This is a genomic window from Thioclava sp. IC9, assembly GCF_002213225.1.
Lineage (GTDB): Bacteria > Pseudomonadota > Alphaproteobacteria > Rhodobacterales > Rhodobacteraceae > Thioclava > Thioclava nitratireducens.
In genome coordinates, this window is sequence record NZ_NBNX01000007.1 from 1 (window position 1) to 55,550 (window position 55,550).

55 protein-coding genes (1 of these 55 running past the window's edge) are annotated in these 55,550 nt (G+C 64.5%); 22 read left to right on the forward strand and 33 right to left on the reverse strand.

Annotated features, from left to right (window positions below; genetic code table 11):
• Positions 1-271 precede the first annotated feature (271 nt).
• The gene (locus B6V76_RS16460) at positions 272-1,486 is read left to right on the forward strand and encodes an ROK family transcriptional regulator (RefSeq protein WP_341865716.1); all 1,215 of its coding nucleotides are present in this window, start codon (positions 272-274) and stop codon (positions 1,484-1,486) included.
• Here B6V76_RS16460 and B6V76_RS16465 read toward each other — a convergent pair.
• Together B6V76_RS16465 and B6V76_RS16470 are read right to left on the reverse strand one after the other, a co-directional pair.
• Positions 1,474-2,853, reverse strand: coding sequence for a HAMP domain-containing sensor histidine kinase (locus B6V76_RS16465; protein ID WP_088727960.1), 1,380 nt, complete (start codon positions 2,851-2,853; stop codon positions 1,474-1,476). The genes B6V76_RS16460 and B6V76_RS16465 overlap by 13 nt on opposite strands.
• Positions 2,853-3,524, reverse strand: coding sequence for a response regulator transcription factor (locus tag B6V76_RS16470; RefSeq protein ID WP_075776881.1), 672 nt, complete (start codon positions 3,522-3,524; stop codon positions 2,853-2,855). Before B6V76_RS16470 ends, B6V76_RS16465 begins: the two co-directional genes overlap by 1 nt.
• A gap of 165 nt (positions 3,525-3,689) precedes the next feature.
• Here B6V76_RS16470 and B6V76_RS16475 point away from each other — a divergent pair, with 165 nt between their 5' ends.
• Positions 3,690-4,844, forward strand: coding sequence for a Do family serine endopeptidase (locus B6V76_RS16475; RefSeq protein WP_075776880.1), 1,155 nt, complete (start codon positions 3,690-3,692; stop codon positions 4,842-4,844).
• Positions 4,845-4,913: 69 nt separating this feature from the next.
• Here B6V76_RS16475 and B6V76_RS16480 read toward each other — a convergent pair whose 3' ends face one another.
• Positions 4,914-6,530 (reverse strand): glycosyltransferase family 39 protein, encoded by a 1,617-nt coding sequence (locus tag B6V76_RS16480; RefSeq protein ID WP_166504617.1) that lies wholly within the window; start codon positions 6,528-6,530, stop codon positions 4,914-4,916.
• A 187-nt stretch (positions 6,531-6,717) separates the two neighbouring features.
• Between B6V76_RS16480 and B6V76_RS16485 the strand changes: the two genes are divergently transcribed.
• The 8 genes from B6V76_RS16485 (at position 6,718) to B6V76_RS16520 (ending at position 15,567) form a co-directional block, all read left to right on the forward strand.
• Positions 6,718-6,987 carry a YMGG-like glycine zipper-containing protein gene (locus tag B6V76_RS16485; RefSeq protein ID WP_075776878.1) on the forward strand — a complete coding sequence of 90 codons (270 nt, stop codon included), beginning with the start codon at positions 6,718-6,720 and terminating at the stop codon, positions 6,985-6,987.
• 182 nt (positions 6,988-7,169) lie between these two features.
• A complete protein-coding gene (gene cydD / locus B6V76_RS16490) occupies positions 7,170-8,858 on the forward strand; it encodes a thiol reductant ABC exporter subunit CydD (protein ID WP_088727962.1) in 1,689 nt (562 codons plus the stop codon).
• Positions 8,855-10,516: a thiol reductant ABC exporter subunit CydC gene (gene cydC, locus B6V76_RS16495; RefSeq protein ID WP_088727963.1), complete on the forward strand. Its 1,662-nt coding sequence runs from the start codon at positions 8,855-8,857 to the stop codon at positions 10,514-10,516. The genes cydD and cydC overlap by 4 nt, the downstream gene beginning before the upstream one ends.
• Positions 10,517-10,722: 206 nt before the next feature.
• The gene (locus B6V76_RS16500) at positions 10,723-12,330 is read left to right on the forward strand and encodes a cytochrome ubiquinol oxidase subunit I (protein WP_075776876.1); all 1,608 of its coding nucleotides are present in this window, start codon (positions 10,723-10,725) and stop codon (positions 12,328-12,330) included.
• Between the two features lie 6 nt (positions 12,331-12,336).
• Complete coding sequence (cydB, locus tag B6V76_RS16505) at positions 12,337-13,500, forward strand: cytochrome d ubiquinol oxidase subunit II (RefSeq protein WP_088727964.1); 1,164 nt, start codon at positions 12,337-12,339, stop codon at positions 13,498-13,500.
• Between the two features lie 12 nt (positions 13,501-13,512).
• Positions 13,513-13,632, forward strand: coding sequence for a cytochrome bd-I oxidase subunit CydX (cydX, locus tag B6V76_RS16510; protein WP_075776874.1), 120 nt, complete (start codon positions 13,513-13,515; stop codon positions 13,630-13,632).
• A 250-nt stretch (positions 13,633-13,882) separates the two neighbouring features.
• Positions 13,883-14,641: an electron transfer flavoprotein subunit beta/FixA family protein gene (locus B6V76_RS16515; protein WP_075776873.1), complete on the forward strand. Its 759-nt coding sequence runs from the start codon at positions 13,883-13,885 to the stop codon at positions 14,639-14,641.
• The gene (locus tag B6V76_RS16520; protein ID WP_078542565.1) at positions 14,641-15,567 is read left to right on the forward strand and encodes an electron transfer flavoprotein subunit alpha/FixB family protein; all 927 of its coding nucleotides are present in this window, start codon (positions 14,641-14,643) and stop codon (positions 15,565-15,567) included. The genes B6V76_RS16515 and B6V76_RS16520 overlap by 1 nt, the downstream gene beginning before the upstream one ends.
• A gap of 75 nt (positions 15,568-15,642) precedes the next feature.
• On the opposite strand, the gene B6V76_RS16525 is transcribed toward B6V76_RS16520, so the two are convergent.
• On the reverse strand, positions 15,643-16,464 hold the full coding sequence (locus B6V76_RS16525; protein ID WP_088727965.1) for a DUF6473 family protein: 822 nt from the start codon (positions 16,462-16,464) through the stop codon (positions 15,643-15,645).
• 155 nt (positions 16,465-16,619) lie between these two features.
• Between B6V76_RS16525 and B6V76_RS16530 the strand changes: the two genes are divergently transcribed.
• The gene (locus B6V76_RS16530) at positions 16,620-17,495 is read left to right on the forward strand and encodes a 3-hydroxybutyryl-CoA dehydrogenase (RefSeq protein WP_075776870.1); all 876 of its coding nucleotides are present in this window, start codon (positions 16,620-16,622) and stop codon (positions 17,493-17,495) included.
• 270 nt (positions 17,496-17,765) lie between these two features.
• Here the strand turns inward: B6V76_RS16530 and B6V76_RS16535 are convergent, their stop codons facing one another.
• From B6V76_RS16535 to B6V76_RS16565, 7 genes are read right to left on the reverse strand one after another with little or no spacing between them, the layout of a single operon-like run.
• Entirely contained in the window at positions 17,766-18,626 is an 861-nt protein-coding gene (locus B6V76_RS16535; protein WP_075776869.1) for a lysophospholipid acyltransferase family protein, read from the reverse strand.
• 32 nt (positions 18,627-18,658) lie between these two features.
• The gene (locus B6V76_RS16540; protein ID WP_075776868.1) at positions 18,659-18,931 is read right to left on the reverse strand and encodes an HPr family phosphocarrier protein; all 273 of its coding nucleotides are present in this window, start codon (positions 18,929-18,931) and stop codon (positions 18,659-18,661) included.
• Positions 18,922-19,329 (reverse strand): PTS fructose transporter subunit IIA, encoded by a 408-nt coding sequence (locus tag B6V76_RS16545; RefSeq protein WP_075776867.1) that lies wholly within the window; start codon positions 19,327-19,329, stop codon positions 18,922-18,924. Before B6V76_RS16545 ends, B6V76_RS16540 begins: the two co-directional genes overlap by 10 nt.
• The gene (rapZ, locus tag B6V76_RS16550; RefSeq protein WP_088727966.1) at positions 19,326-20,255 is read right to left on the reverse strand and encodes an RNase adapter RapZ; all 930 of its coding nucleotides are present in this window, start codon (positions 20,253-20,255) and stop codon (positions 19,326-19,328) included. Before rapZ ends, B6V76_RS16545 begins: the two co-directional genes overlap by 4 nt.
• Positions 20,246-20,683 carry a serine kinase gene (locus B6V76_RS16555; protein WP_088727967.1) on the reverse strand — a complete coding sequence of 146 codons (438 nt, stop codon included), beginning with the start codon at positions 20,681-20,683 and terminating at the stop codon, positions 20,246-20,248. The genes rapZ and B6V76_RS16555 overlap by 10 nt, the downstream gene beginning before the upstream one ends.
• Positions 20,684-22,432, reverse strand: coding sequence for a sensor histidine kinase (locus B6V76_RS16560; protein ID WP_088720498.1), 1,749 nt, complete (start codon positions 22,430-22,432; stop codon positions 20,684-20,686).
• A gap of 10 nt (positions 22,433-22,442) precedes the next feature.
• Positions 22,443-23,144: a response regulator transcription factor gene (locus tag B6V76_RS16565; protein WP_075776864.1), complete on the reverse strand. Its 702-nt coding sequence runs from the start codon at positions 23,142-23,144 to the stop codon at positions 22,443-22,445.
• A 366-nt stretch (positions 23,145-23,510) separates the two neighbouring features.
• On the opposite strand from B6V76_RS16565, the gene B6V76_RS16570 reads away from it, so the two are divergent.
• Positions 23,511-25,109, forward strand: a complete 1,599-nt coding sequence (locus B6V76_RS16570) for a phosphoenolpyruvate carboxykinase (protein ID WP_088720499.1) — start codon at positions 23,511-23,513, stop codon at positions 25,107-25,109.
• A gap of 111 nt (positions 25,110-25,220) precedes the next feature.
• Positions 25,221-26,819 carry a phospholipase D family protein gene (locus B6V76_RS16575; RefSeq protein ID WP_166504618.1) on the forward strand — a complete coding sequence of 533 codons (1,599 nt, stop codon included), beginning with the start codon at positions 25,221-25,223 and terminating at the stop codon, positions 26,817-26,819.
• A gap of 4 nt (positions 26,820-26,823) precedes the next feature.
• On the opposite strand, the gene rnr is transcribed toward B6V76_RS16575, so the two are convergent.
• The 3 genes from rnr to dapE all read right to left on the reverse strand — a co-directional run bounded on the left by rnr (position 26,824) and on the right by dapE (position 30,807).
• Positions 26,824-29,130, reverse strand: coding sequence for a ribonuclease R (gene rnr / locus B6V76_RS16580; RefSeq protein WP_075776861.1), 2,307 nt, complete (start codon positions 29,128-29,130; stop codon positions 26,824-26,826).
• Positions 29,131-29,251: 121 nt separating this feature from the next.
• Positions 29,252-29,668 carry a GNAT family N-acetyltransferase gene (locus tag B6V76_RS16585; protein ID WP_088723449.1) on the reverse strand — a complete coding sequence of 139 codons (417 nt, stop codon included), beginning with the start codon at positions 29,666-29,668 and terminating at the stop codon, positions 29,252-29,254.
• Complete coding sequence (gene dapE / locus B6V76_RS16590; protein ID WP_088727969.1) at positions 29,665-30,807, reverse strand: succinyl-diaminopimelate desuccinylase; 1,143 nt, start codon at positions 30,805-30,807, stop codon at positions 29,665-29,667. The genes B6V76_RS16585 and dapE overlap by 4 nt, the downstream gene beginning before the upstream one ends.
• 296 nt (positions 30,808-31,103) lie before the next feature.
• Here dapE and B6V76_RS16595 point away from each other — a divergent pair, with 296 nt between their 5' ends.
• A complete protein-coding gene (locus tag B6V76_RS16595) occupies positions 31,104-32,204 on the forward strand; it encodes a Hint domain-containing protein (RefSeq protein ID WP_166504619.1) in 1,101 nt (366 codons plus the stop codon).
• Here the strand turns inward: B6V76_RS16595 and B6V76_RS16600 are convergent.
• Positions 32,201-32,959: a sulfite exporter TauE/SafE family protein gene (locus B6V76_RS16600; protein WP_075776858.1), complete on the reverse strand. Its 759-nt coding sequence runs from the start codon at positions 32,957-32,959 to the stop codon at positions 32,201-32,203. The genes B6V76_RS16595 and B6V76_RS16600 overlap by 4 nt on opposite strands.
• 208 nt (positions 32,960-33,167) lie before the next feature.
• On the opposite strand from B6V76_RS16600, the gene B6V76_RS16605 reads away from it, so the two are divergent.
• The 3 genes from B6V76_RS16605 (at position 33,168) to B6V76_RS16615 (ending at position 36,575) form a co-directional block, all read left to right on the forward strand.
• Entirely contained in the window at positions 33,168-34,832 is a 1,665-nt protein-coding gene (locus tag B6V76_RS16605) for an acyl-CoA dehydrogenase family protein (protein WP_088727971.1), read from the forward strand.
• 183 nt (positions 34,833-35,015) lie between these two features.
• Positions 35,016-36,014, forward strand: coding sequence for an aldehyde reductase (locus B6V76_RS16610; RefSeq protein WP_166504620.1), 999 nt, complete (start codon positions 35,016-35,018; stop codon positions 36,012-36,014).
• Positions 36,015-36,071: 57 nt separating this feature from the next.
• The gene (locus tag B6V76_RS16615) at positions 36,072-36,575 is read left to right on the forward strand and encodes a GNAT family N-acetyltransferase (RefSeq protein ID WP_088723445.1); all 504 of its coding nucleotides are present in this window, start codon (positions 36,072-36,074) and stop codon (positions 36,573-36,575) included.
• A gap of 177 nt (positions 36,576-36,752) precedes the next feature.
• Here the strand turns inward: B6V76_RS16615 and recO are convergent, their stop codons facing one another.
• Positions 36,753-37,478 (reverse strand): DNA repair protein RecO, encoded by a 726-nt coding sequence (gene recO, locus B6V76_RS16620; protein ID WP_088727973.1) that lies wholly within the window; start codon positions 37,476-37,478, stop codon positions 36,753-36,755.
• An 86-nt stretch (positions 37,479-37,564) separates the two neighbouring features.
• Here recO and B6V76_RS16625 point away from each other — a divergent pair, with 86 nt between their 5' ends.
• Positions 37,565-38,188 (forward strand): Pr6Pr family membrane protein, encoded by a 624-nt coding sequence (locus tag B6V76_RS16625; RefSeq protein ID WP_088727974.1) that lies wholly within the window; start codon positions 37,565-37,567, stop codon positions 38,186-38,188.
• On the opposite strand, the gene B6V76_RS16630 is transcribed toward B6V76_RS16625, so the two are convergent.
• From B6V76_RS16630 to B6V76_RS16675, 10 genes are all read right to left on the reverse strand, one after another.
• A complete protein-coding gene (locus tag B6V76_RS16630; protein ID WP_075776852.1) occupies positions 38,178-38,516 on the reverse strand; it encodes a DUF1491 family protein in 339 nt (112 codons plus the stop codon). The two genes, B6V76_RS16625 and B6V76_RS16630, sit on opposite strands and share 11 nt — an antisense overlap.
• The gene (gene era / locus B6V76_RS16635) at positions 38,516-39,424 is read right to left on the reverse strand and encodes a GTPase Era (RefSeq protein WP_088727975.1); all 909 of its coding nucleotides are present in this window, start codon (positions 39,422-39,424) and stop codon (positions 38,516-38,518) included. The genes B6V76_RS16630 and era overlap by 1 nt, the downstream gene beginning before the upstream one ends.
• A gap of 253 nt (positions 39,425-39,677) precedes the next feature.
• The gene (gene rnc, locus B6V76_RS16640) at positions 39,678-40,370 is read right to left on the reverse strand and encodes a ribonuclease III (protein ID WP_075776850.1); all 693 of its coding nucleotides are present in this window, start codon (positions 40,368-40,370) and stop codon (positions 39,678-39,680) included.
• Entirely contained in the window at positions 40,367-41,155 is a 789-nt protein-coding gene (gene lepB, locus B6V76_RS16645) for a signal peptidase I (protein WP_075776849.1), read from the reverse strand. Before lepB ends, rnc begins: the two co-directional genes overlap by 4 nt.
• Before the next feature lie 53 nt (positions 41,156-41,208).
• A complete protein-coding gene (acpS, locus tag B6V76_RS16650) occupies positions 41,209-41,610 on the reverse strand; it encodes a holo-ACP synthase (RefSeq protein ID WP_075776848.1) in 402 nt (133 codons plus the stop codon).
• A gap of 6 nt (positions 41,611-41,616) precedes the next feature.
• Positions 41,617-42,360, reverse strand: a complete 744-nt coding sequence (locus B6V76_RS16655) for a pyridoxine 5'-phosphate synthase (protein ID WP_088727976.1) — start codon at positions 42,358-42,360, stop codon at positions 41,617-41,619.
• Between the two features lie 76 nt (positions 42,361-42,436).
• A complete protein-coding gene (locus tag B6V76_RS16660; protein ID WP_088727977.1) occupies positions 42,437-43,084 on the reverse strand; it encodes a pseudouridine synthase in 648 nt (215 codons plus the stop codon).
• Between the two features lie 39 nt (positions 43,085-43,123).
• Positions 43,124-43,504, reverse strand: a complete 381-nt coding sequence (locus tag B6V76_RS16665) for a GFA family protein (protein WP_088727978.1) — start codon at positions 43,502-43,504, stop codon at positions 43,124-43,126.
• Between the two features lie 7 nt (positions 43,505-43,511).
• The gene (locus tag B6V76_RS16670; protein WP_075776844.1) at positions 43,512-43,964 is read right to left on the reverse strand and encodes a GAF domain-containing protein; all 453 of its coding nucleotides are present in this window, start codon (positions 43,962-43,964) and stop codon (positions 43,512-43,514) included.
• Positions 43,961-45,139, reverse strand: a complete 1,179-nt coding sequence (locus B6V76_RS16675; RefSeq protein WP_088727979.1) for an acetyl-CoA C-acyltransferase — start codon at positions 45,137-45,139, stop codon at positions 43,961-43,963. Before B6V76_RS16675 ends, B6V76_RS16670 begins: the two co-directional genes overlap by 4 nt.
• Before the next feature lie 87 nt (positions 45,140-45,226).
• Between B6V76_RS16675 and B6V76_RS16680 the strand changes: the two genes are divergently transcribed.
• Positions 45,227-45,571, forward strand: coding sequence for an STAS domain-containing protein (locus B6V76_RS16680; RefSeq protein ID WP_075776842.1), 345 nt, complete (start codon positions 45,227-45,229; stop codon positions 45,569-45,571).
• Positions 45,564-46,079: an ATP-binding protein gene (locus tag B6V76_RS16685; protein ID WP_158275138.1), complete on the forward strand. Its 516-nt coding sequence runs from the start codon at positions 45,564-45,566 to the stop codon at positions 46,077-46,079. Before B6V76_RS16680 ends, B6V76_RS16685 begins: the two co-directional genes overlap by 8 nt.
• Positions 46,080-46,104: 25 nt before the next feature.
• Here the strand turns inward: B6V76_RS16685 and hspQ are convergent, their stop codons facing one another.
• The gene (gene hspQ / locus B6V76_RS16690; protein WP_075776841.1) at positions 46,105-46,431 is read right to left on the reverse strand and encodes a heat shock protein HspQ; all 327 of its coding nucleotides are present in this window, start codon (positions 46,429-46,431) and stop codon (positions 46,105-46,107) included.
• A gap of 190 nt (positions 46,432-46,621) precedes the next feature.
• Here hspQ and B6V76_RS16695 point away from each other — a divergent pair, with 190 nt between their 5' ends.
• Positions 46,622-47,200 (forward strand): lytic transglycosylase, encoded by a 579-nt coding sequence (locus tag B6V76_RS16695; protein WP_075776840.1) that lies wholly within the window; start codon positions 46,622-46,624, stop codon positions 47,198-47,200.
• A gap of 4 nt (positions 47,201-47,204) precedes the next feature.
• Here the strand turns inward: B6V76_RS16695 and B6V76_RS16700 are convergent, their stop codons facing one another.
• The 4 genes from B6V76_RS16700 to B6V76_RS16715 form a co-directional block, all read right to left on the reverse strand.
• Complete coding sequence (locus B6V76_RS16700; protein WP_075776891.1) at positions 47,205-47,801, reverse strand: outer membrane lipoprotein carrier protein LolA; 597 nt, start codon at positions 47,799-47,801, stop codon at positions 47,205-47,207.
• A gap of 226 nt (positions 47,802-48,027) precedes the next feature.
• Positions 48,028-51,198, reverse strand: a complete 3,171-nt coding sequence (locus B6V76_RS16705) for a DNA translocase FtsK (protein ID WP_088727980.1) — start codon at positions 51,196-51,198, stop codon at positions 48,028-48,030.
• A 12-nt stretch (positions 51,199-51,210) separates the two neighbouring features.
• Entirely contained in the window at positions 51,211-52,389 is a 1,179-nt protein-coding gene (locus B6V76_RS16710; RefSeq protein WP_088727981.1) for an aminotransferase class I/II-fold pyridoxal phosphate-dependent enzyme, read from the reverse strand.
• Between the two features lie 120 nt (positions 52,390-52,509).
• Positions 52,510-53,826: an amidase family protein gene (locus tag B6V76_RS16715; RefSeq protein ID WP_088723432.1), complete on the reverse strand. Its 1,317-nt coding sequence runs from the start codon at positions 53,824-53,826 to the stop codon at positions 52,510-52,512.
• 83 nt (positions 53,827-53,909) lie between these two features.
• Here B6V76_RS16715 and B6V76_RS16720 point away from each other — a divergent pair, with 83 nt between their 5' ends.
• The gene (locus B6V76_RS16720) at positions 53,910-55,136 is read left to right on the forward strand and encodes an FAD-dependent monooxygenase (RefSeq protein ID WP_240497887.1); all 1,227 of its coding nucleotides are present in this window, start codon (positions 53,910-53,912) and stop codon (positions 55,134-55,136) included.
• A gap of 10 nt (positions 55,137-55,146) precedes the next feature.
• On the opposite strand, the gene B6V76_RS16725 is transcribed toward B6V76_RS16720, so the two are convergent.
• Both B6V76_RS16725 and B6V76_RS16730 read right to left on the reverse strand, forming a co-directional pair.
• Positions 55,147-55,359 carry a Trm112 family protein gene (locus B6V76_RS16725; RefSeq protein WP_075776835.1) on the reverse strand — a complete coding sequence of 71 codons (213 nt, stop codon included), beginning with the start codon at positions 55,357-55,359 and terminating at the stop codon, positions 55,147-55,149.
• Positions 55,356-55,550, reverse strand: partial view of an LON peptidase substrate-binding domain-containing protein gene (locus B6V76_RS16730; RefSeq protein WP_075776834.1) — the end only. It continues 444 nt past the right edge of the window; 195 of the gene's 639 nt are visible here — the last part of the coding sequence; its start codon lies beyond the right edge, outside the window — the gene reads right to left on this strand; its stop codon occupies positions 55,356-55,358. The genes B6V76_RS16725 and B6V76_RS16730 overlap by 4 nt, the downstream gene beginning before the upstream one ends.

Sequence of the window (55,550 nt, forward strand, 5' to 3'; positions counted from 1 at the left end):
TGATCAGGCAGGCGGTCGTCTCCGCCCAGGCCCCGGTCGCCATCAGACCAAGCGCCGTCGCTCCCAGAATCGCGGTTCTCTTCTTCATGTCAGGTCTCCTCCCAGAAACATGTCCAGCCGTCCTCCGATCGGCTTCGAGGTAAATCATGTGCGAACACGGGCCGACTCGTCAATAGATAAATCAAATGGATTTATTAATTGACAGAAGAGCCTCTGGAAGCCGATAAATACAAGGCGTAGTTTATGCGCGAGCAGCCTCGGAGAATGAATTTTGGCCCACCGCGTGATGGAATTGATCAAGACCGGAGCGGGGAAGATCGGCTCGGATCACTCCGCGATGCGCAACCGCAACGAGCGGCTCGTGATGTCGCTGATTCGCCGTCGCGGCGCCTTGGCGAAATCCGAGATCGCACGGCTCACGGGGCTCTCGGCGCAGACAGTGTCGGTCATCATGCGCGCGCTTGAGGATGAAGGCTTCCTGCTGCGCTGCGACCCGGTGCGCGGCAAGGTGGGCCAGCCCACCGTGCCGATGCGCCTGAACCCCGAGGGGGCTTATTTTCTTGGCCTGAAGGTCGGGCGTCGCCGGACCGAGGTGATCCTGATCGACATGATGGGCACCCCGGTCTCGCGCCGTGTCGCGCGCCACGACTACCCCACGGCGGCTGACACGATAGCCTTCGCCATCGACGCGATCGCCCGGATGGTGGCAGAACTCCCTGCCTCGAAGCGCGAGCGCATCGCCGGCCTCGGCATCGGGGCGCCGTTCAGGATGTGGGATTGGGGCGTGGCGCTCGGGCTCGAGGAAAGCGCGATGGCCGATTGGCGCGAACGCGATATCCGCGCCGAACTGGAGGCACTCTATCCGTTTCCCGTGGTGCTGGAAAACGATGCCTCTGCCGCCTGTTCGGCAGAGCTTTTGCTGGGCGATCAGACATTGCCCGACGATTTCCTCTATGCGTTCGTGGGCTTCTTCGTAGGTGGCGGGCTGGTGATGAGCGGCTCGCTTGTGACCGGCCCCAACAACAATGCGGGCGCGCTTGCCTCGATGCCGGTGCCCGACGGTCACGGCGGCCAGTGCCAGTTGCTCGACGTGGCCTCGCTGTCGGTCATCGAAGCCGCGATGACGGAGCGCGGGCTCGATGCGAGTTTCCTCTGGGAGCGGCGCGATGAGTGGGATCTTCCCGAAGACATCGTCGACGACTGGCTCGCGAAAGCGGCGCGGGGCCTCGCGACTGTCGCCGCGTCCTCGGCGGCGCTGTGCGACCTCGATGCGATCGTAATCGACGGCTGGATGCCCGACGATCTGCGCGCGCGGCTCGTCGCCGCGACCGAAGCGGAACTGGCGAAGATCAACCTCTCGGGCGCGGGCGTTCCGATCGTGCGCGAGGGTCAGGTGGGGCCCGATGCGCGCGCGCTGGGGGCCGCGACCCTGCCGCTGAGCCTGCGTTTCCTGACCGAGATCGATCTGCCCGATCAGGCCGACTGAGCGGACCCAACGAAGCGCAGCGACACGATCAGACCCGGATTGTTGTCGGACAGCTCCAGCTCCGCCTCATGCAACCCCGCCACCGCATGAACCAGCGCAAGGCCCAGCCCGTTGCCCGGCGTCGTGCGAGAGCGTTCCAGCCGATAGAGCCTGCGCAGAACCTTCTCGCGCTCGGCCTCGGGAATGCCGGGACCATGATCTGCGACGCTGAGCGTGATTGCACCGCGCTCGCGAGACAGGCTCACCGCGATCTTCGGCGCAGGCCCGCCATGGCGGATCGCGTTCTCGATCAGGTTCGACAGCATCTGTCCCAGGAGCCCCCGATCGCCCTGCACGATGAGCGGCGCGTCTGGCCGCTGCAGGGTCAGCGAACCGCCCGCCTCTTCGGCGCTGGCCTCGTAAAGCTCGGTGATATCGGCGGCGAGCGCGCCCAGATCGACCGTCGCGAAACGTGCCTTCGGGCTGCCGCCCTCGATTTGGGCGATCCGCAGCAACGAGTGGAACACGGCGACCGCGCGCTCGGCCTCGGTGCCTGCCTGCTCGGCCAGAGCGCGGGGCGGCGTGTCCTCGGGCAAGGCCTCTTGCAGCTCCGAGAGTAGCACCGAAATCCGCTGCATCGGCGTCTTCAGGTCATGCGCGATATCGGCGGAGACCTGACGCAGCGCCGCAACCGTCGCCTCCTGCGTCTCGGCCATCACGTTAAGCCGCGCCCCGATCCGTGCGAGGTCATCGCCGCGCCGCGCCTTCACCTCGTCGCGCGGCACCCGCGCCTCGAGCCGCCCCTCTGTAAGATCGTCCAGCGTGTTCTCGATCGCGCTCACCCGTTTGCGCGCCCGCATCCCGACCCACGCACCATAGGCGGCAGAGACCAGAAGCGAGGGTACGAAGGAGAAGACGAGAATCGCGAGGAAGGTCGAGGTCAGTTCCGCAATCGGCGCGCGACTTTCGCCGATCACCAGCAAGCCGCCCGCAAGCGGCATGGTCAGCGTGAAATATCCATGTTTCGATAGCGGCGCATATTCGGGATGACGCGAGATGACCCAGCTGTCGCCCTCGTGGGTGACCCGGACATTGCCGACCTGCCGCCCGTCCGACATCACGAAGGCGATGGCGCGCTCTGACGGATCGGACGCCCGCGCCTCCGCCGACACGATCACAGAGAGCGTCTCGGGGTTGGCGGCAACCTGAAACACCGCCGTCTGCTGCTTTAGATCGGCGCGGATCGATTCCTCGGTCGAGGAGCGCAGCGCGACATAGGCGAAGCCCAGCGTCACCAGCAGGATCGCAAAGACGATCCCCATCAGCCCGAGCGCCTGTCGCAGCGGCGTCGATGCAAGGATTTCCGCGCGATTCAGACGTGCCTTCATCAGCCCTCGATCCGGTAGCCCGCGCCGCGCACGGTGTGGATGAGATCACGGTCGAACGGCTTGTCGACCTTGTTCCGGAGCCGCGAAATATGCGTCTCCACCACATTGGTCTGCGGATCGAAATTCAGATCCCACACGCCCTCCAGCAGCATCGTCCGGGTTTGCACCCGCCCCTTGCGACGCAGAAGGAATTCCAGCAGCGAGAATTCGCGCGGCAGAAGGTCGATCTCCTGTCCGCCGCGCGTCACCTTGCGCGCGATCAGGTCCATCTTCAGATCGCCCGCCTCCAGCATTACCTGCTCCGACTGCGCTTGCGGGCGACGCGCCAGCGCCGCGAGCCGCGCCGACAACTCGCCGAAGGCAAATGGTTTCACGAGATAATCGTCGGCACCCGCGTTGAGCCCCTCGATCCGGTCGTCCACGCCGCCGATCGCGGTGAGGAAGATGATCGGCGTCGTGACCTTCGCGGCCCGGATCGCGCGGGTGATCGAGAGACCGTCCAGCTCCGGCAGCATCCGGTCGATGATCATCACGTCGTAGCTGCCGCCCAGCGCCTGGGTCAGCCCGTCGCGGCCATTCGCGAGATGGTCGACCGTGTGGCCCTCTTCGCGCAGGCCACGCAGAACGTAATCGGCGGTGGTCGCGTCGTCTTCGATCAACAGCAGTTTCATCGCACTCGCTTTCTCGGTTCGCGACATATGTGGCCGATGACACCGCACAAGTCACGCACCCCTCCCCTAAAGGTGAAAAGAATAACAACTCTGCAATCTTCCCGCAGAGTCCCTGACAGGCTAGGCCCTCACATAGGGTGCATACCTGTCAAAAAGGAGAGAAACATGCAGGACATTCGCAAAGCTCCCCTGCTGCGCACCCTCGCCACCACCGCCATGCTCGGCGCCGGCGCCGTGGCGACGAGCGGTCTGGCACTGGTCCCGAACGTGGCCGCGGCCGAAACTTTCACCAACACCGTCGACCTGGTGAAGAAGGTGATGCCCGCCGTGGTCACCATCGAGATCAAGAAGCAGGCCAACGATCAGGAAATGGCCCAGATGGGGATGCCTCAGGATTTCCCCTTCGAGTTCTTCCAGCGTCGTTTCGGCATGCCCGACATGGGCCCCAACGGTCAGGGGCAGCCGATGCAGCGTCCTGAGATCACCGGTCTCGGCACTGGCTTCATCATCCAGAAAGACGGCCATATCGTCACCAACGCCCACGTCGTCGACGGCGCCGAGAGCGTGAAGGTCACCTTCTCCGACGGCTCAACCGCGGATGCGAAAGTGATCGGCGAAGACAAGGCCACCGACATCGCGCTGATCAAGGTCGATACCAACAAGGACCTCGACACCGTGGGCTTCGGCGACAGTCAGGCCGCGCAGGTCGGCGAGCCGGTCGTGGCGATCGGCAACCCGTTCGGCCTCGGCACCTCCGTGTCGACCGGCATCGTCTCGGCCAAAGGTCGCGACTTGAAATCGGGCCCCTTCGATAACTACATCCAGACCGACGCAGCCATCAACAAAGGCAACTCGGGTGGCCCGCTCTTTGACGACCAAGGCCAGGTGATCGGCATGAACACCGCGATCCTGTCGCCCACTGGCGGTTCCGTCGGGATCGGTTTCTCGGTGCCCTCCGACACCATCAAGAGCGTCGTCGCCGACCTGCAGGACAATGGCACGGTGAAGCGCGGCTTCCTCGGCGTGCAGATCCAGCCGGTCAGCGAGGACATCGCCGCGGCGCTGGGGCTCGACCAACCGGAAGGTGTGCTCGTAGCCGACGTGTCGCCCGACACGCCCGCGAAGAAAGCTGGTCTGAAGCGCGGCGACATCATCGTCGGCGTGGATGGCAAGCCGATGAAAGCCCCCCGCGATCTGACCCGTGCGATCGGGTCCGACGAGCCGGGAACCGAAGTGCAGCTCTCGCTGCTGCGCGCGAACAAGCCGCTCACGCTCTCCGTCACTCTCGATGAGCGGCCCACCGAGAAGACCAAGTCGTAATACTTGCAGTCTATCGGTTTGAAGGCACGCCCGGAGCATCCGCTTCGGGCGTGTCTTTAGTTTGAAGTGTCAGTTCGCACTGGTGGGCGTGGCCGCAGCATCCGAAGCAGACGGCGCAATCGCCTCCGCGACCTGATAGAGCCGCCAGTCGTTTTGCCGGAAATGCCGCTCGGCGATCTGGCTCAGACCGTCGACGCCCTCGATCGGATTCGCTGCGAGAACCAGCCCGTCGGGATGCGCCGCCATCCAGCGCCCGAGATCGGCGCTGTTGCCAAGCACCGTCACCGGGTTCTCGAGCCGCGCGACGAAGGAGAACTGCCCTGCATAGCCGCGATCGGTGGTGGCCACGCCATTTTCCGAATGCGAAGCGATCAGGCTCGCGATCGGTGCCGGATCGTAGACTTTCCAGAGGATCGGCCAGACCATGATCTGAATGGCGATCAGCACCAGCGGCGCGACGAAGGCTTCGGCGAACCAGCCCTGCCGCGCTTTCAGCACGATTAGCGCGCCGCCCACGAGCATCGCCACGCCAGCGATCACGAAGAGCCACGATCCGGTGCCCTCGGGCAGTTCGGGGAACGCCCCGAAATGCACCGAAGCCGCAGCAATCGCTGTCGCCACGCCGGGCAGAAGCCACAGCAGGCGCAGCCAGCGCATCCGGCGCTCCGCCGTGGGCAGCAATCCCGACAGGATCAGCGCCAGCGCGGGCATTTCCGGCACAAGGTAATGCGCCTGCTTGCCCGAGATCAGCGAGAAGGCGACGAAGGCGGCGACGAACCAGACCGTCACCATGCGCGTGCCCGCATCCTCCCAGAGCCGCGACGGCCTGAACGTAGCCAGCCCCGCGCGGCTCCAGCCCCACGGCCAGAGGAAGAACGGCAGCAACGCCACGAAGAACCAGACGGGGCGACCATGGGCGAAGCTTTCCACCATCCGCCCGGCGCTCTGCTTCCACAGAATCTGCTCGCGATATTCCGCACCGCCGAAGATGATCGCGGGGCCGAGCCATAGCAGGACGATGCCGAAACCGATCAGAAAACCGATTCCGATCCGCGCATACCACTGCTTGAGAGCGGGCCGCTCCGCCCCGGTCGCCCAAAGCGGCATCAAAAGCGCGGTCGGCAGCACATGCACCAGGATCACCGGCCCCTTGGCGAAGACGCCGAAGGCAAGCGCGATGCCAAGCCCGATCACCGGGGCGAAGCGCTCCGTGTCGCGCATCGCCCAGACTGCGAGCATTCCCGTCAGCGTCGCCGCCGTGAGCATCGTGTCGAACATCGTTGTCGAGCCGAAGAGCAGAAACACGCCGCTCGTCCCAAGGATCAGTGCGGCGAGTCCGGCGCGCTCCGGTTCCTCCGGCCAGAGCTTGCGCGCGAGCATCGCGACCAGTCCGACCGACAGCAGCCCGAAGGCGGGCGCCACCAGCCGCGCCGCCCATTCGCTGGGGCCCGTCACGCTCCAGACGATATTGATGAGCCAGAACAGAAGCGGCGGCTTGTCGGAATAGATCGCCCCGTTGAGATGCGGCACCAGCTTGGAGCCACCCTGCCACATTTCCCAGGCGACGGTGACATAGCGCGTCTCGTCGATCGCCATCAGCGGGCGCATGATCATCAACACCACCGCGCTCAATGCGAAAAGGAAAAGCGCTCCGATCAGGGGAACGCGCCAGGCGGTCGAACTCATAGGCGGGTCTTTCTGTCGTATGTCTCGAGATGTCTTTCTTTGCTTGACCCCCGAATGACCGCGCATGTCAAGCCGCTGGGTCATCACGGCTCCAGAATAGATGCTCAAAACTAATTAAGAAAAACTTGGAACTGCCCGGAGAGGGGCGACGTTGGATGTCCGAAGACACAGAAGGGAGACACGTACCATGAAGAAGATGTTCCTGATCCTGCCGCTCAGCGCCACCGTTGCCGTCGCAGGCTGCCAGATGTCGCAACAGGACCGCGCTGCCGCGACCGGCGGTGTTGCCGGTGCCGCGATCGGCGCTGCCGTTTCGGATGATGGCGACCGCGTTCAAAACGCCGCGATCGGCGGCGCAGTCGGCACCGTTGCCGGCGCCCTGATCGGTAAAGCCAACCAGCCGGGTCAGTGCCGCTATCGTGACTCGTATGGCCGCGAGTACATCGCGCCCTGCTAAGGCCCCGCCACAGGTAACCTCGAAAACCGTTCGGACCCTCATCCGAACGGTTTTTTCATGTCGGCATGAAGGTTCGTACCGCAGACGTGACAAGCGCGGATTGTCGCACTCCATTGTCGCAGCCCCTCTGCCCGGCTATCTCGACAGCCAAGCGCGAAAGAGGAAAAGCCCCCAAAACCCGTATGACAGACGCCACGACCGAAGCGCCGAAGCCGAAAGCCGTTCTGACCCGCATCGCTCAGCCCGTCGCGGGCAAGTTGAAGCTCGCCGGGTGGCTCGGTGTGGCCTCGGCCCTTATCTGGCCCGCGCAGGCCGCTCTGATCGGTTTGGTACTTGGCGACCTGGTCGCACCGGGGGTGAGCCCGTCGCTCTCGCCGCTCGCCGGGGCTGCAGGCTTCGTGGTGCTGGCGCTCGTGCGGATCGTCCTCGACTGGATTTCGCAGAAGCTCTCGGCCGATGCCGCCGAGGTGGTGCTGCGTGAGAGCCGCGAGAAGCTGATCCGAAAGGCGCTGCGTCAGGCTAGCGGGGCCGCCGCGCTGTCGCCTGCGGAACTGGCTTCGCTGTCCGCGGAGAAGCTCGGCGCGCTAGGCCCATGGGCCACGCGCTATCAGCCCGCCTTCCTGCGCGCCCGGATCATCCCCCTCGCCTTCATCCTGCTCGCTGCCACGCAAAGTTGGGCGGTCGCGGGAATCCTGCTGATCGCCGGGCCGCTGATCCCGATCTTCATGGCGCTTGTCGGCATGGCCGCGCAGGACGCCTCGGAAAAGCAGATGGTCGAAATCGGTTCGCTCAACCGGCTGCTGATCGATCGGATCGCCGCGATCACCGATCTGCGACTTCTGGGCGCGGAGGCCCGCTCGCGCGCCGATCTGGAAACCAAATCCGAAGACCTGCGCGTCCGCACGATGGCGGTTCTGCGGGTTGCCTTCCTCTCCTCGACGCTTCTGGAACTGTTCGCCGCGATCGGCGTGGCCCTGGTCGCGGTCTATGTCGGCTTCTCGCTGATCGGGTGGATGAATTTCGGCACATGGGGCAGCAAGATGACCCCGGCCGAGGGGATTTTCCTGCTGATGATCGCGCCCGAGTTTTTCCAGCCGCTGCGCGATCTCGCTGCGGCATGGCATGACCGGGCCGCTGCGCTCGCCGTAGCCTCCGAGTTGGAGACGACCGAAACTGCCATCGCCAAGGCCAACACGCTGATGGGCACTGGAGGCGAAGGCACGGCACCGACGCTTGGCGCGCTGCGTTGGCACGGGCTGCAAATCCGCCCCGGCGAGGCCGCCGCTCCGCTCCCCCTGCCCGATGGCGACATCGCCCGGGGCGAGGCGGTCGCGATCACAGGACCGTCGGGCGCAGGCAAGACGACGCTTCTGACCGCGCTGGTCGGTCTGATCCATCCCGAGGCGGGGAAGATCACGCTGGGCGATACCTCCCTGACAGAGGAAAACGCCGATGACTGGCGCGCAGCCTTCGGCTGGATTCCTCAAAGCCCGCGCTTCGCCGATGCGAGCCTGCGCGAACTGATCACGCTGAACCGTCCCGGCGACCTCGATGCAGCGCTCGACGCCGCGCAGGCCACCGAGGTCGTCGCGGGCCTTCCCGGCGGGCTCGACGCCCGGCTGGGCGATATGGGCGGCGGCGTCTCGGGCGGCGAGGCGCGGCGTCTGCTGATCGCGCGGGCCCATTACGCGGGCCGCCCGATAGTGTTGGCCGACGAACCGACCGCCGATCTCGATGCCGAGACGGGCGCGAAAGTCATCGCGGCTCTTCTGGCGTTACGAACGCAGGGCACGACCTTGATCGTCGCAAGCCACGACCCTGCCCTCGTTGCCGCGATGGACCGTCAGATCGACTTGGAGGGCGCAGCATGAGAACGCTTCTGACCCTCACCGCTCGCCTGATCAGCGATCAGAAATGGGCCTTCAGTAGGGGCCTCGCGCTGTCGTTCCTCGTGCTCGCGATGGGGGCGGCGCTGCTCGGCCTGTCAGGCTGGTTCATCACCGCCTCCGCGCTGGCCGGGATCGCGGGGATGGGCCTAAACTTCAATTTCTTCACCCCCTCGGCAGGTGTCCGCGGTCTCGCGCTCAGCCGCGCGGTCTCGCGCTATGGCGAGCGGCTACTGACCCATGACGCCACACTGCGCGCGTTGGCGAAGCTGCGCATCGACCTGATGGATGGCGTCTCGCGCCGTCCGCATGAGGAACAGGCGCGGCTGCGCGGTGCGCAGGCGCTGAACCGGATCACCTCGGACGTGGATGCGCTTGATGGCGTATTGCTGCGGCTGGTCATCCCCTTCCTTGCAGGCGGCATGGTCCAGATCGCGGCGCTTCTGATGCTGGGGTGGCTCGAAGGGCTGCCGATCGGGCTCGCGGTCTTCCTGATCTACCTGCTGGGCGGTGGGCTCGGCCTGATCTGGGTCGCCCGAGCCGCCCGCCACGATGCCCGCGCCGCCGAAACGGCACTGCAGAACATTCGCCGCCGCGCGCTGGAGACGATGCGCGCGCGAGCCGATCTGGCCGTGGCCGGACAGCTGGAGGCCGCAACTGCGCAGACCCTGGCCGAGGTCGAGGCCGAAGCGCTCGCGCGGCGCAATCTCGAGGCGCTCGACCGCCGGGTGGGGGCGGTGATTTTCGCCACCACCGCGCTTGCCGGGGCGGCCGCCCTGGCGATCGCCGGACAGATGGCGCTGGCCGGGCAGATCACGCCCGCGCGCGCCGCCGTGGGCCTGTTCGTCGCGCTGGCACTGGCCGAGTCGCTGATGCTGCTGCGCCGAGGCATGGCCGAGATTGGACGCATGCAGGAGGCGGGCGCGCGGGTCATGGAGCTGACCGATACGCCCACACGCGCCCAGCCCGACGGCCACGCCCCCACCGATATGGACGCCCCGCTGCTCGAGGCGCGCCAAGTTGCCTTCACCCGCGCCAAGAGCGCCGCGCCGCTCTTTTCCGATCTGACCTTCACCCTCGCGCGCGGTCAGACCGTGATGCTTGCCGGGCCTTCGGGCGCGGGGAAATCCACCGCACTCGCCGTGCTGTCCGGCCTTCTCAAGCCGTCCGGTGGCGAGATCACGGCGATGGGCCGCGCGCTGGCCGACTGGCCGGAGGGAGACCTGCGCGATGTCCTCACAATGGTGCCGCAGCGCAGCCAGTTGATCGGCGGCACTATTGCCGAGAATCTCGCGCTCGCCCTGCCTCCCGGAACGCAACTCGATGATGATGCGGCATGGGCCGCGCTGCGCGCCGTGGCGCTGGATGAAGTGATCGTGGCGCGCGGCGGGCTCGAAGCACGGCTTGGCGAAGGCGGCACGGGATTGTCCGGCGGGCAGGCGAAACGATTGGCGCTGGCCCGTGCGGCACTGCGCCGGCCCGACATCCTTCTGCTGGACGAACCGACAGAGGGACTCGACGCCCAAACCGCCGCCGCGACGCTGGCCGGATTACGGGCGCTTCTGCCCGAGGCTGGCTTCGTTCTGGTCTCTCACCGCCAGCCCGACCAGAGCGCCGCCACGGCCACGATCGCGCTGAAATGACGCACGACCTGCGACGATAAGTCCCTAAAATCACGAGACATATTCCCGTTCACCTCTGTTCACGTCCGCGTGCGACACATCGTCAATTTGATTTGGCTCAAAGTCGCGCGCCGACCGCCTCCTCATAACCTGCATCCAGGAAAAACATTTCCGGAGAATCCGGCTTTTCACCGCGCCGGATGCAAGTAGGGAAACGGAGAACGAGAATGGATTTCGGGATCGTCGAGCTGTCACGGCTGCAATTTGCCATGACAGCGATGTATCACTTCCTCTTCGTGCCGCTGACGCTTGGTCTGTCGATCATCGTGGCGATCATGGAGACGGTCTATGTGATGACCAACCGCCCCGTCTGGCGGCAAATGACCAAGTTCTGGGCCACGCTGTTCGGCATTAACTTCGTGCTGGGCGTGGCCACGGGCCTCACGATGGAATTCCAGTTCGGCATGAACTGGAGCTATTACTCGCATTACGTCGGCGACATTTTCGGCGCACCGCTCGCGATCGAGGGCCTGATGGCCTTCTTCATGGAAGCGACTTTCGTCGGGTTGATGTTCTTCGGATGGGAGAAGCTGAGCCCGGTCAAGCACATGGTCGTCACGTGGCTCGTCGCCATCGGCTCGAACTTCTCTGCTTTGTGGATCCTGATCGCGAACGGCTGGATGCAGAACCCGGTCGGGGCGGCGTTCAACCCGCTGACGATGCGGATGGAAATGACCTCCTTCTTCGATGTCGTGTTCAACCCGGTGGCCCAGGCCAAGTTCGTGCACACGGTCTCCGCCGGCTACGTCACAGCGGCCGTCTTCGTGATGGGCGTGTCGAGCTGGTACATGCTCAAGGGGCGTCACCTCGAACTGGCACGCCGCTCCATCGCGGTCGCCGCTGCGTTCGGCCTCGCCTCGGCGCTGTCGGTTGTGATCCTCGGCGACGAGTCGGGCTACGAGACGACGCATAACCAGAAGATGAAACTCGCCGCGATGGAAGCCATGTGGGAGACCGAACCGGCCCCCGCCTCCTTCACGCTCTTCGGCATTCCCGACCAGCAAGCGCGCGAAACGAAATACGCGATCCATATCCCGTGGGTGATGGGGCTGATCGGTACCCGCTCGCTGACCGAGCAGATCACCGGGATCGACGATCTCGTCAAAGGCTCCGAGGAGCGGATCCGCAACGGCATCGTCGCCTATAATGATCTGCTGAAAATTCGCGAAGCGAAGGGGGATGTCCCCGCTGACGTCACCGCGGAATTCAACAAGAACGTCGGCGATCTCGGTTACGCCTACCTGCTCAAACGCTACGTGGACGATCCGCGTCAAGCGACCGACGCGCAGATCAAGAAGGCCGCGAACGACACGGTCCCAACGGTCTGGCCGATCTTCTGGTCCTTCCGCCTGATGGTTGCGCTAGGTTTCTCCTTCATCGCGCTGATGGTCTACTTCTTCGTCGTCTCGAACTGGAAGGGCATGAACTATCCCCGCTGGGCGCTGCGTCTGGCCGTGATCGTCATCCCCGCCCCTTGGATCGCCGCGGAACTGGGCTGGTTCACCGCCGAGTTCGGACGCCAGCCCTGGACGGTCGACGGCGTGCTGCCTACGGCGCTTTCGGTCAGCCACCTCTCGGTGGGCGACCTGCTGTTCACGCTGCTGGGCTTCGTCGCCTTCTATACCGTGCTCTTCATCGTCGAGATGGGCCTGATGCTCAAATACATCAAGAAAGGCCCGTATCAGGATGTCGAGGTCACCCAGGAGTGGCTGCAACGACATGACGATCGCCTGTCCGGTCGCGGCGGCAACCCTGTCACCATGCCTGCGGAGTAAGAACCAATGATCCTCTATGAACTTATCCCCCTCGACGTTCTACGCGTCATCTGGTGGCTGCTGCTGGGCGTCCTGCTGATCGGCTTCGCGCTGACCGACGGCTTCGACATGGGCGTGGGCGCACTGCTGCCCTTCGTCGGCAAGACCGATAGCGAGCGCCGCGTGGCGATCAACACGATCGGCCCGGTCTGGGAAGGCAACCAGGTTTGGTTCATCCTCGGCGGGGGCGCGATCTTCGCGGCCTGGCCACCCCTCTATGCGGTAAGCTTCTCGGGGTTCTACCTCGCGATGTTCCTCGTGCTCGCGGCGCTGATCCTGCGCCCGGTCGGCTTCAAGTATCGCTCGAAGCGCGACTCGGCTGCGTGGCGCAATGGCTGGGACTGGGCGCTCTTCGTGGGCGGCGCGGTTCCGGCACTGATCTTCGGCGTGGCCGTGGGCAACGTTCTGCAAGGCGTGCCCTTCGAGCTCAACGACATGCTGATGCCGCTCTATCCGGGCAACTTCATCATGAAGCTGCTGGGCCTTCTGAACCCCTACGCGCTGCTTGCAGGCGTGGTGTCGCTGTCGATGCTGATGATGCATGGCGCGGCGTGGCTCTCGGTGAAGACCGAAGGCGCGGTGAAGGTCCGCGCGACCGAGATCGGCTCTGTTGCGGGCATGGTGGCCTTCGTTGCCTATATCGTCGCTGGCATCTGGCTCGCCTTCGGGATCAAGGGCTACCACGTCACCTCGGTCGTGCCGGCGAATGGCCCCTCCAACCCGCTTTTCTCGACGGTCGAGCATGGCGGGAGCTGGATGCAGGCCTATGCGGACCGCCCGTGGATCGCGATGGCGCCGATCCTCGGCCTCGCGGGGATCGCCATGGCGGTGCGGGGGCTGCGCGCCGGCCGCGAAGTCTCGACGCTGCTGTGGTCGAAACTTGGCATCTTCGGCGTGATCTCCTCGGTCGGCCTGACGATGTTCCCCTTCATCCTGCCGAGCTCGAAAATGCCCGACGCCTCGCTGACGGTCTGGGACGCCTCGTCCTCCCACCAGACGCTCTTCATCATGCTCATCGCCGCGTTGATCTTCATGCCGCTCATCCTCGCCTATACCGCATGGGTCTATAAGGTTCTGTGGGGCAAGGTGACGGTCGCAGATGTCGAGCGCGACAGCCATACAGCTTATTAAGGAGACAGACAGATGTGGTACTTCGCATGGATTCTCGGACTTCCGCTGGCCGCTCTGGTCGCCGTCGCCAACGCGATGTGGCTCGAGATGCAGAACGACGCGCGGATCGCCGGTGAGCGGCGCCAGGACTGAGCTCGCAGCCGGAAAGCCAAATCAAGGAAAGGCCGCCCCCCGGGGCGGCCTTTTTGCCATCGGCGAGACGGTACCGGGGCGACGCAACGGCAATGGGCCCCGACCGCTAGCGCAAACAGTCGAAAAGACGTGACGTTTCAGGGCCAAAACGAGGCGTTTTCCCCCTGTCCCTTCGCCCCGTGCTCTTGTAACAAAATTGCCGAATGAATCCGTTCGCCGCAATTTGGCGGACCAGACAAGGGAGACACGCATGAAGGTCCTGGTACCCGTCAAACGCGTGATCGACTATAACGTGAAAGCTCGCGTGAAAGCGGACGGAAGCGGTGTCGATCTCGCCAATGTCAAAATGTCGATGAACCCGTTCGACGAAATCGCTGTCGAAGAGGCGATCCGTCTGAAGGAGAAGGGCGCCGTCGAAGAGATCGTCGCGGTCTCCATCGGCGTGAAGCAGGCGCAGGAAACGCTGCGCACCGCGCTCGCGATGGGTGCGGACCGTGCGATCCTCGTGGTCGCCGCCGATGATGTGCAGACCGATATCGAGCCGCTGGCCGTCGCCAAGATCCTCGCCAAGGTCGTCGAGGAAGAGCAGCCCGGCATGGTGATCCTCGGCAAGCAGGCGATCGACAACGACATGAACGCGACCGGCCAGATGCTGGCCGCACTTCTGGGCTGGGGTCAGGCGACCTTCGCCTCGGAAGTCGTGGTCGAGGGCGAGGCCGCGAAGGTAACCCGCGAAGTCGACGGCGGTCTGCAGACCATCGAGGTCAAGCTGCCCGCGATCGTCACCACCGACCTGCGCCTCAACGAGCCGCGCTACGCGTCGCTGCCGAACATCATGAAGGCGAAGAAGAAGCCGCTCGACGAGAAAACCGCCGAGGATTACGGCGTCGACGTCTCGCCGCGTCTCGAAGTGGTGAAGGTCACCGAGCCCGAAGCGCGTCAGGCTGGCGAAATGGTGCCGGATGTCGACACGCTGGTTGCGAAACTCAAAGAGAAGGGGGTCGTGTGATGGCCGTTCTGCTGCTGGGTGAAGTGAATGATGGCGAACTGTCGGTCGACGCGACCGCCAAGGCCGTCTCCGCCGCAAAATCGCTGGGCGATGTGACCGTGCTCTGCGCGGGTGCCTCTGCTGCCGCGGCCGGTGAAGCCGCCGCCAAGATCGACGGTGTCGCGAAGGTGCTCGTGGCCGAGGACCCGTCGCTGAGCCACCGTCTGGCGGAGCCGACCGCCGCGCTGATCGTGTCGCTCGCGGGCGATTACTCGCATATCGTGGCGCCTGCCACGACCGATGCGAAGAACGTGATGCCGCGTGTCGCAGCCCTTCTCGACGTGATGGTGATCTCGGATGTCTCCGGCGTCGTCGATGCCGACACGTTCGAGCGCCCGATCTACGCGGGCAACGCGATCCAGACCGTGAAATCGAAGGACGAGAAGAAGGTCATCACCTTCCGCACCTCGACCTTCGACGCCGCCGGCGAAGGCGGTTCGGCTTCGGTCGAGACCGTCGCCATGTCGGACGCGCCCGCTCTGTCGAGCTGGATCGAGGACAAGGTCGCCGAGAGCGATCGTCCGGAGCTGACCTCGGCGAAGATCGTCGTCTCGGGCGGCCGTGGCGTCGGCTCGGAAGAGGACTTCAAGGTGATCGAAGCGCTGGCCGACAAGCTCGGCGCGGCTGTGGGTGCCTCGCGCGCCGCCGTCGACTCGGGCTTCGCGCCGAACGACTGGCAGGTCGGTCAGACTGGCAAGGTCGTGGCGCCCGAGCTCTACATCGCCTGCGGCATCTCGGGGGCTATCCAGCACCTCGCCGGCATGAAGGACTCGAAGATCATCGTCGCGATCAACAAGGACGAAGAAGCACCGATCTTCCAGGTCGCCGATTACGGCCTGGTCGCGGACCTCTTCGACGCCGTTCCGGCGCTGACCGAAAAGCTCTGATCCGCGGAAGGGGCGCTGCCCCCCGCGATAGTGGAACCAAATCGAAAGGGCGGGGAAATCCCCCGCCCTTTCCTGTTAGAGCAATGGCTTCAGAGCAGACGCGAGCGCCGCTGCGATCTCCTCATGCACCAGCGGCCCCGGCACCATTTCCGCGGCTGGTTCCTCAAGCGGCGTGAAGTGCATCCCCGCCGTGCCCGCGCTACGTGCCGCCGCCGAAGGCTTGACCCGGACCACGTCCGACACGAGCGAGCGCAGCGCCTCCACCATGGGTTCGGTGACCATCAACGGCTCGGGCCCAAGATCGTCGCTCCGGGCGGAGTCGTTGAACGCCCCGAGCCACAGCAGCAGCTTGCGCCCCTTGATCTTGGCCAGAAGCGCGGTCATCCGCTGCAGCCACGCCTCCTGCAATTCGGCCTCGAGCAGCGTGAATTTCTCGGGCTCGCGTTCTTTCAATGCGCTCAGCATGTGACGCGTGAAATTGAACTCCGTGAAGTCCACGCCGCGGAAGATCGAGCGCATCAGGCTCGACGCGCGCAGGAACCGGTCATTGCGCCGCGGATGCACCGCATAGAAGCGGTTCGACATATTCTGCGCGCCAAGCAACTGGATCACCGTGACCTTCGCGGCATCCGATGCGGCGGCCAGTTGCGGCTCGTGCAGGAACACGTCGACACCGGCATTCAGATAGCCGAAATTCACCACCGGCATCTCCAGCCGCGCCTCGAGCAGCGCGGGCCAAGGAAGCTCCACGAACTTGCCATAGGTCTCCGTCCCGCCCATCGCGGCGATGAAATCGCCTTGCAGCGCACGGCGCGGCCCGCGGAACAGCAGTTTGGATTTCCCGTATCTGCACGGAAAGTAATCGAGGGCGCCATCGCCCGTATATTCGAAAGCCATTTTCCCACCTCAGTCTGTGTTCGACTCGCCCGAGGCCAGAATGCGCCCGAAGTCTTGCGAAACAGCTAATGTTAAAATGATCTCAGCCCTGCGTTTCGCTTGCATGGACCGAGCGGAGAACTATGGTCAGGGCGCAAAGCGTGAGAGGGAAAATTATGGCGATCGAGAAAGTGGGCATCGTGGGTGCAGGGCAGATGGGCAACGGGATCGCCCATGTCTTCGCGCTGGCCGGATATGACGTTCTGCTGAACGACATCAGCGACGAGGCGCTGACGAAGGCGATCGCCACGATCACCAAGAACCTCGATCGGCAGGTGTCGCGCGGGAAAATCTCGGAAGACGAGAAGAACACCGCGCTGAAGCGGATCACCACGACCACGAAACTGAGCGAACTGGGCCCGACCGATCTGGTCATCGAGGCCGCAACCGAGCGCGAGACCGTCAAGCAGGCGATCTTCGAAGACCTGCTGCCGCATCTCAAGCCGACGACGATCCTGACCTCGAACACCTCGTCGATCTCGATCACCCGGCTTGCCTCGCGCACCGACCGCCCCGAGAAGTTCATGGGCTTCCACTTCATGAACCCGGTGCCGGTGATGCAGTTGGTCGAACTGATCCGCGGCATTGCGACCGATCAGGAGACCTACAAGACGCTGCACGAGGTCGTCGAAAAACTCGGCAAGACCGCCGCGTCTGCCGAAGATTTCCCGGCCTTCATCGTGAACCGCATCCTGATGCCGATGATCAACGAGGCAGTCTATACGCTCTATGAAGGCGTCGGGAACGTGCGCTCGATCGACGAGTCGATGAAGCTCGGCGCGAACCATCCGATGGGGCCACTGGAGCTGGCCGATTTCATCGGGCTCGACACCTGCCTCGCGATCATGAACGTGCTGCATGACGGGCTGGCCGACACCAAGTACCGCCCCTGCCCGCTTCTGACGAAATACGTCGAAGCCGGCTGGCTCGGCCGCAAGACCGGGCGCGGCTTCTACGACTATCGCGGTGAGGAGCCGGTGCCGACGCGCTGAGGCGACGGGATCGAGGAGCGCTGCCCCTCGCTCGCGACTTCGTCGCTCCCCCCGGGATATTTGGGGCAGCTGGAAAGCCGCTCAGGCTTTCTTTACCCCGCTCCACTTAAATGGTCTCGCGGAACAGGCGGGACGCCGATCCCCGCGCAGTTGGAAGCGCCCGGCTTGCCCTGACCTAAGAGGCATAGCCGGGCGTTCTTCTTTCCAATTGGGTCGAATATCCCGGGGAACGGCGGAACCGCGGGGCCAGAGCCCTCGCCGTCAGCCGTCTTACAGCGCCAGGGTTTCCGCCCGCAGATCCGCAAGGAACTTGCGCGGGTTCTTCAGGGCCTCGGCAATCTCTTCGGGCCGCTTTGCCGGGCCGATCGCGGGGTTCTGCGGCTTGTTCAGCGCGCGTTTGATCTCGTACAGCAGAAGCCCCTGACGCACCGTCGCGCTCAGCTTGTTGGCGATCTGATAGGCGCGCGAATTCTGCCCCGGGAAGTGGATCGGCAGCACCGAGGCGTTCGACCGGGCGAGCATCTTCGCGGTGAAGGGATTCCATTCCTGCTCGATCACCGGGCCCATCAGCGTCTCGGAATGGGCAACCTGCCCCGCAGGGAATAGCACCACAACGCCACCGCGCTTGAGCTGCGCCATGCAGGCCGCGCGCATCTTGAGACTGTCTTCGCGGGCATTGGGCTCGTGCGGGAAGGGCACGGGCAGCATGTATTGCTCGACCTCGGGAATCCCGGTCAGCAGCGAGCGGGTAAGGATCAGGAAATCGTCGCGCACTTGGCCGATCAGGTAGGCCAGCACCATCCCGTCCACCAGCCCATGCGGGTGGTTGGCGACGACCACCAGCGGGCCCTCTTTAGGAATATGGGCGATCTGTTCTGGTGGCGTCTTGACCTCGATCCCCATCACGTCGAGCGCTTGCGGCCAGAACTCGGCCCCGACCGGGGCGCCGCGTTTCTCGAACTTGCGGATCAGGTGCAGAAGCTGCGCCTTCGCCGTCATCCATTCCAGAGTGCGGATCGTGCCGACCTTGAACGGGTTGGAAAACGTTCCCGCATAGGACAGGCGACGCTTATCATACGGCTTCGATACGGCTTGCGCGGCTTCGATTGCGATGTCGCTCTCTTGGTTCATTGGTCGAACCCCCTCGCTGGGTGCGGAGCGCGTCACATACCTTCGCCGAATTTGTCGGCCACCAATGCCTGAAGCGCATCGGCGAGCTTTTCGGCTTCGGCCCCGCTTGTCGTCACTTCAATAGTGGTTCCACGCGAAGCTGCCAACATCAAAAGCCCCATGATCGAGTCGCCCGAGACCGACTGGCCGTCCTTCGCCACCGTGGCGCGGGCGTCGTGATCCTCGACAACCTCGACGAAACGGGCGGAGGCGCGCGCATGCAGGCCTTTCTCGTTCACGATCTCCAATTCGCGGGTCACGGACATTTCACCACTCCCGCTTGGGCGTTGTAACTGTTGATGTATTTGCGCCCGGCATCGAGCGCGGCCTCGACCGCGGCATGCACGGCGAGGCTGCGCGATTTCGCCAGTTTGATCAGAAGCGGCAGGTTCGCGCCGTAGATGATTTCGCGGTCGCGCGCCTCGCAGGCCATCAGCGACAAGTTGGAAGGCGAGCCGCCGAACATGTCGGTCACAACCACGACACCCGTGCCGTCATCGACCGCATCGGCGGCGGCGCGAATCTCCGCCTGCTTGCCCGCGCGGTCGTGATCATCCTCGATCGTGATGGCACGAATGCCGCGCTGCGGGCCCACGACATGCTCTATAGCGGCGAGATATTCGCGCGCCAGACCACCATGTGCCACGATCACGATACCGATCACGCGCCCGACCTCACCTTCGTTTCTTCGTTCTCGGCATGGCCGAGACGCTCCAATTCCCTATGACGTTTAGACACGCGCCACCCTGCTTCCGCAAGCGCTTTGGCGATGCTCTCGGTCATTGCGACCGAGCGGTGTTGCCCCCCGGTACACCCGAAGCCGACCGAGAGATAGGCCTTGCCCTCCGCGACATAGGCGGGGAGCAGGAACAGAAGCAGATCGAGAACGCGCTGGTGGAACTCGGCAAAGCGGGGATCGGCGGCGACATACTCCGCGACCGCCGCGTCGCGCCCGTCGCGCGCGCGCAACCCCGGTTCCCAATGGGGATTGGCGAGGAAGCGGCAATCGAACATCAGATCGAGCCCGCGCTGCACCCCGCGCTTATAGCTGAAGGAATTCACTGTGACCGAGAGCGGCTCGGTGCGGCCCGTGTCGAAGAAACGCCCGACCTCGGCGCGCAGATCATGCGGGCTCATCTCGGAGGTATCGATCAGGACATCGGCTCGCATCCGGATCGGCGAGAGAAGATCCATCTCCTGCGCGATACCGGCGCCGGGGTCTTGCTCGGGCGAAAGCGGATGACGGCGGCGGGTCTCCGAATAGCGCCGTTCGAGCACCTCGGGACGCGCGTCGAGATAGAGCAAGTCGAGATCCAGATCCGGCCGTTTGGTCAGCATATCGACCAGTTCGATCAGCGTCGCAGCCGAGAAATCGCGCCCGCGCACATCGACGCCAAGCGCGACCGGGCCGGTCAGATGGCCCTTGAGAAGGCGCGGTACGAGATTCAGCGGCAGGTTGACGATCGGCTCGTAGCCCAGATCTTCCAGGGCGCCGATTGCGGTGGTGCGGCCCGCACCTGAGGGGCCGGTCACCAGCACGACGCGCTGGCCAGCCTGTGCCCATACCGGATCGGATCGGGTCACGCCCATCGGCCCCCTTTCAGCCATTGCAGAATTGCCACATCAAGATGACGATGCTGCACGCGCAGCACAAGGGGCAGACTGACCCCCAACACACTGTCTTTTCGACAGGTTGGGAGGCGCGCGGTCTCTTCCCGGTCGAGGTCGACGAGGAGGATGATGCGGGCATGCGACAGGGGATCGGCCCTCAGGATACCGACGCCGCGCGCCTCAATCCGGCCCGCGATCATCTCCGGCGCGCTGGCGATCAGCTCCCCGTTCTCGGCCCGCAGGTCAACCCGGTCATCGGCTACGAGCGACGCCCCCAGCGCCATCAACCGCAGCGCGAGGAGAGACTTGCCGCTGCCCGACGCGCCGCGAATGAGAACGCCGCGCTCGGGGTCGAGCGCGACGGCACTGGCATGGAGATTGGTCGAGAGGTCGTCCGACCCGGTCATTCAGCTTACCGGCAGGCCCACGACGAAACGCGCGCCCAGAGGATCGGAGGTCCGGTCGGCATCAGTCGGGCGGATATTCTCGGCCCAGATCACGCCGCCATGCGCTTCGACGATCTGCTTGGAGATCGCAAGGCCGAGGCCGGAATGGTCGCCGAACTGCCCCTCGGGACGTTCCGAGTAGAAGCGCTTGAACACTTTGGTGAGCGCCTCTTCGGGAATGCCCGGCCCGGTATCCTCGACCACGACCAGCACGCGGTTGTCGCGCTGGCGTGCCCAGACCCGCACCGCGTCCCCCTCTTCGCAGAACGAGGTCGCATTGGTGATCAGGTTCACGAAGACCTGGGCCAGACGCGCTTCCAGCCCCGAGATGATCACGGACTGCGACGGCAGATCGGTGATGAAGTCGACACCCTTCTCGCGCGCCTGCTGACCGAGGAACTCGCTGAGGTTCGACACCATCTTGATCAGGTCGAACTGCTCTTCCTCTTCCTTCACCAGCTCGGAATCGAGCCGCGACGCATTGGAGATGTCACTCACCAGACGATCCAGTCTGCGCACGTCGTGATCGATGACTTCGAGAAGACGCGTGCGCTGTTCGTCCTTCTTGACCATATGCAGCGAGGCCACGGCAGAGCGCAGGCTGGCCAGCGGATTCTTGATTTCATGGGCAACGTCGGCGGCGAATTGTTCGTTCGCGTCGATGCGTTCGTAAAGCGCGCCGACCATGCCGCGCATCGCGCCCGACAGCCGCCCGATCTCGTCGGGTCGGGCGGTGAGGTCGGGGATGCGCACCCGGGCGGGCGCCATCTTGCGCGCATTCTTGTCGCGCCCGATTTCGGCCGCCGCCGCGAGATCGGAGAGTGGATTTGCGATGGTCGAGGCCAGCACCAGCGACAGGCCGATCGAGACGATGATCGCGATCACGAACATCTGCAGCACCTGCTCGCGCTCGACGCGGACCAGCGCATCGATCTGCCCCGCGACCGAGATCAGGCCCACGACGCCAACGACGCGATCCCCCTGCCGGATCGGCGTGGCGACGGCGAATATTGTCGAGCCCGCCGCGTTCTTCTGCGACGAGATCTTCGTGCGCCCTTCCAGCGCGGAGGGCACCAGATCGCGCACCATATCGAGCGCGCTATCGGCTGCGGTGCCGCCGCCCCGCTCGAACAGGCCGGCGACCGAGTCCCAGATCTGGCCCAGAAAATCGCTGAGCACGGTCGAGCGTTTGTCGAAATTGAGCCCATCGACCTCTTCGACCGGCGCGCGGTCGCCCGTGGTCGTAGTGCCGAGCAATGCAGCACTTGGGTCGAACAGGTAGAGATCGGCGCCCTCGGGCAGCTCCATCCCGCGGATCGTCGCAAGCGGATCGAGCCCGTCGCCCGCCGCCAGATTGACCGGAGCACCCGCGGGCAGCTGCGCCTCGAACACGTCGGCAGCCAGTTGCGCCTCGTTCACGAGCCCGCTTTCGCGTTGCAGCACGAGGCTGTCGCGAAACGGATTGAGATAAAGCACGCCTGTCACCAGCACGATCATCGCCAACAGGTTGAAGGTGATGATCTTGCGCGCCAGCGGCGAGCGGTTGAGCGAGAACATGGACCGCCGCGCCCGCCCCTTGCGCAGATCGTCATCGACGATATCGGCTGGGCCGACCCAATCCTCGCCGAGCACGACATCCGTTTCCGGCGCGCGACGGGCGAAGTTTGAGGAGCGCTTTCGAGCCAATCCGATCTTCCCGGCAATACTCATCGACGTGGGATCACTCTTCGTTATACCGGTACCCGATGCCGTAGAGTGTCTCGATCGCCGAGAAATCATCGTCGACGCTGCGCATCTTCTTGCGCAGGCGCTTGATGTGGCTGTCGATCGTGCGGTCGTCGACATAGACCTGATCGTCGTAGGCCACGTCCATAAGCTGATCGCGCGACTTCACGAAACCGGGCCGTTGGGCCAACGCCTGAAGCAGCAGGAATTCGGTCACGGTCAGCGTGACATCCTTGCCCTTCCAGGTCACCGCGTGGCGCAGCGGATCCATCTCGAGCGAGCCGCGCACCATCACCTTGGTGTCCTCGGTCGAGGCGACCTCGCCGGTCGAGATCGCTTCCTGCCGGCGCAGCAGCGCGCGGATGCGTTCGACCAGAAGACGCTGCGAGAACGGCTTCTTGACGTAGTCGTCCGCACCCATGCGAAGACCAAGAACCTCGTCGATCTCATCGTCCTTGGAGGTCAGAAAGATCACCGGCATCGCGGTCTTCTGCCGGAGCCGCTGAAGCAGCTCCATGCCGTCCATCCGCGGCATCTTTATATCCAGAACCGCCATGTCGGGAAGGCGTTTGGTAAACGCGTCGAATGCAGCCTGTCCATCGTTATACGTTTCGACATCGTAACCTTCCGCCTCGAGCGTCATCGAGACCGAGGTCAGAATATTGCGGTCGTCATCGACCAGCGCGATTCTCGACATGTCGGAATACCCCTTCACTGCTACTTTATAGTTATTACGCACTTATTCCGCGTTTACGCACATATTCCGCGTTCACTGCCTTCAAATCAACAAAAAGCTGCGAATCACCAAGTTTTCGCGAATCAATAGAGCCAGAATTTCCCAACCTTTGACTAATTTGCCTCACCTTTCCGCGACATTTCGCCGTGATTGCGCTAAACCTCCGGATGGTTGCGCTAACTGCACCCTACCATTCTGTTCCATTGCAAAAATGTCATGCTATAGGCGATCCATCCGGGTAAGATTGTTGCTTGGATCGGCGCTTCGAGGCCCCGACGCGCCGGGAATAACCCTGTGAACGCCGCGCGACGGCATCGGGAGCATCAGATGGACATTGGACGCGTTAACCCCGCGAAACGACTGGAAGATCAAGGCATCGAAGGTCTCGGGAATGTCTATTACAACCTGCTGGAACCGGCGCTGATCCAAGAAGCGATCAAGCGCGACGAAGGCATCCTCGGCAAGGGCGGCGCCTTCTACTGCACGACCGGCAAGCACACTGGCCGGTCGCCCAAAGACAAGTTCGTCGTGCGCACCACCTCCGTCGAGGACACCATCTGGTGGGAGAACAACACCCCGATGGAGCCCGACGCCTTTGATCGCCTCCACGCCGACATGCTGGAGCACATGAAGGGCAAGGATTACTTCGTCGAGGACCTCTTCGGCGGCGCCGATCCGGAGCACCGTCTCGACGTGCGCCTGGTGGCCGAGCTTGCATGGCACGGCCTGTTCCTGCGCACCATGCTGCGCCGCCCCGAGCGCGAGGAGCTCGACGCGTTCGATCCGGAATGGACGATCATCAATTGCCCCAGCTTCAAGGCCGACCCCGCGAAGCACGGCTGCCGCTCGGAAACCGTGATCGCGCTGAACTTCGACAAGAAGACGATCCTGATCGGCAACACCGCCTACGCGGGCGAGAACAAGAAGGGCGTCTTCACGCTTCTCAACTACATTCTGCCCGGCGAAGGCGTCATGGCGATGCACTGCTCGGCCAACCACGCGATCGACGACCCCGACGACGCGGCGGTCTTCTTCGGCCTCTCGGGCACGGGCAAGACGACGCTCTCGGCCGACCCCTCGCGCATCCTCGTGGGCGATGACGAACATGGCTGGTCCGACAACGGCATCTTCAACTTCGAGGGCGGTTGCTACGCCAAGACGATCAACCTCTCGAAAGAGGCGGAGCCGGAGATCTACGATACGTGCTCGATGTTCGGCACGGTCATCGAGAACATGGTCTTCGACGAGGAGACGCTGGAGCTGGACTTCAACGACAACTCGATCACCGACAACATGCGCTGCGCCTATCCGCTGCATTACATTCCGAACGCCTCGGATACCGCGATGGCGGGCCAGCCCAAGAACGTGATCATGCTGACCTGCGACGCGTTCGGTGTGCTGCCGCCGATCGCGCGACTGACCCCGGCGCAGGCAATGTATCACTTCCTGTCGGGCTTCACCTCGAAGACGCCGGGCACCGAGGTGGGCGTGGTCGAGCCGATCCCGACCTTCTCGACCTGCTTCGGCGCGCCGTTCATGCCGCGCCGCCCCGAGGTCTACGGCAAGCTGCTGCAGGAGAAGATCCGCGACGTTGGCGCATCCTGCTGGCTGGTCAATACCGGCTGGACCGGCGGCGCCTTCGGCACCGGCTCGCGGATGCCGATCCGGGCGACCCGTGCGCTTCTGAAAGCCGCGCTCGACGGCTCGCTCCACAACGTGCAGTTCCGCAAGGATCCCAACTTCGGCTTCGAGGTTCCGGTCTCGGTCCCGAACGTCTCGGACGTGCTCCTCGATCCGCGCCGCACCTGGGACGACAAGGCCGCCTATGACGCGCAGGCGCAGAAACTGGTCGAGATGTTCTCGGACAATTTCGCGCAATACGTGCCCTACATCGACGACGATGTGAAAGCCGCCGCGATCGGTTGATGCGCTGAACCGCGAACACGAAATATTTAAAGGGGCCGGCGATCACGCCGGCCTTTTTCATGCGCGAAGCCCACTTTCCTAAACCCTTGAACCGCCTACATGATGCCAGCCATGAAACTGGAACTGCTTCATATTCTGGGCTTCGCCCTGCTCGCTGGCCTCATCGCCCTGGCCGGCCTGACTCTGATCGTCGCGAGGCTGTCGCATCGGCGACCGAAAGGGCCCTTCCCCGAGTCGAAGATGCAGGTCGCCCCCGAAACCGGCCGCTTTGCCACCGCGCTGCAGGACCGGCTTGCGGGGCTCGAAACGAAAAACGCGGTCCAGCTGCTCGCCGATCCGCTCGATGCGCTTGCGGCGCGACTGGAACTCATCGAAGCGGCGGAGGTCTCTCTCGATCTGCAATATTACATTTGGCAGAACGATACTGCGGGCGCGATCATGCTCGGCGCGCTGCGCAGGGCGGCCGGACGCGGAGTCCATGTCCGGCTTCTGATCGACGACAACGGCACCGCCGGGATGGACCGTACGCTGGCCGCGCTCGACGAATTGCCCAATGTCGAGGTGCGCCTCTTCAACCCCTTCCCGATCCGGACCGCGCGGGTTCTCGGCTACCTCTCCGATTTTCGTCGTCTGAACCGCCGGATGCACAACAAGGCGATGATCGCGGATGGAAGGATGGCGATCCTCGGCGGGCGCAATATCGGCGACGACTACTTCAACAGCCTCTCCGAGAGCGGGCTCTACATGGATCTCGACGTCGCCGTCGCAGGGCCCGTTCTGGCGCAGATCGGAAAGCAGTTCGACCTTTACTGGAACGCCCCGCCCGCGATCCCAGCGGAGAAAATGCTGGGTGGCTGCAAGGCAGCGGAAGCCGAAGACATCATCAAGAATGAGGAGGTTCGTCTCTCCGAGCCAGAGGCGAAGCGCTATGCCGCGGACCTGCGGCATCCCGACCGGCTCTCGCGGCTGCTGTCGGGCAAGGCGCCCGTGATCTTCGCCGAGGCGCAGCTGATCTACGACCACCCGTCGAAGATTCACGGGCTTTTGCAGGGGCGCAAGCTGCTCTGGCAATATCTGGTGCGTGCCCTCGGCCAGCCGCTGCAGGAACTGGTGCTGATCACGCCCTATCTCGTGCCGACGCGGACCGGCGTGCGCTATCTAAAGCGGATCGCGAAATCGGGGGCGAAGATCAAGGTGCTGACGAACTCCTATGCCGCGACCGATGTGGCGCTCGTGCATTCGGGCTATGCCCATCGCCGCAAAGGGTTGTTGCGCGCCGGGATCGAGCTTTACGAATACGCCGCCGATGCCGAAGATCGCCGCCCGAACGAGCGTAACCGGCGCGAACGGCTGCTTGGCTCCGACATTCGCGGCACCTCGCCGTTTTCGCGCAACAAGCTGCACGCCAAGGTCTTCGCGGTGGATCGCGCGCGGGTTTTCATCGGCTCGTTCAATTTCGATCCGCGCTCGATGCGGTTGAATACCGAGTTGGGGATCGTGATCGCTGCGCCCGAGATCGCGAGCGAGATCTCCGAGACGTTCAAGGAGTTCATCCCCACCCGCGCATGGCGGCTGCGCCTGACCCGTGCGCAGCAATTGCGCTGGTCGCGGCCCGGTCACGGCGTCCGCAAGCGCGAGCCGGGCGTGCCCTTCTCGCATCGCATCTTCCTGTGGGTGGCGCAGCGTCTGCCGATCGAGTGGATGCTCTAAGGCCTCAGCTCTTGCGCGTACGTTTCACCTTGCGCGCGACAGCCTTCTTCTTGGCAGCGTCGCGGGCCGGTTTGCGCGGTCCCTTGCCGGGCCCTTTGCGCGGCGGGCGGGTGCCGGGACGACGTCCTTTGCGGCGCTTGCCGTCGCCCGAGGGCATCCCCTGCCCTTCGACTTCCAGCAGCTCCAGCATCAGCCCGCCGGTGATCGGCACGGCCTCCGACAGCCGCACCCGGACGCGCTGCCCAATCGTGATAACCATGCCGGTATCGGAGCCCACCAGCTCCTGCGCCTCGCGATCGAAATGGAAGAACTCGCGCCCGATCTCGCGGATCGGGATCAGCCCGTCCGCGCCGGTCTCGTCGAGCTTTACGAAAGCGCCGAATTTCTGCACGCCCGAAATGCGGCCGGTGAACTCGCTGCCCACGCGGTCCGACAGGTAAGCGGCCAGATAGCGGTCGGTCGTGTCGCGTTCGGCCACCATCGAACGGCGCTCGGTATCGGAAATCTGCTTTGCCGTGTCCTCGAGGTTCTCGATATCCCACGCGCTCAGCCCGTCCTTGCCCCAGCCATGGCCGAGGATCAGCGCGCGGTGCACGATCAGGTCGGAATAGCGCCGGATCGGCGAGGTGAAATGCGCGTAGGACCGCAGCGCGAGGCCGAAATGGCCATAATTCGTCGGCGCGTAATAGGCCTGTGTCATCGAGCGCAACGTCGAAATGTTGATCAACTCGTCGAACTCGGAGCCCTCGGACTGGCTCAGCAGGTTGTTCAGATGCGCGGTCTGCAGCACCTGCCCCTTCGCCAGCGTGAAGCCCGACGCCTGCGCCACTTCACGCAGGCTCTCGATCTTCTCGAGGCTGGGTTCTTCGTGGACACGATACAGCAGCGGACGGCGCAACTTCTCCAGTTCCTCGGCGGCGGCCACGTTGGCCAGTACCATGAACTCCTCGATCAGCTTATGCGCATCGAGCCGTTCCTTGAACCGGATCGAGGCGACATGACCATCGTCTCCGATCACGATCTGCCGCTCGGGCAGGTCCAGTTCCAGCGGCTGACGGATCGCACGAGCATGCTTGAGCGCCTCGTAAGCCTCGTAGATCGGGTCGATGATCTCCTCGACCATATCCTCGGTCTTCTCGTCCGGGTTGCCGTCGCGCGCGGATTGCACCTGCCCGTATTCCAGCGAGCCGACCGAACGGATCATCCCGCGCGTGAAGCGATGCGAGACCTTCCGCCCCTGCGCGTCGATCTTCATCCGCACCGCCAATACCGCACGGTCCACGTTCTCGTGCAGCGAGCACAGATCGCCCGACAGACGATCCGGCAGCATCGGTACGACGCGGTCGGGGAAATAGGTGGAGTTGCCGCGCTTGCGCGCCTCGCGGTCCAGCTCGGAGCCCGGCGTCACGTAATGCGCCACGTCGGCGATCGCCACCCAGATCAGGAAGCCGCCCTCGTTCTTCGGATCGTCATCGCGGATCACCAGTACGGCGTCGTCGCGGTCGCGGGCATCCGCCGGGTCGATCGTGACGAAAGACAGCTTGCGCAGGTCTTCGCGCTCGCCCAGAGGCGCAGGCTCGGCGGCATCGGCCTCGGCCACGACCGCATCGGGAAAATCGTCGGGGATGCCATGCTGATGGATCGCGATGAGCGAGACCGCCTTCGGCGCGGACGGATCGCCCAGCACCTCGATCACGCGCGCCTTCGGCAGGCCCATGCGCCCGCGCGGCCCGGTCTGTTCAGCCTCGACCAGCTCGCCATCCTTGGCGCCCTGCGTGACCGCCGCCGGCACCTGCCATTCGTTGCCGACCCCCTTGTCGATCGGCATGATCCGCCCGCCCTCGGCATTCTTGCGGAAGATGCCGACGATGCGATGCGAGGCCTGGCCGATCTTGCGGATCAGCCGCGCCTCGTAGCCGTAATCCTCATCCTCGACCGGGGTCAGGCGACCGAGGATACGGTCGCCCTCGGCCAGCGTAGGATCGCCGTCCTTCGGAACGAAGAGAACCAAGGGCGCAGGCCCCTCGCCACTCCATTCCGCAGGTTCGGCCCATTGATCGCCCTGACTATCCTCGCGCATTACCCGCAGTACCGACACCGGCGGCAGCACATTGGGGTCGCGGAAGTTGCGGCGGCGCTTCTCGATCAGGCCTTCGTCGGCCATGTCCTTGAGAATGCGCTTCAGCTCGATCTTCGCCTGCCCCTTCACACCGAAAGCCCGCGCGATGTCGCGCTTGGCCCCTTGGTCGGGGTTGTCGTTCAGCCAGTCGAGGATCTGCTGGCGCGAGGGGATGGGGGCGGGTTTGCTCATGGGTTTGCCTAACATGGGGCGTGAGGGGCGTCACTCAAAGAGTGTGGCGCGAATGAGTGGTGTCGAGGGGCTCTGCCCCCGCGCTGACGCGCCCTCCGGGATATTTTCGCCAAGAGGAAGCTCAGAGCGGCTTTTCCATATCGCGATGCGGGATGCCCGCGTCGTCGTAATCCGCGCCATAGGGCACGAAGCCGAGCTTTTCATAGAACGGGATCGCGTAGCTCTGGGCCGAGAGATAGGCGCGGGTACAGCCCATCTCCTCGAACCGCGCGCAGGCGTCGCGCACCAGCGCCGCGCCAAGCCCGGTGCCGCGCGCGGATTTCGCGACGCAGATGCGACCGATCTTGCCGGTCTCACCCTTGCGGATCAGCCGCGCGGTGCCGAGCGGCGTGCCGTTGTCCGTGGCCAGCAGATGGATCGCCTGATCGTCGAGATCGTCCCATTCCTCGGGCTCCGGGATGCCCTGTTCTTCGATGAACACGGCCCGGCGCAGCGCGTGGCAGGGGGTATAATCGGTGACCGGCTCGATCTTGATCATGCGAAATAGTCTTTCAATATGCGCGCATAGATGCGCTGGAGCGTGACGATCTGATCAACCGGGACACGCTCGTCCACTTGATGCATCGTCGCGCCGACGAGGCCGAATTCTACGACCGGGCAGTGATCCTTCACGAAGCGCGCATCCGAGGTGCCGCCCGAGGTGGACAGCTCCGGCGCGCGGCCCGTTTCCGCCTCGACCGATTTCGCGACGAGGTCGACGAAAGGTCCGGGCGGCGTGACGAAGCTTTCGCCCGAGATGTCGGGGTTGAGCGCGATGCGGATGCCGGTCTCGGCGGCGATCCCGGAGGCTATCGCCTCGGCCCAGGCAATCAGCCCCTCGCCGGTATGGGCGTCGTTGAAGCGGATATTCACGGTCGCGCGCGCCTTGGCCGGGATCACGTTATTGGCCGGGTTGCCGCAATCGATGGTGGTGATCTGCAGGCTCGAGGGCTGAAAATGATCTGTGCCATGATCGAGCGGCTCTGCGGTCATCCGGCCCAGCAGATCGACCAGCGCATGCAGCGGGTTCTTCGCGCGATGCGGATAGGCGGCATGGCCCTGCACGCCCTCGGCCTCGATATAGAAGCTGAGCGAGCCACGCCGCCCGATCTTCATCATCTCGCCCATCTCATTGGGGCAGGTCGGCTCGCCCACGAGGCAGACCGACATCGCCTCGCCCTCGGCCTTCATCCAATCCAGAAGCGCCCGCGTGCCGTCGCGGCCCGGACCTTCCTCGTCGCCGGTGATGGCGAGGATCACCGCGCCTTCGGGCGGCGTCTCGGTCACGAAATCGACCGCTGCCGCGGCGAAGGCCGCAACGGCGGTCTTCATGTCGGTCGCTCCGCGCCCCCACATCACGCCGTCGACGATCTCGGCGCCGAAGGGATCGTGCGTCCAGGCAGCCGCATCTCCCACCGGCACGACATCCGTGTGCCCGTTGAAGCCGAAGCTCTTCGCCGCCCCCTTCGCGCCCCAGCGCGCGTAGAGGTTCGGCGTGCCGTTGCGATCGACGCGCGTGCAGGTGAAGCCCGCCCCGCTCAGCAGATCTTCGAGCAAGACGAGCGCGCCGCCCTCCTCCGGGGTCACCGAGGGGCAGCGGATCAGATCGGCGCTCAGGCGGATGGGGTCGGTCGTCATGGGCACTCCTTTTCAGCGCTACAGGCTTAGAGTGCCGAAGCCCTAGGGGCAATGGCTGTTGCAGGCCCGCCACCGGGCGCATGTGACGCAGAGACAAGCACTACCCAAGGGCCTGTTGCGGTGCCATGATATGTCAAAAGCAAAAGCCCGGAATCGGGCGTATCGAGCAGGGCAAAGCCCGGATTCAGACGCAGCAGACCCACGCGCGGCCCTCTCGGGCGGCGTACGTTTTCCGTGTCGGCTTCCCCGGGCGCGGAGACAGGCATGGGATCAAGGCAGCATTCGGAGCGTCGCAGATGAGGGCGCAACAGGGCTGGATCGGTGCGCAGATGGCACATCGCGGCGCGGTCATGTTCGACGAGCGCAGACTGCCGGAGTTGCTCGCACGGGGCAGCCTGATGCTGGAATTCACCCTGATGCGCGGCGAGCAATCGCCCCTGCCGTTGATCCATCTGCATCAGCGCGAAGGCTGGCGGAATTTCCTCTCGCTCAATCTCGATGTCGACGGGCGGATCGTGCTGGCGCAGCGGCGCGGCGCGGCGGTCCATGCGATCTCCATCGACGCCACGCAGGAGCGGCTGACCGGCGGGCGGATGCGGCTCATTTGGCGCTGGGACGGGCCGGGACGCGAGAGCCTGCTGACGCTGGAGGCGCTCGACCAGCGCACGATCCGACAGCAGGCCGGCGTGGCGCCACTGCCGCTGACCCGTGACGAGGCCGCGGCCCTGCTCGATCCGGCGGGGCCCGCGCGGATCGGGCCGCGCGTCGATTGGCTGGCGCTTGGCGATCATCTGCAACCGATGGGACCGGCGGGCTGCTTCGCCCCCGCGACCCCAATCCAGACGCCGGAGGGCGTGGTGCCTGCCGCGCGGCTGCGCGCGGGCGACCTGGTCGAGACCATCGATGCCGGACCGCAGCCGGTCCTCTGGTCGGGCCGGGTCAGCCTGCCTGCGATCGGGCACCTGCGTCCGGTGAAACTCTGTGCGCCGGTCTTCTCGGCGCGTCAGGACCTCTGGGTCATGCCCCAACACCGCGTGGCGCTGAGCGGGCCGTCGGTGGATTTCATCTTCGGCGAGGACGAGGTGCTGATCGAGGCGCGGTCGCTGGCCGATGGCTGCGCCGCGCTGCAACCCGATTGCCCCGGCGTGCTGGAGTGGCACGGGCTGTTGCTGGGCGGTCATCACCTGCTGATGGCGGATGGCTGCAAGCTGGAGAGCCTGCATATCGGGCGGCTCGCCCGGCAACCGCTTCTGGCGGCGACCACGGCCTTTGCGGGGCTAGTCCGCGAAGGCGGGCTACCGCTCCATCGCAAGCCGGTGCGCAAGATCGTCTCGGGCTATGAGGCGAAGACGCTGGCCTCCGCCCGCCGTCAGGGTCTGCGCCCCTTCGTGGCTTAACCCATCAGCGCGCGGCGCAGCAGGTTCAATCCGGCCACGCCCAACAGGATCAGCGTCCACCACCGGAACCGCACCGGATCGAGCTGGTCCTGCGCCTTGAAGCCCAGTTTCATCCCCGCCAGCGCGGGCAGGATCATCAACAGCGACAGCGGTATGGTCTGCGCGTTCAGCACGCCCGAAACCAGATGCGAGCCGGTCAGGATAATCGCCCCGGTCAGGAAGACGACGCCGAGGATGCGCACCGCTTCCTGTTTCGGCGCGTCGATCGAGATCAGGTAGATGATCAGCGGCGGCCCCCAGATGCCGGAAATCCCACCATAGAGTCCCGCGATCACGCCCAAGCCCGTCTCGGTCACCGCGCGATGGCGCGTGGGCATCGGAATTTGCCGTCCCGAGATCTGCCAGATCGAGAAGCCGAGGATCGGCGCCCCCAGAAGCGCGTACATCACCGGCTGCGGGATTACATCGACGAGGGTCGCGCTGATCGGAATGAAAACGATGATCATCGCGATGAACAGTCGGTAATTCTTGATCGAGCCCACCGCCGCGCCGACCCCCTGACGGAAAGCCTGCATCACGTTGGTCACCAGCGTCGGCAGGATCAGAAGCGCCAGCGCCTGATGCGGAGGCAGGAACGACGCGAAGCTCGACAGCATGATCATCGGCATCGCGAAGCCGACCGCGCCTTTCACGAAACCCGCGAAAAGCGTGACGCCAAGCGCCGCGAATATCTGCCAAACTTCCATCCCGAACATGCGCACTCCCCTTCGTGTCCCGCATCGCTTCTATCGGGTTACGCGGTGGGATACAGCCGGGAAGCGACGTGAAATCAGGCGGATACACTACGACGCCAACTATCACTGCGACATTTTACGTCGCGGTGGCGGCCATTTTCGAATTTTTATTGCGCTGCGGTTGCGAAGTATCTACACAGGCTGCAACTGCAGAATAGGGAGCCGACTCATGGCACATGACGGGGCCGATATGCCGACGACGATCATTCTGGATGACCTCCTGAGCCTTGCGGAAGCGAGCCTGCCCGAGCTGGAGACGCTGGTCTCCGACGCGACCGCAAGCCTGCGCAACGCGACGGAGAGAGACGGTCGCATTTCCGGCGCAGCGCTCGAAGCGAACCAATATCGGGCTCATGGGCTTGCTTGGCTGACGACCTATCAGCAGGCGCTCAAACAGCTGCACGGCTGGGCGGCGCGCCTGACCGAGGACGGCAAGCTGGGCGAGATGGAGCAACTGATCCTGCAGATCGGGTTCGGCGAATATCTCGCGCAGATCGCGGGCGGCATCCAGATGAACCAGGGCGAGATGGTGCGCCTGACCGATATGGGCGTCAGCTGGACGCCCTCGGACGCGGCCGCGAAGTTGATTGCCGCGGGCAATTCCAACGCCGCCCGGATGCGTCTGGTCGAGCTGATGCGCGACGTTCAGGGGCGCTCGATCTTCGGGCAGCCCGGTCTCGATGAAGATCTCGAGATGATCCGCGAGCAGTTCTACCGCTACGCCGAAGATCGCGTGAAGCCGAACGCGCATGAATGGCACCTCAAGGACGAGCTGATCCCGATGGAAATCATTGAGGAACTCGCCGAACTGGGCGTCTTCGGCCTGACCATCCCCGAGGAATATGGCGGGTTGGGCCTGTCGAAAGCCTCGATGGTCGTCGTGACCGAGGAGCTTTCGCGCGGCTATATCGGTGTCGGCTCGCTCGGCACGCGTTCCGAGATCGCGGCAGAGCTGATCATCTGCGGCGGCACCGAGGAGCAGAAGCAGAAATGGCTTCCGGGCCTGTCCTCTGGCGAGATCCTGTCCACCGCCGTTTTCACCGAACCCAATACCGGCTCGGATCTGGGCTCGTTGCGCACCCGCGCGGTCAAGGATGGCGATGACTGGCTGATTACCGGCAACAAGACCTGGATCACCCATGCGCAGCGCACCCATGTGATGACGCTGCTCGCGCGCACCGACCCGGCTACCGACAATTACAAAGGCCTGTCGATGTTCCTGGCCGAGAAGACGCCGGGCACCGACGACAACCCCTTCCCCACCGAGGGAATGACCGGCGGCGAGATCGAAGTGCTCGGCTATCGCGGGATGAAGGAATACGAGCTCGGTTTCGACAATTTCCGCGTGAAGGGCGAGAACCTTCTGGGCGGCGAAGAGGGCAAAGGCTTCAAGCAGCTCATGGAGACGTTCGAATCCGCCCGCATCCAGACCGCCGCCCGCGCCGTGGGCGTGGCGCAATCGGCGCTGGAGATCGGGATGCAATATGCGATCGACCGCAAGCAATTCGGCAAGTCGCTGATCGAATTCCCGCGCGTATCCTCGAAACTCGCGATGATGGCGGTGGAGACGATGATCGCCCGCCAGCTGACCTATTTCTCGGCCTGGGAAAAAGATCACGGCCATCGCTGCGATCTGGAAGCCGGCATGGCGAAACTGCTGGGTGCCCGAGTTGCTTGGGCGGCCGCGGATAACGCGCTGCAGATCCATGGCGGCAACGGCTTCGCGCTGGAATACCAGATCAGCCGTATCCTCTGCGATGCGCGCATCCTGAACATCTTCGAGGGGGCCGCCGAGATTCAGGCGCAGGTGATTGCGCGCAGGCTTTTGGGGTGAGTGCCGTCTCGGAGAGGCTCCAGTTGAGCCTCTCAGGCACGAACGCGCCGCGCGTCGCGGCGCCGGGGGCACACTGAAAAACACGGGGCGATGCGGGCGATCCTCGCATCGCCCCGTTCTCGTTTGACTCCCGCCCGCAGCCCTCGCAAGCTGAACGAAAGAGTTCAAAGCAGAGAGGCGCGAATGGCCCGCACAATTCTGGTCACCGGCATCACCGGTTTCATCGCCAAACGCATCGCCTATGACCTGCTCACGCAGGGCGAAAAGGTGCGCGGCACGCTGCGCAAGGCCAGCCGGGGCGAAGAGGTGAAAGCGGCGCTGCGCGACCTCGGCCCCGAGGCGCTGGAGCGGCTGAGCTTCGTCGAGGCCGATCTGATGGCGGATGAGGGCTGGGACGCGGCGATGACCGGGGTCGATGCCGTGATCCACACCGCCTCCCCTTTCCCGCTCAGCAAGCCCAAGAACGAGGCCGAGGTGATCCAGCCCGCGGTCGAGGGCACCAAGCGGGTGCTGAGCGCAGCGCAGGCCGCCGGCGTGACCCGCGTGATCCAGACCTCCTCGATGGAGGCGGTGATGCATGGCGTGACCTCCGACCCGATTACGGAAGCCGACTGGTCGAACCCGCGCGCGCCGACCTGCAGCGCCTATACGCGCTCGAAGATATTCGCCGAGGAAGCGGCGTGGGAATTCATTGAGGATCACCACGAGATGCAGCTGACGGTGATCAATCCCGGCCTCGTCTGCGGCACGCCGATGGATCGCCATACCGGCTCGTCGGTCGCGGTGATCGAGCGGTTGATGGCGGGCAAGGACCCGATGGCGCCGGAGTTCGACATTCCGGTGGTCGATGTGGCCGATGTCGCCGCCTGCCATGTCGCGGCGCTCGACCGGTCCGAGAGCATCGGTCGCCGCTACATCTGTGCGGCAAGCTTCATGTCCTTCCTAGAGATGGCGAAGGTACTGAAGGCCGAATTCCCCGACCGCAAGATCCCGACCCGGAAGGCGCCGAACTGGATCGTCTCGATCCTCGCGCTGTTCGACGAACAGATCGCGCTGATCAAGCCGATGCTCGGGATGACGATGCGGCTCAGCAACGAGGCCGCGACGCGCGATCTGGGCGTGGAATTCGTGCCCGCCGCCGAGGCCGTACGCCGCACCGGACATTTCATCGCGCAGAAATAGCGTTGCGCTCGCCCGGTTTCGCGGCCAAATCTGGCGCGACGAACTGGAGGGGCACAGATGATCCGCGACGCAAAGGCCGAAGACGCAGAGGCGATCACCGAGATTTACAATGACGCGGTGCGCAACACGACCGCGATCTGGAACGAGATCGAAGTCGGCCCCGAGAACCGCCGCGCCTATATCGCGGATCGGCAGGCGGCGGGTTATCCCGTTCTGGTCTGGGAAGAGAACGGGCGCGCCGTGGGCTATGCGAGCTTCGGCCCGTTCCGCCCCCATGACGGCTATCACCTGAGCGTCGAGCATTCCGTATATGTCCATCGCGACCACCGCGCGGGCGGCAAGGGTGCGAAGCTGATGGCGGCACTGATCGAACGTGCCAAAGAGGGCGGGTTTCACGTCATGGTCGGCGCGATCGATGCCGCAAACGACGGGTCGATCCGGCTGCACGAGCGGCTGGGCTTCACTCAGGTTGGCCTGATGCCGCAGGTTGGCAAGAAGTTCGGACGCTGGCTGGATCTGGCGCTGCTGACGCTGTTGCTGGACGATCGCGAGCGGCCTTGAGCTTGAGGTGAGGGGCGCGCCCGACCCTTGGGTGGGCGCTGTGCTCCGCCAGTGGCTTGGCGTTTTATCTCGCAAGCCCGCATGCCGGATGTGCCCGCGATGACATCACCAATGCGCCCTCCCGGGGGAGGGTCGGGCGCGGCCCGGGGCTCGTCGCCCCGCGCCACGCTCCATTAGCTACCGCGCGCTCCGCCCCAGCAAATCCACGAACCGTTGCCGCGCCTCGGGCAAGGGCCGGTCTCCCAGATCCGGCGCCATCCGCTCGCCCAGGAAGAACCCGGTCAGCCGCAGCCCCTGCACGATCTCGCCCAGACTCGCGGGCCCCTGCCCCAGCAGGCAGAGCGGCAGCGGCACCAGTTTCGGCGCCCATTCCCCGGCCCCCTGACGGCTCACCGCACGCCCCGAGCGCGGGCTGACATAGGCGAGATCGTCGCGCGACCCGGTCACCGCGCAGCGCGACAGGTCGAGCCCGTATCCCATCTCCTCCAGCAGTCCCAACTCCCAGCGCAGATAGGTCGGCAGCCAGTCGCCGCCCTCGGCCATCGCGTCGAACAGCGCCTCGGAAGCCAGAAACAGCGCGTCATGTGCCTCGCGCTCGGGCAGCGTGAACCGCAGCAGCGCCGTCGCCGCGTTCAGCCCGGCCAAGGCCTGCCTGTCCGACAGGATCACCGCCCGGCTTTGCAGCGGCTCGATCGTATAACTGCCAAGGTGATCTTCCAGCCGCGCGCGCCACGTCGCCGTGACCCGGTTTCCCGGCTGCAGGATCCCCGCCATCTTCCGCGACGCCCCGCCGCGCACCACGCCCGCGTGACGCCCATGCGCCGAGGTGAACAGCTCGACGATCATCGAGCTTTCGCCATGCGGTCGTGCCGAGAGGATCGTGCCGAGGTCTTGCCAGTCCATGGCTGCGACTATCCTTTCCGTGACGTTGCGGCGCAAGCGGCTTCGTGAGTTGCGCAAACGCCCCGCGCCGCACTAGCGTTTGTCGCATGACACGCGCCTCGACCCTTTTCGCCGCCCTGATCGCCCTCGTCGAGTTGACGGCGTTCGGCGCAAGCTTCCTCGACAACATGGCCGAACATCCGCGGGCCGCCGTGCCGCTGGGCATCCTGTGGCTGATGTTTCGCTATTTCACGATCTGGACGAATACGCTGGCGGGGCTCGCCTTCGGCTGGATGGCATGGCGCAAGCGGGCGCTGGCCAAACCGTTCCTTGCCGCTCTGGTGCTGTGGATGCTGATCGTCGGCGTGGTCTATCACCTACTGCTGGCTGGCGACACGCCATTGCACGGGCTCGATTACGTCTCGAACCTGCTTTATCACACCGCAGCCCCGATACTCGTTCCGGTCTGGTGGCTGGCCTTCGCGCCGAAAGGTGGGCTGACGAGCCATCACGCAGTGATCTGGCTGGCCTGGCCGCTGATCTATTTGGTCTATGCGGTGATCCGGGGGCTGGAAACCGGGTTCTACCCGTATTTCTTCCTCAACCTCGACAAGCTCGGCTGGGGCGGGCTGGGACTATGGTGCGTGAAGTTCCTCGTCGCCTTCTGGATCGGCGGGCTGGTGATCGTGACCTTGGGCCGCGGTCTCAACCGGCTCGGGATCAGCCGCTGAGGCCGTCCTCTTCCAGCAACGTTTGCCCGTCGCGGCTCTCGATCTCGATCACCCAGAGGTCGGGGTCGAAACTGCGCTGCTTGCGGATGCTGGCATCGACCTCGGCCTCGGGCCCGTCATGCAACAGCATCCACGCGCTCTCTCCGGTCATCAGATCCGCGCGCCGCTCGTAGCTTTGCGCGGTCCCGTCGAGGCGGGCACATTTCACCAGAACGGCACCGGAAGATGCCTGCCCATGCGCAGTGACATAGGCCGGAATATTCGCGAGCTCCAGCCGCTTGAGATAGGCGCGGACCCAGAAATCCGTGGTCAGACGCGCCTCGGCCATCACTTCGAGTCCTTGAAATCGAGACCCATTTCGGAATAGCGCTCGGCCTCTTCGAGCCAGTTCGGGCGCACCTTCACCTGCAGGAACAGATGCACGGGCCGGTCGAGAAACTCGATCAGTTCCTCGCGCGCGGCCTTGGAAATCGCCTTGATCGTCTCGCCGCCCTTGCCAAGGATGATCCCCTTGTGGCCGTCCCGGGCGACATAGATCACCTGATCGATCCGCGCGGAGCCGTCCTTGCGCTCCTCCCAGCTCTCGGTTTCGACCGTCAGCTGGTAGGGCAGTTCCTCGTGCAGGCGCAGGGTCAGCTTCTCGCGGGTGATCTCGGCTGCGATCATGCGCATCGGCAGGTCGGCGATCTGGTCTTCCGGATAGAGCCACGGCCCCTCGGGCATCTCACCCGCAAGCCATTCCTTGAGATCCTGCACGCCGTAGCCACGCTCTGCGGAAATCATGAAGGTCTTGGTGAACTCGAACGCTTCGTTGAGCTTCGCGGTCAGGCCCAGAAGCTCCTCGGATTTCACCTTGTCGATCTTGTTGATCGCAAGCGCCACCGGCTGCTGCTTGCCTTCGCGACCGCGCAGGGCCTCGAGAATGCTTTCGACACCCGGGGTAAGGCCGCGATGCGCCTCGACCAGGAGGACGATCATGTCGGCATCGGCCGCCCCGCCCCAAGCGGCATTGACCATTGCGCGGTCCAGACGACGGCGCGGACGGAAGATGCCGGGCGTGTCGACGAAGACGATCTGGCTCTGGCCTTCCATCGCGACGCCACGGATGCGGGCGCGGGTGGTCTGCACCTTGTGGGTGACGATCGAGACCTTCGCGCCAACCATCGCGTTGAGCAGCGTGGATTTGCCCGCATTGGGCTCTCCGATCAGGGCGACGAAACCGGCGCGTGTGGTCATGTGGATTCCTTTTTGGCGATACGCGAAAGCGATACGGGGCGCGGGGTAGCTTATAACGGCGCGTGTTGCCAGTCATCTTGTCATATGGCGGAGGGTAGCGTCTGACCGCCGGGTGGGCGTGATACCTTCGTGGCCTGCGCTTAATCGGGCAAAATCCGCAAGAGCTGTCAGCGCGCAATGGTGTCGAAAGCGCCCGCTCGAGAGGGCGGTCGAGCGCTGCCCGGGCCGCTTCGTGGCTGATCCTGGCCTTGGCTCAGCCCTCGGCGTCGTCTTCCAGACGTTTCAGCAGCGTCTTCGCCGCCGTCATCTCGCCCTGACGCTTCGATCCGGCCTTGGCCGTTTCGCGCGCGCCGTTCTCCAGACTCACCTCGATGGTGAAATTGGGGGCGTGATCGGGACCGTCGCGATGGGTGATCTCGTAGCGCGGTGGCGGCAGACCGCGAGCCTGCGCCCATTCCTGCAGCGCGGTTTTCGGGTCGCGGGCGTCCTCCTCGACGCTGTCGAGCCGGTCTTCCCAGAGCCGCAGGATCAGCTCTTTCGCCGCCTCGAACCCGCCATCGAGATAGACGGCGGCGATCACCGCCTCCATCGCGTCGCCCAGCAGCGCCAGCTTGCGCCGCCCGCCGGTCATCATCTCGGATCGGCCGAGCTTGAGCACCGCGCCAAGGTCGATCTTGCGGGCGATATCGGCGCAGGCTTCCTTGCGCACGAGCGCGTTGAAGCGCGGCGCCATCTGCCCCTCGGAAGCGGCACGGTCGCCTAGGAACAGCGCCTCGGCCATCACGAGGCCTAGAACGCGGTCGCCCAGAAATTCCAGCCGCTGGTTGTCGGGCCGGGTCGGCGTGGAGATCGAGCTATGCGTCAGCGCGCGCGCGAGCAGCTCGGGCCGTTTGAACTTGTGCCCGAGGCGCTTCTCGAATGCCTTGATCTCCGCGCTCAGCTTCAATTGATCGCCTTGAAGAACCGATCCGGACGCCAGGTCCAGAAGTAGAATAGCGAGCGACCCGCCGAGGAGAACATCACCCGGTCGGCCCGGCCGATCAGGTTCTCTTTCGGGACGAAGCCGAGACCGCCCACCGATTGCGGGAAGCGGCTGTCCTCGGAATTGTCGCGGTTGTCGCCCATGAAGAAATACATGCCCTCGGGCACGGTGTAGACGGGCGTGTTGTCCACGGGACCGTCATTGTTGATCTGCAGAATGTCATGCGTGACGCCGTTGGGCAGCGTCTCGGCATAGCGTTTCTTGATGCAGGTATCGCCCATGCCGACCGGCGAATTCGAGCAGCGCGGCAACAGCCCCTGCGGACCCTGCGGTTGCATGACTTCTTCGAAATCGGGCTCGGGCTTCATCTCGACCGCTTTGCCGTTGATCTGCAGCACGCCGTTGATCATCTGGATCTTGTCGCCCGGCAGGCCGATCAGACGCTTGATGAAATCGACGTTCTTCGTCGGATGGCGGAACACCACCACGTCGCCGCGTTTGGGGTCGCGGGCCAGCAGGCGTCCGTCGAAGGGACAGGCCGAGAACGGGCAGGAATAGCGCGAATAGCCATAGGCCATCTTGTTCACGAAGAGGAAGTCGCCGATCAGCAGCGTGTCCTTCATCGAGCCGGAGGGAATCCAGAAGGGCTGGAAGAACAGCGTGCGGAACACCCCCGCGATCACCAGTGCCCAGACAATCGTCTTGATCGTGTCGAGGATACCGCCCTCGGCCTTGTTCTTCGCCATTATCTCTTACCCTGCCTCAAAATTCCTTGGCCTCAATACGCGGCCTCGCGCCCGAGTCAAGAAAGCTTGCGGGCCTCTATCACGACAAAGGCTTGCGCCCAGGGGTGGTCATCCGTCAGCGTCACATGGATGACGGCCTCGTAACCCTCTGGTGTCATTTCCTTAAGCCGGTCCGCCGCCCAGCCCGTGACCTGCATCACCGGCTGTCCCGTTGGCAGATTCGTGACCGCCATATCCTTCCACGCGATGCCCATCCGCAACCCGGTCCCAAGCGCTTTGGAACAAGCTTCTTTCGCCGCCCACCGTTTGGCATAGGTGCCCGCCACATCCTTGCGGCGCTCGGCCTTGCGCTGCTCGATTTCGGTGAAGACGCGGTTGCGGAAACGGTCGCCGAAGCGTTCGAGCGTGCGCTCGATCCTCTCGATATTCGCGAGATCGGTGCCGATGCCGAGGATCATGCCGCCTCAGCCCCGCGCCGCGTCCATCAGCTTGCGCATATGCACGATCGCGGGGCCGAGCCCCACGAAGATCGCCTCGGAGATCAGGAAATGGCCGATGTTCAACTCGCGGATCTGCTTCATCTCGGCGATCGGCTCGACCGTCTCGTAGGTCAGACCGTGGCCCGCATGGACCTCCAGCCCGAGACTGTCGGCATAGGCTGCACCCGCTTTCAGCGCCTCCAGTTCGGCATCACGCGCGGCGAAATCGCCCGCGTAATGCATGTCGCAGAAATGGCCGGTATGCAGCTCGATCACCTGCGCGCCGATCTTGGCGGAGGCTTCGATCTGCGCCGGATCATGACCGATGAACATCGACACGCGGATGCCCGCCTCGACGAGCGGCCCCACGTAATCGGTCAGCCGCGAGACATCGCCCCCGACGTCCAGACCGCCTTCGGTCGTCACCTCTTCGCGCTTTTCCGGCACGATGCAGCAGGCATGGGGCAAATGGCGCAGCGCGATCTTCTGCATCTCGGACGTTGCGGCCATCTCGAAATTCAGCGGGATATCGATGCCGCCGCGCAGCGCGTCGATATCGGCGTCGCGGATATGGCGGCGGTCTTCGCGCAAATGCGCGGTGATCCCGTCGGCTCCGGCCTGCTCGGCCAGACGCGCGGCGCGCAGCGGGTCAGGATAGGCCGAGCCGCGGGCATTCCGCACGGTGGCGACGTGATCGATATTCACACCAAGGCGCAAGGGTTTGGACATCGGGCTCTCCGCAATAGGTCTCGCAGGAGTATGCCTGCGCGCGCAGGCGGGGAAAAGACCTGCGATTGTATCGGTTTCAGAACGGGACCGGCGCGGTGAAGGTCATATGCATCCCGCCATCGGGATGGCGAAAGCGCAGCGTCTCGGCGTGGAGCATCAGACGCTCGAACTCCTGCGCCTCTCCTTCCGCATAAAGCGGATCGCCGAGGATCGGATGGCCCAGTTCGGCCATATGCACCCGCAGCTGATGGCTGCGCCCGGTCACCGGCATCAGCCGCACCCGCGTCGTGCCATCCTCATGCCGGATAACCCGCCAGTCGGTCTGCGCGGGACGGCCGTTCTGGTGATCGACATGCTGGCGCGGGCGGTTCGGCCAGTCGACACAAAGCGGCAGATCAACCCGGCCTTCCTTATCGGCCAGTTCCCCCCAGAGCCGCGCCTGATAGGCTTTCTTCGTCTGGCGCTTTTCGAATTGCAGACCGAGATGGCGCTGCGCATGGGGCGTCAGCGCGAAGACCATCACACCCGAGGTATCGGTATCGAGCCGATGGACCAGCAGCACCTCGGGGTAAATCCCCCGCAGCCGCGCAATGAGGCAATCGGCCTTGTCCGGCCCCTTGCCCGGCACCGAGAGAAGCCCCGCCTGCTTGTCGACCACGAGGATTTCGTGATCGGCATGAAGGATGCGCGGAACCTCCTGTGGCGGGTCATAGACATAACTCATGGACTGCGAGATGCACTGCGCCGCCTGTCGGGTCAAGCCTCAGGGCGATTGGGGCGGCCCCGGCTCTATTTCGTAGTAATCGCCCTTGTTCCCCACGAAGATATGCTCCGCCATCGAAAGCCCGGTCGGCAGGTCAAGCGTGCCCGCCGCGATCGAGATCCGCCCCTCCCCATCCAGACGCCAGAACAGCGAGCTGCCGCAGACCGCGCAAAAGCCCCGCTCCGCCGTCTCCGAGGAGCGATACCAGCGCAGCCCGTCGCGGTTGATCAGCACGAGCTGATGGGCATCGACCTGCGACGAGGCCCAGACATGGCCGGAGGTCTTGCGGCACTGGGAGCAATGACACGCCACCACGGGCTGCATCTCTCCCTCGACCTCGTAGCTGACCGCCCCGCACAGGCACGCGCCGGTATGTTTCATCGCTTCCTCACAAATGGCCGAACACGTTTTTCAGGATCGCTTCCAGCGCCGCGGCATCCGCCTCGGTGAAGGCGTCGGGCTGGTCGCTGTCGATATCCAGCACCGCGATGAGGCCCCGCTGCGCATAGACCGGGATCACCAGTTCCGAACGGGTGGAGCTGGCGCAGGCGATATGGCCCGGGAAAGCCTCGACATCCGGCACCAGTTGCGTGCGCCCCTCGCGGGCCGCCGCCCCGCAGACCCCGCGCGAGAACGGGATCACGAGACAGCCATGCCCCCCCTGATAGGGGCCGATCTTCAGTAGTTCCGGCTCGGTGACCCGGTAGAAGCCGGTCCAGTCGAAGCGGTCATCCGCGTGGTGGATTTCGCAGGCGAGCGTCGCCATCAGCGCGACCTCGTCGGTCTCGCCCTCGGTCAGCGCCGCGATGCGTTTCGTCAGGTCTTGGTAATCCACGTTCATACCCGTTCAATCGCGATGGCCGTGCCCTCGCCCCCACCGATGCAGATCGCGGCCACGCCGCGCTTGAGACCGGCCTTTTCCAGCGCATTGAGCAGCGTCACGATGATCCGCGCACCCGACGCGCCGATCGGATGGCCAAGCGCACAGGCGCCGCCATTCACGTTTACCTTGTCATGCGAAATGCCCAGCTTGTGCATGAAGGCCATTGGCACGACCGCGAAGGCCTCGTTGACCTCCCAAAGATCGACATCCTCGATCGTCCAGCCCAGCTTCTTCAGCAGCTTTTCCGCCGCCGGCACCGGAGCCGTCGGGAAATCGGCCGGCGCCTGCGCATGGCTCGCATGGCCCAGAATGCGTGCGCGGATCGGCAGCCCCTCGGCCTTCGCCGCAGACTCCGAGGCCAGCACCAGCGCCGCCGCCCCGTCCGAGATCGAGGACGAATTCGCCGCCGTCACCGTGCCGTCCTTGCGGAAGGCGGGCTTGAGTTGGGGGATTTTGTCGGGGCGCGCATTACCCGGCTGCTCGTCGATCGCGACCACGGTCTCGCCTTTGCGGCCCTTCACCGTCACGGGCGCGATCTCACCCGCGAAGGCCCCGGATTTCTCCGCGGCAACGGCACGGTTCAGCGACGCCATCGCGTAATCGTCCTGCGCCTCGCGGGTAAACTGGAACGCCTGCGCGCAATCCTCCGCGAAGGTGCCCATCAGGCGCCCCTTGTCATAGGCGTCCTCCAGCCCGTCGAGGAACATGTGATCGAGCGCCTGCGCATGGCCGAGCCGCGCCCCTGCGCGCATCTTCGGCAGCATGTAAGGCGCGTTGGTCATGCTCTCCATGCCGCCCGCGACCATCACCCCGGTCTGGCCAAGCGCGATCTGGTCATAGGCCACCATTGCCGCTTTCATGCCCGAGCCGCACATCTTGTTCAGCGTCGTCGCGGGCACCTCTTCGCCGAGGCCCGCCGCGAAACCCGCCTGCCGCGCGGGCGCCTGCCCCTGACCTGCGGGCAGCACGCAGCCCATCAGCACTTCCTCGATGCGCGCAGGCGCGACACCCGCACCGTCCATCGCCGCCTTGATGGCGACACCGCCCAGTTCGGACGCAGACACACCTGCGAAGACGCCCTGCATCCCACCCATCGGCGTGCGCGACGCTCCGACGATCACCACGTTTTCCATGATATCCTCCAAAATCCTGTTCCACGGATACCGAATGGTAAGCATTGCCGTCTAGCCTTCCCGTCAGATCAACCGCGGGAGGCGTACATGAACCTTACTGCCGAAGCGCTGAAAGGCGCGCTTGTCGTCCATCTGGCCGAGGCGCGGCTGGACGCTGCGATCGCCCTCAGGTTCAAGGAACGGATGCGCGATGTGACGATGCAGCCCGCGCCGCGGGTACTGCTCGACCTTTCGAAGGTGGAGTTTCTCGACAGTTCCGGCCTCGGCGCGGTGGTGGCGGTGATGAAATCGCTCGCCCCCGACCGACAGCTGGAGCTTTGCGGGCTGACACCGAATGTGGTGAAAGTTTTCCGCCTCACCCGCATGAATTCGGTCCTGCCGATCCATGCCGATCTCGCAACCGCCTTGGGGAAGGACCGGAGATATGCGTGAGCGTCTGAATGCAAGAGCCCCCGCCACGACTGCGCGCCCAGACCCCCGCCCGGATGGGGGCGAGGTGCGCGTCTTCAACCTCAGCTTCCCGGCGACACCGATCGCGGTGCGTGATGCCCTGCGGGCTGCGGTGGCGCGTTTCATCCGTCTGATGACCGAGGAAGAGGCCGGAACACTGGAACTGATCCTCGCGGAAATCCTCAACAACATCGTCGAACACAGCTACGGCGAAAGCGAGGAGGGCGTGATCGCGTTATCCATCGTCCGCGACCGAAAAGGGCTCAACTGTTCGGTCAGCGATGACGGGATCCCTCTGCCCCCGGCCTGCCTCGACCTTCGGGACCGCGACCCGGAGCGGCCCGACCCGAGCAGCCTGCCCGAAGGCGGCTTCGGCTGGTTCCTGATCCGCGACCTCGCGACCGATCTTGGTTATCACCGGCAGGACGGGCGCAATCTGCTGGCCTTCCGGATGCCGCTGGAACCGGTCGAGATACTCCAAGAGGGATAAGCCGGCGCCGAACCCGCAGGGTCGTTCAGTTCATCTGGAATTGCAGCCGATAGGAGCCGTTTCCGAACTCACCGAACAGATCATCGAGATCGGGATGGCTCACCGGCTCGCCGGAGAAATCCGCGACGAGATTCTGCTCGGACACATAGGCCACATAGTAGCTTTCGTCGTTCTCCGCGAGCAGGTGGTAATAGGGCTGATCCTTGGACGGGCGCGACTCCTCGGGGATCGCGTCGTACCATTCCTGCGAGTTGGAGAAGATTGCATCGACGTCGAAGACCACCCCCCGGAACGGGTGGTTGCGATGTCGCACCACTTGGCCGATGTGATATTTCGCGTGCGTGGTATGCATGTCTATCCTCATACCTAATACCTAAATCGTGAAACCGCTCAGGTCCACGTTTTCGCCTCATTTCCGCCGGAAACAGATTGTCCGATTCGTCGCGACAGTCCGCTGACGTCGTGCGTTTCCCGGTTTTCGAACGGGCCAATTACGCATAGGATGACAAAAAACAAGGCCGTCAGAGCAAAGAAGAGCAGCTATGAAGAAATACCTCGCCCTCGGCGTATTGCTTGCGGTGGCCGCCTGCGGAGGCGGACCGTCCAAGCCCCCGCGCAACCTTGATGACGCCTGCGCGATCATCAAGGAGCGTCCGCAATATTTCAACGCCATGCGCCGGACGGAGGCCCGATGGGGCGTTCCGGTCGCGGTTCAGATGGCCACGATCCACCAGGAAAGCAAGTTCGACGGCAACGCGAAGACACCGCAGCGCTTCGCGCTCGGGATCATCCCGCTGGGCCGCCAGAGCTCTGCCTACGGCTACAGCCAAGCCCTCGACGGCACCTGGGACGAGTATCGCGAAGATACCCGTCGCTTCGGTGCCCGGCGCAACCGCATCTCGGATGCCACCGACTTCATGGGTTGGTACATGGATGGCACGCAGAAGAAGCTCGGCATCTCCAAGGCCGACGCGCGCAACCAGTATCTCGCCTATCACGAAGGGCGCGGCGGCTATTCGCGCGGGTCACACCGGTCGAAATCCTGGCTTCTCGCCGTGGCCGACCGAGTCGCATCCCGCGCGCAGATGTACGAGATCCAGCTTCAAGCCTGCCGGCGCTGAGCAATCAGCGCCGCTGGGCCAACGCCTGGTCGATCGAGAACATCGAGGTGGCAAAGTTGCCGCCTTTTTGGAGGTTGTTGAGGATCGTCGTGGTCTTCTCGCCTGACTGGTTGGTGATCACCCATTGGCGCAGCTCAACCGGCCCGTCAGTGAAGATGAGCTGAATATTCCCGTATTCAGGATGCTGCGGGTCCTGCGCGGTGACGATCGTCTTCGGCCCGTCCGTCGTGTAGCCCACGACCATACCGTTACGATTCAGGTCGATATTGCGCCCGAGGATCAGGTTCAGCGGCGTCTTCACCAGCGGGTATTGCTCCGGTGGCTGGTTCGATTTCGGATCGAACACAGCGACGCGGTTAGCCGAGGCCAGCACCAAAGTCTTGTCGTTATTGTATTGGAAGCGCGCCCGGCCGGGCCGCTTGATGAACAGCTTGCCGGTCGAGATCGACCCGTCCGAGTTGACCTGCGTGAAATCCGCCGAAGCGGAGGTCAGCGAGTTCAGATAGGACGATATCTGATTCAGCGAGACTTTCCCGGCCGAGGCCGGAAGGGCGAGCGCCAGCGTGAAGATCGCGGCGAGCAGGATGCGGATCTGTTTCATGACCATAGATTTAGGCACTCCTTGCGAAAGCGGAAGTCCCGCCGTAACGCGCCAATCGCGCTGCGGGTCCGTCTTGAGCGCATTTGCGCCGAACCGGGGATGTCATTCAATAACATCTCCCCCAGTATCGGATGACAGCACACCGGGTGCGGATAGCCCGTGCGGCCCGATGCAAAACGCCCCGAGGTCTCCCCCGGGGCGCTCTGCATCTCAGATTGTGACCGGCTTATTGCTGTTCGGGCACGAGGATTTCGCGTTTGCCGACATGGTTGGCCGAGGACACGACGCCCTGATCCTCCATCTGCTCCACGAGGCGCGCGGCCTTGTTGTAGCCGATGCCCAGCTTGCGCTGGATGTAGGAGGTCGAGCATTTGCGATCCTTTATCACGATGCCCACCGCCTGATCATAGAGCGCATCCTCGCCGCCGGTATTACCGCCAGTGTTGAGGCCCAGCACCTGATCGATATCGGAAGCCACCTCGTCATCGGGGCCCTCGACGACGCCCGACATGTAGGCCGGCGGACCGAAGCTCTTGAGGTGGTTGACGATTTCCTCGACTTCCTCGTCGGACACGAAGGGCCCGTGGCAACGGGTAATCTTGCCGCCGCCCGCCATGTAGAGCATGTCGCCCATGCCCAGAAGCTGCTCGGCGCCCTGCTCGCCCAGAATGGTGCGGCTGTCGATCTTCGACGTCACCTGGAAGGAGATCCGGGTCGGGAAGTTCGCCTTGATCGTGCCGGTGATGACATCGACCGAGGGGCGCTGCGTCGCCATGATCAGGTGGATGCCCGAGGCCCGCGCCATCTGCGCCAGACGCTGGATGCAGGCTTCGATTTCTTTGCCCGCGACCATCATCAGGTCCGCCATCTCGTCGACGATCACGACGATATAGGGGAAGGGTTCGGGCTGGAATTCATCCGTCTCGAAGATCGGCTCGCCGGTCTCCTCGTCGAAGCCGGTCTGCACGGTGCGCTTGAACATCTCGCCTTTCTCAAGGCTCTCCTTCACGCGGCCGTTGTAGCCCTCGATGTTGCGCACGCCCATCTTGGACATCTTGCGATAGCGCTCTTCCATCTCGGAGACGACCCATTTCAGGGCGACGACAGCTTTCTTCGGATCGGTCACGACGGGGCTGAGCAGATGCGGGATGCCGTCATAAACGGAGAGTTCGAGCATCTTCGGGTCGATCATGATCAGGCGGCACTCTTCCGGCGTCAGACGGTAGAGGAGCGACAGGATCATCGTGTTGATCGCGACGGATTTACCCGAACCGGTCGTCCCCGCGATCAGCAGGTGGGGCATCTTGGCGAGGTTGGTCACGATAGGCTCGCCACCGATCGTCTTACCCAGAGCCAGCGGCAGCTTGATGTTCTTGTCGTCGAAGTCGCGCGCCGAGAGAATCTCGCGCAGCACCACCTTCTCGCGGTGATCGTTCGGCAGTTCGATGCCGATCACCGAACGGCCCGGCACGGTCGAAACGCGTGCCGACAGCGCCGACATCGAGCGGGCGATATCGTCGGCCAGACCGATCACGCGGCTGGCTTTGAGACCCGGCGCGGGCTCGAGTTCATACATCGTGACAACCGGGCCCGGGCGGACCGAGACGATCTCGCCCTTCACGCCGTAATCGTCGAGCACGGTCTCGAGCATCCGTGCGTTCTCCTCCAGCGCCTCATCCGAGAGCTGGTGGCGCTGGATCGTCGTGGGATTGGTCAGCAGCGACAGCGGCGGCATTTCGAAGGGCGCAGTCTGCGGCTTCTCAAAAGTCATCTTGGGCTGCGCCTCTTCGATCGCACGACGCGACGGGGCCGCGGGTTTCGCCGCGGGCTGCACCACGCGCTTCGGCTCGGGCTGTTTGATGACCTGACGGTCGAGGCCACGCGCCGAGGCCGGGATTTCCGGCACCACGTCTTCCTCGATCCATTGCGCATTGCCGGTCTCGTCGAAGGAATGTGGCTCGCCGGCATAGAAATGCTCGGTGCGCATATCGCGGAGATCGGGTTCGAAGCCTTCGTAATCCGGGTGGGTCCAGTCGCGGCTCTCTTCGCCTGCGTATTCGCGTTCCTGTGCGACCTGCTCGGCAGCCGTCATATGCGGCTCTTCGACCTCGGCATAGGTCGCCATTTCGGACGCGCGCTCCGGGGCGGTTGCGGCCGGTGCGCCGAAGCCCGGCATGAAACGCGGCTTGGCCCGAAGCGGCGGCTCGGCGCGCAGTTGCGGCTCGGCCCGCAGCGGCGGTTCCTGATGCACGACCTGCGGCTGGCGCGGGCCGCGCGCGAGACGCTTGGCGACTGCGGCGAGCACCGAGGCCGAAGGGCGCGGCGGCTCCGGCTCGGGCTCGGCGAAGGTTTCGGGCATATCGTGATGCAGCGGCGCTCCGGCAGGCTCGGGCGCGTAATCGGTGGCGACCGGTGCGGCCTTGCGGTTCTGCACCGCCTGGCTGATGCGCGCACGGATCCGATCTTCGGTGGGCGCGGCCGGCGGCTGGTCGTCCCAATAGGGCTCGGTCTCGAACAGCTCCGGCGAGGCATCATAAGGATCGTAGTCCGGCTCCACCGGGCGACGGATGCGAGACAGGAAGGACGGGCGCGCGGCCGGGGCGGCTTCGACCTCCGGGGCCCAATGCTGCGCGGCGAGCGCCTGCTGCTCTTCCCAAGCCGCCTGCTCAGCGGCACGTTCGGCGGCTTCGGCGCGACGCTGGCGCGCACGCTCCGCCGCCGAGCGCGCCCCCATGACCGAAGCCGAGGCCCCGCGACCCAGAACGTTCATCACACCGACATAGACCGCGACCGTGCCCAGCCACATGAAACGCGTGATCGCGCGCAACTCGGGCTTGGTGAAGCCGAGAACGAAGGTCGCCATCGCCAGCATCGCCGCGGCGAGGACCAGCGAAAGAAGCTTCAGCCCGACCACGCCGGAAATCGGGACGATCCCCAGCATCGCACCCGCGATCATATCGCCGAAATGCCCACCAAGGCCAAAGGCCTGACCCCATTGATCGCCCGGCACCAGAAGCGCTGCATAGACGGAGGCGACGGCCACGGCGATTGGGAAGAAGATCATCCGCGACACGAGGCGCTCTTCGCCGCGATGGGTGATCATGCGCAGGCCCCAGGCCACCAGCGCCGCAGGCAGCAACCACGCGCCGTGACCCACGATCACGAACAACGGCGAGGCGATCCCGGCGCCGATCCGGCCGAGCCAGTTCTGCACCGGCTCATCCGAGGCTGCCATCCAGCTTGGATCTTCGGGATGATAGGAGAAAAGCATCATCGCGGCGAGCAGGCCGAAGACGACCAGCAGCCCCCCTACCAATTCCTTGCCACGCCGTTCCAGAACGGCTTGCGTGTCCTGATCGAAAAGCGGATCGCGCTGTCGAACCTGATAAGATGCCATAACCTACCGTCCTCAACCGTATAGGCAGTCGCGAAGCTGCGTAAGCCCGCGCTGCGTTTCTGCTTTTGGGGCGACCAGAGCCACCCTAATATATTTCTGGCCGGGGTTTTCCCCGTTCACCTCGCGCGCGAGATAGGCGCCCGGCAGCACGCGAATGCCGGTCTCTGTCCAAAGCTTGAGCGCCGCTGCCTCCCCGTCTTCGACGGGAAGCCAGAGGAAGAAACCGCCCTGCGGCAGCTGGAAGCCATCGACGCCGTCGAAGATCTGTCCCGCGATCTCGTATTTCTCGGCGTAAAGGCGACGATTTTCCGTGACATGAGCCTCATCCGCCCAGGCCCGCTCTGCCACGCGCTGCAGCGGTTGCGGCAGCGGTGACCCCGCATAGGCGCGCAGGCGACGGATATGTTTAATGCTTTGCGGCCCGGCGGCGAGGAAGCCCGAGCGCAGACCCGGCAGGTTCGACCGCTTCGAGAGCGAATGGAAAATCACCACGCGCTCGGGGTCGATGCCTTCCTCGGCGGCGACCTGTGCCGCACCGGGCGGCGGGGCCTCGCGCCAGATCTCGGAATAGCACTCGTCAGCGAAAACCATGAAGTCGTGCTTCTCGGCCAGATGCAGCAGATCGGCCAGATATTCGCGGCTCGCGACTGCGCCCTGCGGGTTCGAGGGCGAGCACAGATAGGCGACGGTGACGCGGTCCAGCACCTCCGCCGGAAGTGCCGAATAATTAGGCAAAAACCCGGTCTCGGCGCCTGCGGGCACGAAAACCGGCTCCGCGCCGACCGCTGCCGCGGCCACCGCGTAGACCTGATAGAACGGGTTCGGGATCGCGATCACGGGCGTCTTGCCGCGTTTCTGTTCGGGCGAAAGCGCCATCGCGGCGTTATAAAGACCCTCGCGGGTGCCGTTGAGCGCCATGATCCGCTCGGGTCCGATATCGACCGAATAGCGCCGCTTCAGCCAGCCAGAGATCGCATCCAGCAATTCGGGCGTGCCGTCGTTGGCGGGATATTTCCCAAACTCTCCAAGGCTTTGCGCAATGACATCACCCACGAACTCGGGCATCGGATGGCGCGGCTCACCGATGGACATGGCCAAGACGTCGCCGCCCGGTTCATGCGAATCGAGCAGCGCGCGCAAACGCGGAAATGCGTATTCGGGCAGGTTCGAAAACCGCTCGGGAAAGTCCATCTGTGCCTCATCGAATGGGGTCTATGTCGCCCCTTATTACCGACGAGGTTACAAAAGCTCCGCCGTTTCGTCCAGAAAAAGACAAGCTCCAGAGCGGGTTGACCACAAGAAATGTGTTTTTCAGGCCAGCGCCGATTCGGCGCACATGCCCAAACGCAGCAATCGATCCTCCGTCATGGGCGGCGCCATCAGCGAAATACCACAGCTTGGGATTCCCGTCGGAAGGTTCAGCGCGCACAGCCCCAGCACGTTGCCGATCCGGGTGTTGCGCAGGGCGAGCACGTTTTCCTCTTGGAAATAGCGCTTGTCGCTGAGAAGGCGGCGGACATCGGGCGGCAGGATCGGCGATGTCGGCACCAGAACGGCGTCATATTCCGCAGTCGCCTCCAGATAGGCGGCGCGATAGCCTTCCAGCGCGTGCCACCCCTTGGCGTAATCCGAGGCCAGTGCGTCGCGCCCGCTGCGGAACCGCTCGAGGATCGCTGCGAACATCTTCTCGGGCGCGGCTTCGATCTCGTGCTTCCATTCGCCATAGGCCTCGGGCGCGAAGAGAACGCCGGAAAGGTCCATCGCCGGGCGCACCATCGGCAAGCCCCGCCGCTCGATCACCGCACCCGCCTTAGCGAAGGCCTCAACGGCCCGCTCAAAGCCTTGCACCGGCTTTTCGCGGGTGCCCTCGAACGGCAGCCCTTCGAGCACCAGCAGCCGTTTGCCCCTGAGGCTTGCGTCGCGCAGATCCGGCGCGGCACGCCCTTCGAGCAGCGCCAGCACATGGGCCGCGTCCTCGACGTTGCGTGTCAACGGACCGATTGTGTCGAAGCTCCTACACAGCGGCACGACACCCTTGGTCGTGATCCGGCCATGCGTGGTCTTCAGCCCCACCAGATCGTTCCATGCCGCAGGAATGCGCACCGACCCGCCCGTGTCCGATCCGACGGCCGCCGCGGCCAAGCCGCGCGCCACCGACAGCGCCGCTCCGGAGGAAGACCCGCCCGGCGCGAGTTCGGGATCATGGATGTTCGGCGGCGTCGCCGTCATCGGGTTCACGCCCAGCCCGGAGAAAGCCAGTTCGGTCATATGCGTCTTGCCCAGACAGACCGAGCCGCCCAGCGTGGCCTCGATCAGCACATCGGCGTCGCGCTCGGGCACGCGCCCGGCCAGCAACCGCGTGCCCGCTTCCGTCGCCACGCCCGCGGTGTCGAACAGATCCTTCCACGACAGCGCAACGCCATCGAGCATCCCGCGCCGACGGCCCTGCTTGGCGCGCTGATGCGCGGCCATCGCCTCGTCGCGGGCGCGCTGCGGCGTAAGGCGTGCATAGATGTCTTCCGACGCTTCAGCCGCTGCGAGATAGGCCTCGGTCTGCTCCACCGGATCGAGCTGCCCGGCGGCGATCGCCCGCCCTTGCTCTGCAGCCCCTGCCAGACGCCATTCCATACCCCACCTCCTTCGTTCTTTCCGCCACGCTAGCGACAGTCCCGCGCATGGACAATCCCGCTTCCAGCGCCATAGTAAGCGCCATGAAACACGATTCAGACGTCATCATCGCGGGCGGCGGGCTCAACGGCCCCGCCTTGGCGCTTGCACTGGCCTCCGCCGGCCTTTCCGTGACCCTTGTCGACGCCGCACCGGCACGCCAGCGCGCGACCGACACGTTCGACGGCCGCGCCTATGCGCTGGCCATCGCGTCGCAGAAATTGCTGCGCGCGATTGGCGTCTGGGACGGGCTGGCCGATCAGGCGCAGCCGATGATGGAAGTGAAAGCCGCCGACGGTCACGCAGGCGAAGGGGCAGCCCCTTTCTTCCTGCATTTCGACGCGCGCGAGCTGGATCAGGCGCCGGTCGGGTACATGCTGGAGGATCGCTACCTCTATCGCGCGTTCCTCGATGCGATGGAGGCGAGCGACAAAATCACGCTACTGCATGAGACGCAGGTCACGGGACAGCAGGTCGTGCCCGGCGGGGTCGAGGTGAGCCTGTCCACCGGCAAGACCCTGACCGCGAAACTGCTGATCGGCGCGGACGGTCGCCGGTCGGGCGTGGCCGAACGCGCCGGGATCACCCGTGAGGGTTGGGGCTATGGTCAGACCGCGCTGGTCGCGGCGGTCGAGCACGAGAAGCCCCATAACGGCATCGCGCATCAGTTCTTCATGCCGACCGGACCGCTCGCGATCCTGCCGCTGAAAGGCAATCGGTCCTCCATCGTCTGGAGCGAGACCGAAGAAAACGCAAAGACCATTTCGGCGCTGGATGACGAGGATTTCCTCGCTGTGCTGCGCCCGCGTTTCGGGGATTTCCTCGGCGAGATCAAACTGGCCGGGCCACGGTTCTCCTACCCGCTGAATCTGACGCTTGCGAAAGCCTATGTCGCGCCGCGCGTGGCGCTGGTAGGCGATGCGGCGCATGGGGTGCATCCGATCGCGGGACAGGGCCTGAATCTCGGGTTGCGCGACGTGGCGGCACTGGCGGAAATCGTCGTGGAAGCAATGCGCCGGGGTGAGGATATCGGGGCCGAGGACGTGCTGGAGCGTTATCAGGGTTGGCGACGCTTCGACTCGACGTCGCTCGCACTCGGCATGGATACCGTGAACAAGCTGTTCTCGAACGACAATCCGCTACTGAAGGCGGGGCGCGATCTGGGAATGGGTCTGGTGCAGGCAATCCCGGGGCTGCGGCGCGGGTTCATGCAGCAAGCGGCGGGGCTTTCGGGCCCCCTGCCCCGCCTATTGCAGGGCCGCGCACTGTAAGCACCGCGCCTTATTCGTCGATCCGGCGCGCTTCGTCTTCCAAGAGGATCGGAATGCCCCCCCGGATCGGGAAGGCCAGCTTCGCGGGCTGAGAAATCAGCTCCTGTTTCTCGGCATCGTATTTTAGCACCGCATGGGTCAGCGGGCAGACGAGCGCCTCCAGCATGTGCCGGTCGAATAGCGGTTTCTCCGCAGCCGGTGCGCTCTCGGTCTCTTCGCTCATTGCAACCGCTCCTCTCCGCCGCCATGCAGCGCATATTCGATCAGGGTCACCAGGGTTTCGCGCCGGGTGGCCAGACAGGGCGCCTCCAGCAGTGCCTGCTTGTCTTCGGGCTCCAGCGGCAAAAGCATCCCGAGCGAGTTGATCAGCAACTCGTCATCGGCATCCTTCAGCGTTTGCCAATCAGTATCCAG

Excerpts from the sequence above, each read along its gene's own strand:
- B6V76_RS16475 (WP_075776880.1), top strand. The coding sequence starts at position 3,690 with ATGCAGGACATTCGCAAAGCTCCCCTGCTGCGCACCCTCGCCACCACC.
- B6V76_RS16555 (WP_088727967.1), bottom strand. The coding sequence starts at position 20,683 with ATGACCGGGTCGGACGACCTCTCGACCAATCTCCATGCCAGTGCCGTC.
- B6V76_RS16595 (WP_166504619.1), top strand. The coding sequence starts at position 31,104 with ATGAGGGCGCAACAGGGCTGGATCGGTGCGCAGATGGCACATCGCGGC.
- B6V76_RS16705 (WP_088727980.1), bottom strand. The coding sequence starts at position 51,198 with ATGGCATCTTATCAGGTTCGACAGCGCGATCCGCTTTTCGATCAGGAC.
- hspQ (WP_075776841.1), bottom strand. The coding sequence starts at position 46,431 with ATGCATACCACGCACGCGAAATATCACATCGGCCAAGTGGTGCGACAT.
- era (WP_088727975.1), bottom strand. The coding sequence starts at position 39,424 with ATGACCACACGCGCCGGTTTCGTCGCCCTGATCGGAGAGCCCAATGCG.
- B6V76_RS16585 (WP_088723449.1), bottom strand. The coding sequence starts at position 29,668 with ATGATCAAGATCGAGCCGGTCACCGATTATACCCCCTGCCACGCGCTG.
- rapZ (WP_088727966.1), bottom strand. The coding sequence starts at position 20,255 with ATGGGCGTGACCCGATCCGATCCGGTATGGGCACAGGCTGGCCAGCGC.
- B6V76_RS16540 (WP_075776868.1), bottom strand. The coding sequence starts at position 18,931 with ATGTCCGTGACCCGCGAATTGGAGATCGTGAACGAGAAAGGCCTGCAT.
- B6V76_RS16630 (WP_075776852.1), bottom strand. The coding sequence starts at position 38,516 with ATGGCCGAGGCGCGTCTGACCACGGATTTCTGGGTCCGCGCCTATCTC.
- B6V76_RS16715 (WP_088723432.1), bottom strand. The coding sequence starts at position 53,826 with ATGGAATGGCGTCTGGCAGGGGCTGCAGAGCAAGGGCGGGCGATCGCC.
- B6V76_RS16500 (WP_075776876.1), top strand. The coding sequence starts at position 10,723 with ATGGATTTCGGGATCGTCGAGCTGTCACGGCTGCAATTTGCCATGACA.
- B6V76_RS16535 (WP_075776869.1), bottom strand. The coding sequence starts at position 18,626 with ATGAACCAAGAGAGCGACATCGCAATCGAAGCCGCGCAAGCCGTATCG.
- cydX (WP_075776874.1), top strand. The coding sequence starts at position 13,513 with ATGTGGTACTTCGCATGGATTCTCGGACTTCCGCTGGCCGCTCTGGTC.
- acpS (WP_075776848.1), bottom strand. The coding sequence starts at position 41,610 with ATGATCCTCGGCATCGGCACCGATCTCGCGAATATCGAGAGGATCGAG.
- cydD (WP_088727962.1), top strand. The coding sequence starts at position 7,170 with ATGACAGACGCCACGACCGAAGCGCCGAAGCCGAAAGCCGTTCTGACC.
- B6V76_RS16725 (WP_075776835.1), bottom strand. The coding sequence starts at position 55,359 with ATGAGCGAAGAGACCGAGAGCGCACCGGCTGCGGAGAAACCGCTATTC.
- B6V76_RS16485 (WP_075776878.1), top strand. The coding sequence starts at position 6,718 with ATGAAGAAGATGTTCCTGATCCTGCCGCTCAGCGCCACCGTTGCCGTC.
- B6V76_RS16625 (WP_088727974.1), top strand. The coding sequence starts at position 37,565 with ATGACACGCGCCTCGACCCTTTTCGCCGCCCTGATCGCCCTCGTCGAG.
- B6V76_RS16600 (WP_075776858.1), bottom strand. The coding sequence starts at position 32,959 with ATGTTCGGGATGGAAGTTTGGCAGATATTCGCGGCGCTTGGCGTCACG.
- B6V76_RS16525 (WP_088727965.1), bottom strand. The coding sequence starts at position 16,464 with ATGGCTTTCGAATATACGGGCGATGGCGCCCTCGATTACTTTCCGTGC.
- cydB (WP_088727964.1), top strand. The coding sequence starts at position 12,337 with ATGATCCTCTATGAACTTATCCCCCTCGACGTTCTACGCGTCATCTGG.
- B6V76_RS16565 (WP_075776864.1), bottom strand. The coding sequence starts at position 23,144 with ATGTCGAGAATCGCGCTGGTCGATGACGACCGCAATATTCTGACCTCG.
- B6V76_RS16660 (WP_088727977.1), bottom strand. The coding sequence starts at position 43,084 with ATGAGTTATGTCTATGACCCGCCACAGGAGGTTCCGCGCATCCTTCAT.
- B6V76_RS16470 (WP_075776881.1), bottom strand. The coding sequence starts at position 3,524 with ATGAAACTGCTGTTGATCGAAGACGACGCGACCACCGCCGATTACGTT.
- B6V76_RS16700 (WP_075776891.1), bottom strand. The coding sequence starts at position 47,801 with ATGAAACAGATCCGCATCCTGCTCGCCGCGATCTTCACGCTGGCGCTC.
- B6V76_RS16670 (WP_075776844.1), bottom strand. The coding sequence starts at position 43,964 with ATGAACGTGGATTACCAAGACCTGACGAAACGCATCGCGGCGCTGACC.
- B6V76_RS16710 (WP_088727981.1), bottom strand. The coding sequence starts at position 52,389 with ATGGACTTTCCCGAGCGGTTTTCGAACCTGCCCGAATACGCATTTCCG.
- B6V76_RS16605 (WP_088727971.1), top strand. The coding sequence starts at position 33,168 with ATGGCACATGACGGGGCCGATATGCCGACGACGATCATTCTGGATGAC.
- B6V76_RS16530 (WP_075776870.1), top strand. The coding sequence starts at position 16,620 with ATGGCGATCGAGAAAGTGGGCATCGTGGGTGCAGGGCAGATGGGCAAC.
- B6V76_RS16575 (WP_166504618.1), top strand. The coding sequence starts at position 25,221 with ATGAAACTGGAACTGCTTCATATTCTGGGCTTCGCCCTGCTCGCTGGC.
- B6V76_RS16680 (WP_075776842.1), top strand. The coding sequence starts at position 45,227 with ATGAACCTTACTGCCGAAGCGCTGAAAGGCGCGCTTGTCGTCCATCTG.
- B6V76_RS16570 (WP_088720499.1), top strand. The coding sequence starts at position 23,511 with ATGGACATTGGACGCGTTAACCCCGCGAAACGACTGGAAGATCAAGGC.
- recO (WP_088727973.1), bottom strand. The coding sequence starts at position 37,478 with ATGGACTGGCAAGACCTCGGCACGATCCTCTCGGCACGACCGCATGGC.
- B6V76_RS16720 (WP_240497887.1), top strand. The coding sequence starts at position 53,910 with ATGAAACACGATTCAGACGTCATCATCGCGGGCGGCGGGCTCAACGGC.
- B6V76_RS16675 (WP_088727979.1), bottom strand. The coding sequence starts at position 45,139 with ATGGAAAACGTGGTGATCGTCGGAGCGTCGCGCACGCCGATGGGTGGG.
- B6V76_RS16560 (WP_088720498.1), bottom strand. The coding sequence starts at position 22,432 with ATGAGTATTGCCGGGAAGATCGGATTGGCTCGAAAGCGCTCCTCAAAC.
- B6V76_RS16685 (WP_158275138.1), top strand. The coding sequence starts at position 45,564 with ATGCGTGAGCGTCTGAATGCAAGAGCCCCCGCCACGACTGCGCGCCCA.
- rnr (WP_075776861.1), bottom strand. The coding sequence starts at position 29,130 with ATGAGCAAACCCGCCCCCATCCCCTCGCGCCAGCAGATCCTCGACTGG.
- cydC (WP_088727963.1), top strand. The coding sequence starts at position 8,855 with ATGAGAACGCTTCTGACCCTCACCGCTCGCCTGATCAGCGATCAGAAA.
- B6V76_RS16520 (WP_078542565.1), top strand. The coding sequence starts at position 14,641 with ATGGCCGTTCTGCTGCTGGGTGAAGTGAATGATGGCGAACTGTCGGTC.
- B6V76_RS16515 (WP_075776873.1), top strand. The coding sequence starts at position 13,883 with ATGAAGGTCCTGGTACCCGTCAAACGCGTGATCGACTATAACGTGAAA.
- B6V76_RS16655 (WP_088727976.1), bottom strand. The coding sequence starts at position 42,360 with ATGTCCAAACCCTTGCGCCTTGGTGTGAATATCGATCACGTCGCCACC.
- B6V76_RS16695 (WP_075776840.1), top strand. The coding sequence starts at position 46,622 with ATGAAGAAATACCTCGCCCTCGGCGTATTGCTTGCGGTGGCCGCCTGC.
- B6V76_RS16480 (WP_166504617.1), bottom strand. The coding sequence starts at position 6,530 with ATGAGTTCGACCGCCTGGCGCGTTCCCCTGATCGGAGCGCTTTTCCTT.
- B6V76_RS16615 (WP_088723445.1), top strand. The coding sequence starts at position 36,072 with ATGATCCGCGACGCAAAGGCCGAAGACGCAGAGGCGATCACCGAGATT.
- B6V76_RS16610 (WP_166504620.1), top strand. The coding sequence starts at position 35,016 with ATGGCCCGCACAATTCTGGTCACCGGCATCACCGGTTTCATCGCCAAA.
- B6V76_RS16665 (WP_088727978.1), bottom strand. The coding sequence starts at position 43,504 with ATGAAACATACCGGCGCGTGCCTGTGCGGGGCGGTCAGCTACGAGGTC.
- dapE (WP_088727969.1), bottom strand. The coding sequence starts at position 30,807 with ATGACGACCGACCCCATCCGCCTGAGCGCCGATCTGATCCGCTGCCCC.
- B6V76_RS16465 (WP_088727960.1), bottom strand. The coding sequence starts at position 2,853 with ATGAAGGCACGTCTGAATCGCGCGGAAATCCTTGCATCGACGCCGCTG.